This is a genomic window from Lentzea albidocapillata (genome assembly GCF_000719115.1).
Classification (GTDB): Bacteria; Actinomycetota; Actinomycetes; order Mycobacteriales; family Pseudonocardiaceae; genus Lentzea; species Lentzea albidocapillata.
This window is the reverse complement of sequence record NZ_JOEA01000012.1, coordinates 169,217-216,554: the sequence shown is the minus strand read 5'-3', so window position 1 is coordinate 216,554 and position 47,338 is coordinate 169,217. Positions and strand designations below refer to the sequence as shown.

49 protein-coding genes and 2 tRNA genes (1 of these 51 only partly in view) are annotated in these 47,338 nt (G+C 68.3%); 18 read left to right on the top strand and 33 right to left on the bottom strand.

Annotated elements, in window-relative coordinates:
- Positions 1 to 208: 208 nt before the first annotated feature.
- Entirely contained in the window at positions 209 to 667 is a 459-nt protein-coding gene (locus tag IG04_RS0119905) for a nitroreductase family deazaflavin-dependent oxidoreductase (protein WP_051770255.1), read from the bottom strand.
- A 10-nt stretch (positions 668 to 677) separates the two neighbouring features.
- Here IG04_RS0119905 and IG04_RS0119900 point away from each other — a divergent pair, with 10 nt between their 5' ends.
- From IG04_RS0119900 to IG04_RS0119885, 4 genes are all read left to right on the top strand, one after another.
- Positions 678 to 1,643 carry a lycopene cyclase family protein gene (locus IG04_RS0119900; protein WP_084402135.1) on the top strand — a complete coding sequence of 322 codons (966 nt, stop codon included), beginning with the start codon at positions 678 to 680 and terminating at the stop codon, positions 1,641 to 1,643.
- Between the two features lie 119 nt (positions 1,644 to 1,762).
- Positions 1,763 to 3,439, top strand: coding sequence for a GGDEF domain-containing protein (locus IG04_RS0119895; protein ID WP_030478172.1), 1,677 nt, complete (start codon positions 1,763 to 1,765; stop codon positions 3,437 to 3,439).
- Between the two features lie 154 nt (positions 3,440 to 3,593).
- A complete protein-coding gene (locus IG04_RS0119890; protein ID WP_245816692.1) occupies positions 3,594 to 4,658 on the top strand; it encodes a carboxylate-amine ligase in 1,065 nt (354 codons plus the stop codon).
- A gap of 73 nt (positions 4,659 to 4,731) precedes the next feature.
- The gene (locus IG04_RS0119885) at positions 4,732 to 5,532 is read left to right on the top strand and encodes an SAM-dependent methyltransferase (RefSeq protein WP_051770253.1); all 801 of its coding nucleotides are present in this window, start codon (positions 4,732 to 4,734) and stop codon (positions 5,530 to 5,532) included.
- Here the strand turns inward: IG04_RS0119885 and IG04_RS42715 are convergent.
- Genes IG04_RS42715 through IG04_RS0119870 form a run of 3 tightly spaced genes read right to left on the bottom strand, consistent with a single transcriptional unit; the run spans position 5,529 to position 8,712 of the window.
- Complete coding sequence (locus tag IG04_RS42715) at positions 5,529 to 6,359, bottom strand: UbiA prenyltransferase family protein (RefSeq protein ID WP_036015193.1); 831 nt, start codon at positions 6,357 to 6,359, stop codon at positions 5,529 to 5,531. The genes IG04_RS0119885 and IG04_RS42715 overlap by 4 nt on opposite strands.
- A complete protein-coding gene (locus tag IG04_RS0119875; RefSeq protein ID WP_030478168.1) occupies positions 6,347 to 7,438 on the bottom strand; it encodes a cytochrome P450 in 1,092 nt (363 codons plus the stop codon). The genes IG04_RS42715 and IG04_RS0119875 overlap by 13 nt, the downstream gene beginning before the upstream one ends.
- A complete protein-coding gene (locus tag IG04_RS0119870; RefSeq protein ID WP_063758292.1) occupies positions 7,435 to 8,712 on the bottom strand; it encodes a prenyltransferase/squalene oxidase repeat-containing protein in 1,278 nt (425 codons plus the stop codon). Before IG04_RS0119870 ends, IG04_RS0119875 begins: the two co-directional genes overlap by 4 nt.
- Positions 8,713 to 8,867: 155 nt before the next feature.
- Here IG04_RS0119870 and IG04_RS0119865 point away from each other — a divergent pair, with 155 nt between their 5' ends.
- Entirely contained in the window at positions 8,868 to 9,278 is a 411-nt protein-coding gene (locus IG04_RS0119865) for a CBS domain-containing protein (protein ID WP_030478166.1), read from the top strand.
- A 61-nt stretch (positions 9,279 to 9,339) separates the two neighbouring features.
- Here the strand turns inward: IG04_RS0119865 and IG04_RS0119860 are convergent.
- The 10 genes from IG04_RS0119860 to IG04_RS0119815 form a co-directional block, all read right to left on the bottom strand.
- Positions 9,340 to 9,417, bottom strand: a tRNA-Ile gene (locus tag IG04_RS0119860).
- Between the two features lie 88 nt (positions 9,418 to 9,505).
- Positions 9,506 to 9,578: transfer RNA gene (locus tag IG04_RS0119855), tRNA-Leu, on the bottom strand.
- A gap of 416 nt (positions 9,579 to 9,994) precedes the next feature.
- On the bottom strand, positions 9,995 to 10,372 hold the full coding sequence (locus IG04_RS0119850; RefSeq protein WP_030478165.1) for a metal-sulfur cluster assembly factor: 378 nt from the start codon (positions 10,370 to 10,372) through the stop codon (positions 9,995 to 9,997).
- Entirely contained in the window at positions 10,369 to 10,809 is a 441-nt protein-coding gene (gene sufU, locus IG04_RS0119845) for a Fe-S cluster assembly sulfur transfer protein SufU (RefSeq protein WP_030478164.1), read from the bottom strand. Before sufU ends, IG04_RS0119850 begins: the two co-directional genes overlap by 4 nt.
- Positions 10,809 to 12,086: a cysteine desulfurase gene (locus tag IG04_RS0119840; RefSeq protein WP_030478163.1), complete on the bottom strand. Its 1,278-nt coding sequence runs from the start codon at positions 12,084 to 12,086 to the stop codon at positions 10,809 to 10,811. The genes sufU and IG04_RS0119840 overlap by 1 nt, the downstream gene beginning before the upstream one ends.
- Before the next feature lie 42 nt (positions 12,087 to 12,128).
- Positions 12,129 to 12,902, bottom strand: coding sequence for a Fe-S cluster assembly ATPase SufC (gene sufC / locus IG04_RS0119835; RefSeq protein WP_030478162.1), 774 nt, complete (start codon positions 12,900 to 12,902; stop codon positions 12,129 to 12,131).
- Positions 12,903 to 12,935: 33 nt separating this feature from the next.
- A complete protein-coding gene (locus IG04_RS0119830; protein WP_030478161.1) occupies positions 12,936 to 13,250 on the bottom strand; it encodes a non-heme iron oxygenase ferredoxin subunit in 315 nt (104 codons plus the stop codon).
- A complete protein-coding gene (gene sufD, locus IG04_RS0119825; protein WP_030478160.1) occupies positions 13,247 to 14,404 on the bottom strand; it encodes a Fe-S cluster assembly protein SufD in 1,158 nt (385 codons plus the stop codon). Before sufD ends, IG04_RS0119830 begins: the two co-directional genes overlap by 4 nt.
- A 1-nt stretch (position 14,405) precedes the next feature.
- Positions 14,406 to 15,860 carry a Fe-S cluster assembly protein SufB gene (sufB, locus tag IG04_RS0119820; protein ID WP_030478159.1) on the bottom strand — a complete coding sequence of 485 codons (1,455 nt, stop codon included), beginning with the start codon at positions 15,858 to 15,860 and terminating at the stop codon, positions 14,406 to 14,408.
- The gene (locus IG04_RS0119815; protein WP_036015253.1) at positions 15,857 to 16,558 is read right to left on the bottom strand and encodes a helix-turn-helix transcriptional regulator; all 702 of its coding nucleotides are present in this window, start codon (positions 16,556 to 16,558) and stop codon (positions 15,857 to 15,859) included. Before IG04_RS0119815 ends, sufB begins: the two co-directional genes overlap by 4 nt.
- A gap of 94 nt (positions 16,559 to 16,652) precedes the next feature.
- Between IG04_RS0119815 and mptB the strand changes: the two genes are divergently transcribed.
- A complete protein-coding gene (mptB, locus tag IG04_RS0119810; protein WP_030478157.1) occupies positions 16,653 to 18,200 on the top strand; it encodes a polyprenol phosphomannose-dependent alpha 1,6 mannosyltransferase MptB in 1,548 nt (515 codons plus the stop codon).
- Positions 18,201 to 18,275: 75 nt separating this feature from the next.
- Complete coding sequence (locus tag IG04_RS42710) at positions 18,276 to 21,845, top strand: patatin-like protein (protein WP_051770249.1); 3,570 nt, start codon at positions 18,276 to 18,278, stop codon at positions 21,843 to 21,845.
- Positions 21,846 to 21,916: 71 nt separating this feature from the next.
- On the opposite strand, the gene IG04_RS0119800 is transcribed toward IG04_RS42710, so the two are convergent.
- Positions 21,917 to 23,902 (bottom strand): glycosyltransferase, encoded by a 1,986-nt coding sequence (locus tag IG04_RS0119800; RefSeq protein WP_030478156.1) that lies wholly within the window; start codon positions 23,900 to 23,902, stop codon positions 21,917 to 21,919.
- Positions 23,899 to 24,474: a DUF998 domain-containing protein gene (locus tag IG04_RS0119795; RefSeq protein WP_051770247.1), complete on the bottom strand. Its 576-nt coding sequence runs from the start codon at positions 24,472 to 24,474 to the stop codon at positions 23,899 to 23,901. The genes IG04_RS0119800 and IG04_RS0119795 overlap by 4 nt, the downstream gene beginning before the upstream one ends.
- A 202-nt stretch (positions 24,475 to 24,676) precedes the next feature.
- On the opposite strand from IG04_RS0119795, the gene IG04_RS0119790 reads away from it, so the two are divergent.
- From IG04_RS0119790 to IG04_RS0119780, 3 genes are all read left to right on the top strand, one after another.
- On the top strand, positions 24,677 to 25,582 hold the full coding sequence (locus tag IG04_RS0119790) for an ABC transporter ATP-binding protein (RefSeq protein WP_030478154.1): 906 nt from the start codon (positions 24,677 to 24,679) through the stop codon (positions 25,580 to 25,582).
- Complete coding sequence (locus IG04_RS0119785; RefSeq protein WP_030478153.1) at positions 25,579 to 26,337, top strand: ABC transporter permease; 759 nt, start codon at positions 25,579 to 25,581, stop codon at positions 26,335 to 26,337. Before IG04_RS0119790 ends, IG04_RS0119785 begins: the two co-directional genes overlap by 4 nt.
- 96 nt (positions 26,338 to 26,433) lie before the next feature.
- Positions 26,434 to 27,351, top strand: coding sequence for a COX15/CtaA family protein (locus IG04_RS0119780; RefSeq protein ID WP_030478152.1), 918 nt, complete (start codon positions 26,434 to 26,436; stop codon positions 27,349 to 27,351).
- On the opposite strand, the gene IG04_RS0119775 is transcribed toward IG04_RS0119780, so the two are convergent.
- Together IG04_RS0119775 and IG04_RS0119770 are read right to left on the bottom strand one after the other, a co-directional pair.
- A complete protein-coding gene (locus tag IG04_RS0119775; protein WP_030478151.1) occupies positions 27,330 to 28,433 on the bottom strand; it encodes an ankyrin repeat domain-containing protein in 1,104 nt (367 codons plus the stop codon). The genes IG04_RS0119780 and IG04_RS0119775 overlap by 22 nt on opposite strands.
- Before the next feature lie 9 nt (positions 28,434 to 28,442).
- A complete protein-coding gene (locus tag IG04_RS0119770) occupies positions 28,443 to 28,907 on the bottom strand; it encodes a GbsR/MarR family transcriptional regulator (RefSeq protein WP_030478150.1) in 465 nt (154 codons plus the stop codon).
- A 140-nt stretch (positions 28,908 to 29,047) separates the two neighbouring features.
- Here IG04_RS0119770 and IG04_RS0119765 point away from each other — a divergent pair, with 140 nt between their 5' ends.
- Complete coding sequence (locus IG04_RS0119765) at positions 29,048 to 29,512, top strand: hypothetical protein (RefSeq protein WP_051770269.1); 465 nt, start codon at positions 29,048 to 29,050, stop codon at positions 29,510 to 29,512.
- A 184-nt stretch (positions 29,513 to 29,696) separates the two neighbouring features.
- On the opposite strand, the gene IG04_RS47225 is transcribed toward IG04_RS0119765, so the two are convergent.
- From IG04_RS47225 to IG04_RS0119720, 10 genes are all read right to left on the bottom strand, one after another.
- Positions 29,697 to 30,134: an Imm1 family immunity protein gene (locus tag IG04_RS47225; protein ID WP_030478148.1), complete on the bottom strand. Its 438-nt coding sequence runs from the start codon at positions 30,132 to 30,134 to the stop codon at positions 29,697 to 29,699.
- The gene (locus IG04_RS48975) at positions 30,131 to 30,304 is read right to left on the bottom strand and encodes a DddA-like double-stranded DNA deaminase toxin (protein ID WP_420843992.1); all 174 of its coding nucleotides are present in this window, start codon (positions 30,302 to 30,304) and stop codon (positions 30,131 to 30,133) included. The genes IG04_RS47225 and IG04_RS48975 overlap by 4 nt, the downstream gene beginning before the upstream one ends.
- A 268-nt stretch (positions 30,305 to 30,572) precedes the next feature.
- Positions 30,573 to 30,824, bottom strand: coding sequence for a hypothetical protein (locus tag IG04_RS0119755; RefSeq protein WP_030478147.1), 252 nt, complete (start codon positions 30,822 to 30,824; stop codon positions 30,573 to 30,575).
- A 14-nt stretch (positions 30,825 to 30,838) separates the two neighbouring features.
- Positions 30,839 to 31,006, bottom strand: coding sequence for a DUF397 domain-containing protein (locus IG04_RS45425; protein WP_084402129.1), 168 nt, complete (start codon positions 31,004 to 31,006; stop codon positions 30,839 to 30,841).
- Positions 31,003 to 31,839, bottom strand: a complete 837-nt coding sequence (locus IG04_RS42705; protein ID WP_084402128.1) for a helix-turn-helix domain-containing protein — start codon at positions 31,837 to 31,839, stop codon at positions 31,003 to 31,005. The genes IG04_RS45425 and IG04_RS42705 overlap by 4 nt, the downstream gene beginning before the upstream one ends.
- Positions 31,840 to 31,945: 106 nt before the next feature.
- Positions 31,946 to 32,530 (bottom strand): Uma2 family endonuclease, encoded by a 585-nt coding sequence (locus IG04_RS0119740; protein ID WP_084402127.1) that lies wholly within the window; start codon positions 32,528 to 32,530, stop codon positions 31,946 to 31,948.
- 88 nt (positions 32,531 to 32,618) lie between these two features.
- Positions 32,619 to 33,137 carry an ATP-binding protein gene (locus IG04_RS0119735; protein WP_144065678.1) on the bottom strand — a complete coding sequence of 173 codons (519 nt, stop codon included), beginning with the start codon at positions 33,135 to 33,137 and terminating at the stop codon, positions 32,619 to 32,621.
- Positions 33,138 to 33,216: 79 nt separating this feature from the next.
- Positions 33,217 to 33,687, bottom strand: coding sequence for a DUF742 domain-containing protein (locus tag IG04_RS0119730; protein WP_084402142.1), 471 nt, complete (start codon positions 33,685 to 33,687; stop codon positions 33,217 to 33,219).
- Positions 33,688 to 33,765: 78 nt separating this feature from the next.
- A complete protein-coding gene (locus tag IG04_RS0119725; RefSeq protein WP_030478143.1) occupies positions 33,766 to 34,185 on the bottom strand; it encodes a roadblock/LC7 domain-containing protein in 420 nt (139 codons plus the stop codon).
- Positions 34,182 to 36,803, bottom strand: coding sequence for a nitrate- and nitrite sensing domain-containing protein (locus IG04_RS0119720; RefSeq protein WP_051770241.1), 2,622 nt, complete (start codon positions 36,801 to 36,803; stop codon positions 34,182 to 34,184). The genes IG04_RS0119725 and IG04_RS0119720 overlap by 4 nt, the downstream gene beginning before the upstream one ends.
- A gap of 333 nt (positions 36,804 to 37,136) precedes the next feature.
- On the opposite strand from IG04_RS0119720, the gene IG04_RS0119715 reads away from it, so the two are divergent.
- On the top strand, positions 37,137 to 37,547 hold the full coding sequence (locus tag IG04_RS0119715) for a DUF485 domain-containing protein (RefSeq protein WP_030478141.1): 411 nt from the start codon (positions 37,137 to 37,139) through the stop codon (positions 37,545 to 37,547).
- Positions 37,544 to 39,121 (top strand): solute symporter family protein, encoded by a 1,578-nt coding sequence (locus IG04_RS0119710; RefSeq protein ID WP_030478140.1) that lies wholly within the window; start codon positions 37,544 to 37,546, stop codon positions 39,119 to 39,121. The genes IG04_RS0119715 and IG04_RS0119710 overlap by 4 nt, the downstream gene beginning before the upstream one ends.
- On the opposite strand, the gene IG04_RS0119705 is transcribed toward IG04_RS0119710, so the two are convergent.
- Genes IG04_RS0119705 through IG04_RS0119695 form a run of 3 tightly spaced genes read right to left on the bottom strand, consistent with a single transcriptional unit; the run spans position 39,107 to position 41,037 of the window.
- Positions 39,107 to 39,892, bottom strand: coding sequence for an alpha/beta fold hydrolase (locus IG04_RS0119705; protein WP_030478139.1), 786 nt, complete (start codon positions 39,890 to 39,892; stop codon positions 39,107 to 39,109). The two genes, IG04_RS0119710 and IG04_RS0119705, sit on opposite strands and share 15 nt — an antisense overlap.
- A 9-nt stretch (positions 39,893 to 39,901) precedes the next feature.
- Positions 39,902 to 40,750 (bottom strand): ATP-grasp domain-containing protein, encoded by an 849-nt coding sequence (locus IG04_RS0119700; protein ID WP_030478138.1) that lies wholly within the window; start codon positions 40,748 to 40,750, stop codon positions 39,902 to 39,904.
- A complete protein-coding gene (locus IG04_RS0119695) occupies positions 40,747 to 41,037 on the bottom strand; it encodes a hypothetical protein (protein ID WP_030478137.1) in 291 nt (96 codons plus the stop codon). Before IG04_RS0119695 ends, IG04_RS0119700 begins: the two co-directional genes overlap by 4 nt.
- Before the next feature lie 36 nt (positions 41,038 to 41,073).
- Between IG04_RS0119695 and IG04_RS0119690 the strand changes: the two genes are divergently transcribed.
- Positions 41,074 to 42,660: a DUF885 domain-containing protein gene (locus IG04_RS0119690; protein WP_030478136.1), complete on the top strand. Its 1,587-nt coding sequence runs from the start codon at positions 41,074 to 41,076 to the stop codon at positions 42,658 to 42,660.
- Here the strand turns inward: IG04_RS0119690 and IG04_RS0119685 are convergent.
- Entirely contained in the window at positions 42,657 to 43,445 is a 789-nt protein-coding gene (locus tag IG04_RS0119685) for a glycoside hydrolase family protein (protein ID WP_030478135.1), read from the bottom strand. The genes IG04_RS0119690 and IG04_RS0119685 overlap by 4 nt on opposite strands.
- Before the next feature lie 173 nt (positions 43,446 to 43,618).
- Here IG04_RS0119685 and IG04_RS0119680 point away from each other — a divergent pair, with 173 nt between their 5' ends.
- Positions 43,619 to 44,560 (top strand): quinone oxidoreductase family protein, encoded by a 942-nt coding sequence (locus IG04_RS0119680; protein ID WP_030478134.1) that lies wholly within the window; start codon positions 43,619 to 43,621, stop codon positions 44,558 to 44,560.
- A 53-nt stretch (positions 44,561 to 44,613) separates the two neighbouring features.
- Here IG04_RS0119680 and IG04_RS0119675 read toward each other — a convergent pair whose 3' ends face one another.
- Positions 44,614 to 45,144 carry an FKBP-type peptidyl-prolyl cis-trans isomerase gene (locus tag IG04_RS0119675; RefSeq protein ID WP_030478133.1) on the bottom strand — a complete coding sequence of 177 codons (531 nt, stop codon included), beginning with the start codon at positions 45,142 to 45,144 and terminating at the stop codon, positions 44,614 to 44,616.
- 321 nt (positions 45,145 to 45,465) lie between these two features.
- Between IG04_RS0119675 and IG04_RS0119670 the strand changes: the two genes are divergently transcribed.
- The 3 genes in view from IG04_RS0119670 to IG04_RS0119660 are tightly spaced (at most 58 nt apart) and all read left to right on the top strand, a layout consistent with a single transcriptional unit that may run on beyond the window.
- Positions 45,466 to 46,479 carry a hypothetical protein gene (locus IG04_RS0119670; protein ID WP_036015185.1) on the top strand — a complete coding sequence of 338 codons (1,014 nt, stop codon included), beginning with the start codon at positions 45,466 to 45,468 and terminating at the stop codon, positions 46,477 to 46,479.
- A gap of 6 nt (positions 46,480 to 46,485) precedes the next feature.
- A complete protein-coding gene (locus IG04_RS0119665; protein WP_036015183.1) occupies positions 46,486 to 47,133 on the top strand; it encodes a hypothetical protein in 648 nt (215 codons plus the stop codon).
- Positions 47,134 to 47,191: 58 nt separating this feature from the next.
- Positions 47,192 to 47,338, top strand: partial view of an HD domain-containing protein gene (locus IG04_RS0119660; RefSeq protein ID WP_173850028.1) — the 5' end (the start) only. The gene runs 507 nt beyond the window's last position; 147 of the gene's 654 nt are visible here — the first part of the coding sequence; its start codon is at positions 47,192 to 47,194; its stop codon lies off the right edge, out of view.

Genomic DNA, 47,338 nt, shown 5'->3' with positions numbered 1-47,338 from the left:
ATTACTGGCTGTGTTTCGGCACGCTGTTGAGTTCTCAAAGAACACGCGCACACCGCAGTCACATCAGCTTTACGCTGACTTACTTCCGGGGCTTGTGTTACTGAAGCTTATTTTCGCCAGGCCCGTTCCGGTTTGTTTCCCGGCCCGTGTCGCTCTGACTTGGAGAACATTACACGGGGCACTTTCGATCTCCAAATCGGGGGGTCACCTAAGCCTCAGAACCGCCGCTGACCTGCGCGTTCGTCACTGAGAAGACCGGATGGCGGTCAGCCTCGGCCTCGAACGCCGAGACGGGGTCGCCGACCCGAGCGTCGAAGAAAGGCCTAGTCACCGGCTCCTTCCGCACGTAAGCGGCCAGTACGGGCGCCGCAACGGCCGCGGAAACCTCGGTCAAAACGACTTGACGTGACCTGCGTCCCCTTCGCAGGACCGCCGAACCGGCTGCCCGTGCGTTGTGCACCCAGTCCCGAACGCCGTACGGCGCGACGAGCCACTCCTGGTCGTCATGCGACATCAGTCGAATGGGAATCGTCCGCTCTGCACCACTGCGTCGGCCGCGGATGGTCAGCAGCACGTAGTAGGAGGGCGCGATGCCGAGCGAAACAGCGCGACTGATGACGATGTTGCCGACACGGCGGACGAAGTGCTGACGGAAGGTCTTGGCCACAGGGTCAATCATGGACCGTATGACGTTCGACGTGGTGGTGATTGGCGGAGGTCCGGCTGGCCGTGCGCTCGCACGGGCGTGTGCGCACGAAGGTCTCCACACAGCGATAGTCGACCGTCGTCCGGACCGTCCGTGGACGGCGACGTACGGCGCGTGGGCTGACGAGCTCCCGCCCAACACGTCGACCAGGTCTGTGAGCACCACGGTTCGCGCGTACGCGCGCGAGGAGCATCAGATCCAGCGCACCTACGTTGTCCTGGACAACGCCAAGCTCCACGAACTGCCCGACACGGTCGAGGTACTCCAACGGCCAGAGGCAGCGCGCTACACGTTCAACGCCACAGGTGCGCGCAAGGGCCGTGCCGAGCAAACAGCTGTAGGCACGGTCATCGAGTCGGACAGCACCGAAACCACGTTGATGGACTGGCGCGGCAACGGCGACACGTTCCTCTACACGGTCCCGCTGGGTGGCAACCGGCTGCTGGTGGAAGAGACCTGCCTGGCGCGCAGGCCCGGCATGCCGTTGCAGGAACTCCGCGAACGCCTGCACGCTCGCCTCGCCCCAGGTGAAGAAGAGGAACGCGTGCGCTTCCCTCTCGACGCGCCGAGGGCAACGGACGACGCGTTCGGCGCCGCGGCCGGCTTCATCCACCCCGCCACCGGCTACAGCGTCGCCACCTCACTGCAGCTCGCGCCGCGGGTCGCCGGCGCGATCCAGGCGAACGAGGACCCAAGGCACGTCATCTGGCCGAAGAAGGCACGCATCGTGCACGCCATGCGTATGAGGGGCCTCGAAGCGCTTCTCCGCTTCAGCCCGGACGAGACGCTGGACTTCTTCGAGGTGTTCTTCCGGCTCGAGCCGGAAGAACAGCGCGCCTATCTGTCCGGCCGTGAGGACGTCAAAGGAACAGCAGCCGCCATGCTCGCGTTGTTCCGGACGACGCCAGGCCATCTCAGGTGGAAACTCCTCCGCTGAACCCCCAGCGTGAGGGCCACGTAACCGAGCGCACCGCTGGTGTAGCAATTGGCCGCCAAGCTCATGAACAGCTGGTGAACCCACTTGGAGCCGCTCGTTCGCACCGGCACGATCGGGATGTGCCCGCATTGCTGGATGACGTCAGGTTCGCCTTCCAGCCCCTGTTCAACCTCAACACCGGGGGCGTCGTCGCGATCGAGGCTCTGGCCCGGCCGCACGACGGCAGCGTGCAGGATCTGCTCCAGGCCGCCTTCCGGGCGGGCCTGCTGGCCAACGCCGACGTCGGACTGGCCTGCCGCGCCATCCGGTCCGCGGCCGACTTCGACCTGATGCTGCCCCTGCACGTGAACCTGCTCGCGATCACGATCGCGGACAAGCCCGAGGTCATGAGCCCTCTCTACGGCGCTCTCCGGGACACGGGCCGGTCGCCGGACGGCGTCGTCATCGAGATCGGAGAACCGTACTCACGCGCCAACCGCGGCCGTCTGGCCCATGGCATGCAGACGCTGCGGAACAACGGTTTCCGCATCGCGCTCGACTGCGTGGGCGAGGGCGACGTACCGCTCGGTCTGCTGACCAGCGCCTCGCCGGACTACCTCAAGCTCGACCGCGAGATCGTCCGCTCGCTGCCCGACGACGCCGCGCGGGGCGCGCTGGTGAAGTCGCTGGTGCACCTCGGCGAGTACACGGGCGGCCAGGTCGTGGCCGAGGGCGTGGAGACCGAGGCGGAACTGACCTACCTGCGCAAACTGGGGGTGGGGTACGCGCAGGGCAGGCTCCTGGCGCCACCGCAGCGAAGGCCGGCGGTGAACGCCCGCATCGCGCCCGAGGCGGTCACGGAGACCGGGGAGATCCGGCGCGGCAACACGGGTCCCCGGATCACGGCCTTCCTGCACCCCGCCACGGTGCTGCCCGAGAACGCCACGAGCGAGGAGGTGCGTGAGGTTTTGGCCTCGCAGCCTTCGGTCACGGGTGTCGTTCTCGTGGACGAAGAGGGCCGCCCGAAGTGGTCGGTGGACCGCAACCGGTTCCTTCTCGCGGTGACCGGTCCGTACGGGCATGCCCTGCACGCCAAGCGAGAAGCCGCACGGCTCGCGGACAAACCACACGTCATCGGCACCGATGCGTCAGCGCTCGACCTTCTGGACGTGGTGACGGGTGCGAACCGTGAACGCACGAACGACGACCTCATCATCGTGGACCACAACGAGCGGTGCATGGGTGTTGTGCGCGTGGCCGACGTTGTGCGTGGTGTCGCCGAGCTCAAGGTGGAGCAGGCGGCCGCACTGAGCCCGTTGACGCGCCTGCCCGGTAGTGACGCGGTCGCGAAGGAAGTGGACAGGCGCATCGAGCTCGGTGAGATCTTCGCGATCTCCTGGCTCGACGTCGACAGCTTCAAGCTGGTCAACGACACGGTCGGGTTCGCGGCGGGCGACGACCTGATCCGCGAGATCGGGTACGACCTGGCGGACCTCGCGCACGCGTTCCCCGGCACGCAGGTCGGGCACGTCGGCGGTGACGACTTCCTCCTCCTAGCCGGGCTCGACGAGACAGTGCCGCTGAGTGCTCGTTTGCTGGACAAGCCGTACACGGCAGAGGGACGACACGTCACCCTCTCTCTTGCGACTCTTATCTGTGCCCCGGGATCAGTCGGGTCGTATCGCGAGGTGTCGCGGTTGCTGGCACCAGTGAAGGAGCACGCGAAGTCGCTCGCCGGGTCCAGCTGGGTCATGGGTAGGCCGGGCACCGAACGACGCGACGTGCTGCGTGGTGTCGCGCAACGCGCGGTGAGTTAACAAGTACAACCAAACGCCTCCTGCGCGGCGCGCTGATCACTCATAGCATCGAGCGTGCTACTCAGTGCACAGGAGGTTCGGCGTGCAGGTCGGCAGCAGAACTCAAGCGGTACCCGCGCAACGCAGAAGCTTTGACGGCCTGCTCACCGTTGGCGTGGAAGAAGAATTCGTTCTGGTTGAAGCTTCCACCGGCCATTTGGCCAACCGCGCCAAGGAAGTGCTCGCCGGAGCCGACCGGTTCGAGGTGGACCTGCAGCCGGAAATCGCGCAATACCAGGTGGAATCGGCCAGCGGCATCTGCACGGACATGGCCGTGCTGCACGAGCAACTGACCGTGGCGCGCCGGGCGTTGATCGAACGGGCCGCGCGTCACGACGCGAGGCTCGCCGCGACCGGGACGCCGGTACTGGGTCTCACGATGCCGACGCCGCTGACGAACTCTCCGCGCTACCACCGGATGGCACAGGAGATGGGCGCGCTCACCAACGACCTGGCGATCTGCGGCTGTCACGTGCATGTCGGCCTGCCCGACGACGAGTCGAAGATCTTCGTGAGCAACCACCTGCGGCCGTGGCTGCCCACCCTGCTGGCGCTGGGCGCGAACTCGCCGTACTGGCTCGACGGCGACACGGGGTACGCGAGCTGGCGGTACGTGGTCTGGAACCGTTGGCCCACTTCGGGTGCGCCGCCGCACTTCGACTCCGCGGCCGAGTACTACGCGGCACGGGAGGAGATCGTCGCGAGCGGCGCGGCGATGGACGCCGGGATGCTCTACTGGGACGTCCGGCTCTCCGCCCGCCACCCCACGCTGGAGTTGCGGGTCTCCGACGTCGCGCCGACGGTCGAGGAGGCGGTGCTGATGGCCGCTCTGGTGCGCGGAATCGCCGCCACCGCACTGAGTTCCGGTGCCGCGCCGGTGAAGCTGCCGCCGCACCTGCTGAAGGTCGCGATGTGGCGAGCCGCGCGCGACGGTCTGGAGGGCTTCGGCATCGACCCGGTGACGGGCGCGCCCACGCCCGCATCGTCGATCGTCGCGTCACTGCTGCGGTGGATCAGGCCGGCGCTGGAGTTCGCCGGTGACCACGAGATGGTGACCACCGCGATCGACCGGTTGCTGCTCGACGGCACGGGAGCGGTGCGGCAGCGCCGGGCGTTCGCGCGGCGCGGCAGGCTGGACGACGTGGTGGGATTCCTGGTGGCGCAGACCTCACCGGTCTGAGCCGTTCACTCGATCGGGTACATGTCGAGTCGGCTTGGTGTGCCTCCAAGCCGCGATCCGGTAATCAGTCCCCGTGGCCACCCCCATCTGGGCACCGGGACTGAACGGTGCGGAGCTTCCCAACACCGCACGGGTCAGGGATTACTGGCTCGGCGGCACGCACAACACCGAGGCCGACCAGGAACTGGCGGCCCACCTCGTGTCCGCGGCACCGCACCTGCCGTACCTGTGCCGCACGCACCGCGCGTACCTGGGCAGGGTGGTCAGGAGGCTGACCGCCCTCGGCGTGCGGCAGTTCATCGACCTCGGCTCCGGCCTGCCGACCGCGGCCAACGTGCACCTCGTCGCGCCGGACGCGAGCGTGGTCTACGTGGAGATCGACCCGGCGGTGGCGGCCGAGGGCCGGGCGATCGTCGCGGACGAGCCGCGGGTGGAGTACCTGTGCGCGGATCTGTGCGATCCGGAGAAGGTGCTGGAGTCGCAGGAGATCCGCTCGACGCTGGACCTCTCGCAGCCGGTCGCGGTGCTCGTGCTGGACGTGCTGCACTTCGTCCCGGACGAGGCCGAGCCGCACAAGGTTCTCGCCCGGTACCTGGACGCGCTGGCACCGGGCAGCTACCTCGGGCTCTCGCACACGTGCCGCGACCCGTTCATGCTGGCCGCCGTCGGGCTTTTCGGTGCCATGTACGGGGATCAGCCGTTGCCGGCGTTCACGTTCCGGTACCCGGAGCAGGTCGTGCGGTTCTTCGACGGCATGGAGGTCCTCGCGCCGGGCGTGGTGCCGATTCCGTTGTGGGAACCGGATCCCGGCGAGGTCCAGGACCGCAATCCGGAGAACTTCCAGGGATGCGGCGGTCTCGCGCGCAAGCTCTAGGCCAGCAAAGGAATCGCGGCCAGCACGATCGTCGACACGACGGCCATGGACATGCCGTAGCGCAGCTGCTGCCTGGCCGTCGGCAGGTCCCGCGCGAGCAGGAACGCCGAGCACGCCACGACCCCGACGGCCGCCCAGAACAGCCCGAACCGGAACCACAGTCCGCCGCCGACCAGCAACAGCCCTCCGACGGTCAGCTGGATGGTCGCGTTGACGGCGTGACGCGTGCCGTACAGGACGGCCGGGGTGCGTGACCCGACGCGGGCGTCGCCGGCCCGGTCGGGGACGGCCCACCAGAGCGCCCGGCCCGTGGCGAGGGCGGCGACCCCGGAGAACACCAGCCACACCGCCGGTTCGGCCTCTCCCCCGGCCGCCGCGTAGGCCGTCACGCTCGGCAGCAGCCCGGCGGCGATCGCCAGCACCACCGGACCGGCGTACCCGCGCCGCTTCAGCCTGATCGGTTCGAGGTTGTAGGCCAGGTACAGCACCAGGACCAGCCCGACACCGATCGCGACCTTCCAGGACACGGCGACGGCCAGCGCGAGCGCGAAGATCATCTCGAAGATCGCCAGCGCGAGGACCTTCCGCGCGCCGATCTCCTGGACCGCCCGCGCCAGATGGCGTTTGTCCGTGGTGTGGATGTCGTTGCGGACGTCGGTGTAGGCGTTGAGGGGGTTGCCGGAGATGATCGCGACGAAGTTCGCGAGCACCGCGATCACCACGGCGAGGTCGAATCTCGTCGCGTAGCAGGCACCCCAGGAGGCGGCGCACGCGTAGTGCACGCCGAAGGGGTGTTCCAGGCGATGGAGGTAGGTCAACGCCGGCAAGTGGCCACCATCGCGAGGCTCGGCGGCGGCGCCATCGCGGCGCCGCGCAACTGGGGTGTGCAGGTCGGGGAACTGAGCTTGATGTGCTTGTGCCGCAGCAACGCCGTGACGATCAGGCGGATCTCCAGCAGCGCCAGATCCCTGCCGGGGCAGTGCCGCACTCCCCCGCCGAACGGGAAGAACGCGCCGGGCGGCGGTGGCCGGCGAGCGGGGTCGAAGACGTGCGGGTTCTCGTAGGTCGCGGCACGGCGGTGCGCCAGGTAGATGCTCGGGGTGATCACCATGCCGTCGGCGCTCATCCGGTTCCCTGCCAGCGTCGCGGGCGGCGACAGCCTGAGCGACTCCCTGATCGTGGCTTCGAGCAGGTCGTCGTCGAGCCTCTCGGCCAGACCCGGCGTCCTGCTGATCCAGTACAACGTCCACGCGGTGGCGCTCGCCGTGGTCTCGTGGCCCGCGAACAGCAGTGACACGACCTGGTCGCGCAGGTCCCCGGGTGGCAGGAAGGCCGCGAGGGCGGGAGGTTCGGCGGTGCGTGCGCGGTGCAGCAGCATCGCGTCGAGGTGGGGGTCGGACCTGGTGCTGCCCGGGGTCAGGCAGCGGTGCGCGAGAGTGCGGACGCGACTGCCGAGGCGGCGGTCCAGCCAGCGGGTGAACGCGGCCAGCAGCTCGTCGTCGTCCACGCCGAAGACGATGCGGCCGATGATCCGCAGGGCGAGCTTCCTGGTCCACTCCGGGAGGCTGGTCGGGCCGCTCGGCAGTGCGGCGATCGAGCGTTCGACCATCTCCTCGATCAACGCCTGGTAGCGGTTCCCGCGCAACGCGGGTGTGAGCGTGCGCCGGTACGCGGTGTGCTCGGCGCCGTCGAGCCACAGCACGGATCGGTTGCCCAGCAACGGGCTCAGCGTGCGGCTCGGCGGGTGCCGCAGGTCACGGTCGTTGCGGAACAGGGCGGACATGACGTCCGGGTGCCAGACGAGCCAGCGCCGGTCCCGGAGCCTGACCATGCCGTCCTCGAGGCTCTCCACCGAGTCGAGGAACGGGATCAGGCGCAGCCGGAAGCCGAGCTCGGTCCGGTTCACCGGCTCACCGCGCAGGCGAGGTTCAGCGCGGCCATGCCTTCCGCCCGCACGATTCTCGTTGGCGTGTAAAGGTCCTTGTCGTGCCACAGCGGCGGATGCTCGCGGTCTCCCCACTCGTGCATGAACTTCGCGCCACGGCTCATGGCTCTCGTGACGTCACGTGCCGAGTGCGCCAGGATGCGGATGGCGTAGGCGGTCTCCTCGTAGGTGCCTTCCCACCGGCCCCACGAACCGTCGGCGTGCTGCGAGCCGAGCACCCAGTCGACGGCCTTTTCGTTGCCTTGCAGGGCGTTGGTGACGCACGCGGTGGCGTAGTAGGGCGAGGCGTGCCACTTGTCGAGCCAGTTGCCCGCCGGTTCCTGCATGTCCCGCAACCACTCCTCCAGTTCGCGGTCGTGGCCGATGGCCTGCAGCGCGTGGGCGTTCGTGCTGGTCGACGGCGTGCGCTCGTCCGGGAAGCAGGCGAAGTGGCGGGCTTCCCGGTAGCGGTCGAGGGTGTCCACGGGCCCAGGGCTGTCACATAACGCGAGGGCGTGCAGTGCGGTGGCCGTGTCGTCGGCGTCGGCCGGGAGCCCTGGTCCGCCTGCCGCCCCTTGCGCACCGAGCGCGGCTTTGATCTGGCCGGCCACGGCTTCGGGAACGTCCAGGCCTGCGGATCTGAGTGCGACGACGATCCAGGAGCGTTCGAACAGCGGGACCGGGACCCCGGCGGGGACAGGACCACCGTGCCGGTCTTGGACGGCTTCCAAGTAGTCGAGGCTCGCGCCCGGTAAAGGGCCTTGGAGCTGCGCTGCGGTGGCGGCCGGGCTGGCGGCGACGATGCCGTCGACCGCGGTGACCTCGGGACGGGGACCGAAGATCTCCAGGGTGTGCCAGAGCTTCTCCGGCAGCGGGCGTCGCCGCAGCGCGTGCAACGGACGGGGGTCGAGCGGTGTGCGCAGGCCGAGCCTCTCCGCGAGCGCGGGCACGATGAGCTCGACGGCGACCGTGTCCGGCAGCTTCACCGGCAGACTGAGCAGCTTGCGCAGCGCTTCGAGACCTCTGCGCGCCGCCGGGTGCAGGCCGAGTGCGTCGACCGCGCTCAGCGTCGGGACCAGCGCGTACTCACCCGGACCGCCCCACGTGCCGTCGGCGTGCTGGGTGTCGAGGAGGTACCGGACCCTGGCGGCGTGACCAGCGAGCCATGGAGCGAGCGCGACGAGCCGGCCCGTCTCGTACACGGACGGTGAAATGCCGCCCCAGGGATCGTCGGTCAGTCGCGCCAACAGCCTCATCGCGGCCCCCGGAGATGGCAACTGCGTAACCCTAGGAACACAGAGAGTAGCACTCTGCGCCATTCGCACCGCAAGGGTCTAGTCCGTTCAGCGGACCACGCTGCGGGGCGGACAGGGCGGGCGGATCCTGGGTGAAAGGCCGGAAGGAGGAGGTTGTGACGACAGCGCGCGACATCATGCACCCCGGAGTGCGGTGCGTGGACGAGGACGCGAGCCTCGTCGAGGCCGCCCGCATGATGCGGGACCTCGACGTCGGTTCCCTGCCGATCTGCGGCAAGGACGACCGGCTGCACGGAATCATCACCGACCGCGACATCGTGATCAGGGCGGTGGCGGAGGGGATGGACCTCGCGACGACCCGCGCCGGCGAGTTCGGCGGCCACGTCCACTGGGTCGACGCGGAGGACCCGCTGGAACACGTGCTCGAGACCATGGGTGAGCACCAGATCCGACGGCTGCCGGTCATCGAGGACCACCGGCTGGTCGGCATGGTGTCCGAGGCGGACCTCGCGAGGCACCTGCCGGAGGACCAGCTGGCGGCGTTCGTCGAACGCGTCTACGCGTGAAGTGCACGCGGGGAGCTTTCGTGCGCTTGGAGCGCACGTAGCGTCCCCGCGTGCGCCGGGGTGGTCGTCCCGCCAGGATTTGAACCTGGGACCTACCGCGTATCAGACGGACGCTCTCACCGGACTGAGCTACGGGACGGAGTGGAAGACGAGGGTGTCGAACCCTCCAGGGCGATCTTGCAAGGATCACCTGCGCGCCGGCGCGTCCCCCTGGTTCAGTTGTGTCGTGCCCCAAGCAGGATTCGAACCTGCACTGAACGCGTTCTGAACGCGTTGCCTCTTCCGTTGGGCTACCGGGGCGTGCGGATCCGGCGAGCCTCGCCACGACCGCATTGTTTTCGAGCAGCACCGATGGAAGGAGTCGAACCCTCGGGAAACGGGTTTGGAATCCGTTCCGCTTCCAAAGCTCATCGGCATTGGCGGGACAAAAAGAAAACCGCCCATGGTTTCCCGTGGGCGGCTCCGAGGTCATGACCTGGGGATCAGGTCATGGCGTGGAGCCCCACGCCATCGCCAGCAGACCGCCGGCGATGAGGGCGAGAATTCGCCATCCCGCGAGCTGAGTCTTGGCAAGCATGTCTTCCTCCGGTTGATCTCTGTTGTTCGTGATGGGATCAAGCTATGCGACCTTCTCGCACGCTCGCAACGCATTTAATTCTACGCAAGCAAACGGCGCGCACCCAGTGGATGCGCGCCGTTCCAATACTTGGGAAACGTCAGACGGTGAAGCCCAGCGCGCGCAGCTGGTCGCGGCCGTCGTCGGTGATCTTCTCCGGGCCCCATGGCGGCATCCACACCCAGTTGATGCGGAAGTCCGCCACGAGACCGCCGCCGGTGAGGGCCGCGCGGGTCTGGTCCTCGATGACGTCGGTCAGCGGGCAGGCCGCGGACGTGAGCGTCATGTCGATGGTGGCGACGTTCTTCTCGTCGACGTGGATGTCGTAGACGAGCCCGAGGTCGACGACGTTGATGCCGAGCTCCGGGTCCACGACGTCGCGCATCGCCTCTTCGAGGTCGTCCAGCGCGGCGACGTCAGCTTTGGGCTCGAAGACCGGCATGCCTTCGGCTCCCCGGACGACTTCTTCGGTGCTCATGCTGCTCCCTGGCTTCGTGCTACTGCGTCTTTGAATGCCATCCAGCCCAGCAGCGCGCACTTCACGCGTGCCGGGTACTTCGCGACACCGGCGAAGGCGATGCCGTCCTCGAGGATGTCCTCGTCCGGCTCCACCTTGCCGCGACCCTGCATCAGCTCGACGAACGCGTCCAGCTTCTTGAACGCCTCACCCAGGGGCTTACCCACGACGAGGTCGGTCAACACCGACGTCGAGGCCTGGCTGATCGAGCAGCCCTGGCCGGCGTAGGAGACGTCCTTCACCATGTCGTCGACCAGGTGGACGCGGAGCGTCACCTCGTCACCGCAGGTCGGGTTGACCTGGAACGACTCCGCGTCGAACGGGTCGCGCAGGCCTCGGCCGTGCGGGTTCTTGTAGTGGTCCAGGATGATCTCCTGGTACATCTGCTGGAGCTGCATCAGGCCACCCCGAAGAACTTCTGCGCCTCGCGGACGCCGTCGACCAGTGCGTCGACCTCGTCCAGCGTGTTGTACAGGTAGAACGACGCGCGCACCGACGACTGGGCGTTCAGGCAGCGGTGCAGCGGCCACGCGCAGTGGTGGCCGACGCGCACGGCGATGCCCAGGCTGTCGAGCACCTGGCCGGCGTCGTGCGGGTGGACGCCCTCGATCTCGAACGGCACGGCGCCGCCCCTGGCGACCGCGTCCTGCGGGCCGATCAGGCGAACACCCTTGATGCCGGAAAGACCTTCGAGCGCGGCAACGGTCAGCGCGTGCTCGTGGGCGTTGATCCGCTCCATGCCGACGACGCTGAGGTAGTCCACCGCCGCGCCCAGGCCGACGGCCTGGGACGTCATCGGCGAACCGGCCTCGAAGCGCTGCGGCGGCGGGGCGAACGTCGAGCCCTCCATCAAGACCTGCTCGATCATCGAGCCACCGGTGATGAAGGGAGGCAACGCCTCCAGCAGCTCACGACGTCCATAAAGGACACCGATGCCGGACGGGCCGAGCATCTTGTGGCCGGAGAACGACGCGAAGTCGACGCCGAGCCTGCGGAAGTCGACCGGGCGGTGCGGAACGGACTGGCACGCGTCCAGCACCGTCAGCGCGCCGACCTTCCGCGCGGCCGCGACCAGCACGTCGACCGGGTTGATCACGCCGGTCACGTTCGACTGATGCGTGAACGCGACGACCTTGGTGCGCGGCGTGATCACGCTGTCCACATCGGACAGGTCGAGACGACCGTCCTGGGTCATCGTGAACCACTTCAGCGTCGCTCCGGTGCGGGAAGCGAGCTGCTGCCACGGAACGAGGTTCGCGTGGTGCTCCATCTCGGTCACGACGATCTCGTCGCCGGGACCCACGACGAAGCGCGCGGCCTCGGGACCCGAGGTCGCGGCGTTGCCCATCGCGTACGCCACGAGGTTGAACCCCTCGGTGGCGTTCTTGGTGAACACCAGCTCGCCGAAGTCGGCGCCGACGAAGTCCGCGATGCGCTGACGCGCACCTTCGTACGCGTCGGTCGCTTCCTCCGCGAGCTGGTGGGCACCCCTGTGCACAGCGGCGTTGTGCTGCTGCAGGAAAGCTTTTTCCGCATCCAGAACCTGCGTCGGGCGTTGCGAGGTGGCGCCGGAGTCCAGGTAGACCAGGCGCTTCCCGTCACGAACGGTGCGAGACAGGATCGGGAAGTCCGCCCTGAGGGCGGCTACGTCCAATGGTGCTGCGGTGGTGGTCACAGCGCCTCCTCTCAACTACCGCAAAAATTGAACACAGGTCCGTCAGGACAGTGCTGCGGCTTCCTTGGATCCGGTGTACTTCACGTAACCCTCGGACTCGAGCACGTCGGCCAGCTCACGGCCACCGGACTCGACGATCCGGCCGTTCGCGAAGACGTGCACGAAGTCCGGCTCGATGTACTTGAGGATCCGGGTGTAGTGCGTGATCAGCATGACGCCGACCTCACCGGAGGCCTTGTAGCGGTTGACGCCCTCGGACACGACGCGCAGGGCGTCGACGTCGAGGCCGGAGTCGGTCTCGTCGAGGATCGCGATCTTCGGCTGGAGCAGGCCCAGCTGCAGGATCTCGTGGCGCTTCTTCTCGCCGCCGGAGAAGCCCTCGTTCACCGAACGCTCGGCGAACGCCGGGTCGATGTCGAGGTCGGTCATCGCACCCTTGACCTCCTTCACCCAGTGGCGAAGGGCCGGGGCCTCGCCGCGGACGGCGGTGACGGCGGTGCGCAGGAAGTTCGACATCGAGACGCCGGGGACCTCGACCGGGTACTGCATGGCGAGGAAGAGGCCGGCGCGGGCGCGCTCGTCGACGGACATCTCCAGGACGTCCTCACCGTCGAGCGTGACGGTGCCCGAGGTGATCGTGTACTTCGGGTGACCGGCGATCGCGTAGGACAGCGTGGACTTGCCGGAGCCGTTGGGGCCCATGATGGCGTGCGTCTCGCCGGCCTTGATCGTCAGGTCGACGCCCTTGAGGATCTCCTTGGGAGTGTCCTCGCTGACGACCGAGACGTGCAGGTCCTTGATCTCAAGGGTGGCCATGACTTGCCGTTCTCCTGGTGGTGTAGCTAGAAGTCAGTTCTTGGTGACGGTGACGTCGACGAAGACGTCGCCGTCACGGATGTCGACGGCGTAGACGTCGACCGGTTCGCTGGCGGGCGGCGACGAGGGCGCGCCGGTCTCCAGGTCGAAGCACGACCCGTGCAACCAGCACTCGATCCCCTTGCGGGAGATCTCGCCCTCGCTCAGCGACACCGCGGCGTGCGAGCACAGATCCGCGAGTGCGTGCACCCGCTCGCCGTCGCGCACCAACACGACATCAGTTCCGTCGACGTCGGCGGCGAACGGCTTGCGGTCGTCCAACGAGGACAGTGCACACACCTTGATCACGTGCCGACCGCCTCGAGCTCTGCCTCGATGGCGGCCTCGAGGCGCTCGCGCACCTCGGGGACGGCGATCTTCGCGATCAGCTCCTGGAAGAAGCCGCGCACGACGAGACGCCGTGCCTGGTCCTCCGGGATTCCGCGCGCCTGCAGGTAGAACAGCTGCTCGTCGTCGAACCGGCCGGTGGCGCTGGCGTGGCCGGCACCCTCGATCTCGCCGGTCTCGATCTCCAGGTTCGGCACCGAGTCGGCACGCGCGCCGTCGGTCAGGATCAGGTTCCGGTTCAGCTCGAACGTCTCGGTGCCCTCGGCAGCGACACGGATGAGCACGTCACCGATCCACACCGCGTGCGCGCCCACGCCCTGCAGCGCGCCCTTGTAGACGACGTTGCTGCGGCACTTCGCCTGTGCGTGGTCGATGAACGGCCGGTGCTCCTGGTGCTGGCCCGCGTCCGCGAAGTACAGACCGAACAGCTCGGCGTCTCCGCCGCGGCCCGCGTACTGCACGACCGGCGTCACACGCACGACGTTGCCGCCGAGCGTGACCACGGTGTGCTTGATGGTCGCGTCGCGACCGAGCTTCACGTGGTGCTGCGAGACGTGCACGGCGTCATCGGCCCAGTCGTGGATGGTGATCACCGTGAGGTGAGCGCCGTCCGCGACGAGGAACTCGATGTTGTCCGCGTACGCGCCGGAACCGCGGAAGTCCAGGATCATGGTGCCCTCGGCGAACTGCGAGGCCTTGACCTGGATGTGGCCGTAGGCCACGGCATCCACGCCGGCGCCGGTCACCGTGACGGTGGTCGGCTCGGACTTCACGTCACCGGGCAGCGTCACGATCGTGGCGTTCTCGAAGGACGAGTACGCCTGCGCCGCGACGCGGTCACCGGGGACGCCGGCGGTGCCGAGCCGCGAGTCGTCACGACCCACGGTCTCGACGGTGACGCCGGAAGCGGCGTTCACCTCGACGGCAGCGGAACCCGTTGCCGCAGCGCCGGAGTGCAGACCGGCAAGACGCTTGAGAGGCGTGAAGCGCCAGATCTCCTCACGGCCGCCCGGCACCTCGAACGCGTTCACGTCGTAGGACGTGAAGTGCGCCGCGCGCGAGGAGACGGGTACGACAGCTCCGTGGGAGTGAGGTTTCGTAGACAGGGCGGCCATGTCAGCCGACGGCCCCTTCCATCTGCAGTTCGATCAGGCGGTTCAGTTCGAGGGCGTACTCCATGGGGAGCTCACGCGCGATGGGCTCGACGAACCCGCGCACGATCATCGCCATGGCCTCGTCCTCGTTCAGGCCGCGCGACATCAGGTAGAACAGCTGGTCCTCGGAGACCTTCGAGACCGTGGCCTCGTGACCCATCTGCACGTCGTCCTCGCGGACGTCGACGTACGGGTAGGTGTCCGAGCGGCTGATCGTGTCGACCAGCAGCGCGTCGCACTTCACCGTGGACTTCGAGTGGTGCGCCCGCTTGTTGACCTGGACCAGGCCGCGGTACGACGTGCGGCCACCGCCCCGCGCCACCGACTTCGAGATGATCGTCGAAGAGGTGTGCGGTGCCATGTGGACCATCTTGGCTCCGGCGTCCTGGTGCTGGCCCTCGCCCGCGAACGCGATCGAGAGGACCTCGCCCTTGGCGTGCTCGCCCATCAGCCAGACGGCCGGGTACTTCATGGTCACCTTGGAGCCGATGTTGCCGTCGACCCACTCCATGGTCGCGCCCTCTTCGGCCTTGGCGCGCTTGGTGACCAGGTTGTAGACGTTGTTCGACCAGTTCTGGATCGTCGTGTAGCGGCAGCGGCCGCCCTTCTTCACGATGATCTCGACCACGGCCGAGTGCAGCGAGTCCGAGGAGTAGATCGGCGCCGTGCAGCCCTCGACGTAGTGCACGTAGGCACCCTCGTCGACGATGATCAGCGTGCGCTCGAACTGACCCATGTTCTCGGTGTTGATCCGGAAGTAGGCCTGCAGCGGGATGTCCACGTGGACACCCTTCGGCACGTAGATGAACGAGCCACCGGACCAAGTCGCGGCGTTCAGCGCCGAGAACTTGTTGTCACCCGCGGGGATGACGGAGCCGAAGTACTCCCGGAAGAGCTCCGGCTGTTCCTTCAGGGCCGTGTCGGTGTCGAGGAAGAGGACACCCTGCTCCTCCAGGTCCTCGCGGATCTGGTGGTAGACGACCTCGGACTCGTACTGGGCGGCGACACCGGCGACGAGGCGCTGCTTCTCGGCCTCCGGGATGCCCAGGCGGTCGTAGGTGTTCTTGATGTCCTCGGGCAGGTCCTCCCAGGAGGTGGCCTGCTTCTCGGTCGAACGCACGAAGTACTTGATCGAGTCGAAGTCGATCCCAGAGAGGTCAGCGCCCCAGCTCGGCATCGGCTTGAGGTCGAAGAGCTTCAGCGCCTTCAACCGGTACTCGAGCATCCACTCGGGCTCGCTCTTCTTCGCCGAGATGTCGCGGACGACATCCTCGCTGAGGCCTCGGCGTGCGCTCGCGCCGGCAGTGTCCGAGTCGGCCCAGCCGAACTCGTAGTTGCCGAGAGACGCAATCGTCTCTTCCTGCGTGAGCGGAGACTGCACCGTGGTGGGCGTGCGCTGCTCGGCAGCGGTAGTCATGCGGGCTCCCCTCCATCATCTGGGATCCGTGGAACGTTCGGGATGTGCGTCGTGCACACGGCGTGACCGCGTGCGATCGTCGCGAGGCGCTGTACGTGGGTACCCAGAAGAGCCGCGAACGTCTCCGTCTCGGTCTCGCACAGCTGGGGGAACTCGGCGGCGACGTGGGCGACCGGGCAGTGGTGCTGGCACAACTGCTCGCCCGTACCCACATTTCGCGCCGCCGCAGCGTAGCCCTCCCTGGTCAACGCGGTCGCAAGGGCCTTGGCCCGTTCGGCGGGCGTGACCTGAGCCACGATCGTCGAACGATGGCCGTCCACGAGAGCGTCGACACGACTTTGCGCGAAAGCGCGCACTGCCTCTTCCCCACCCGTCTGGGCGAGGAACCTGAGGGCGGCGACCGCGAGGTCGTCGTAGGCGTGGCCGAACCGGGCTCGTCCGGCGTCAGTCAGCAGGAAGAACTTCGCGGGACGGCCACGGCCACGTTGGGTCTGCCGGGGTGCGTCCCTCGTCGTCGCCTCACCGTCCGCGAGCAGCCCGTCGATATGACGACGCACGGCCGTGGGACTGATGCCCAGCTCCTCGGCGATACCCGCCGCGGTGACCGGGCCCTGCTCCAGGAGGAGCCTGGCGACAGCACGCCGAGTCCTGCCGTCGTGCTGCGGCACGGCGTCAAGGTGGGTCTCGGCGTTTTTCACAACACCAGTGTTGCGTATTTCGCCGGAGGTCGCAAAGATCGCGGTCACAGGGTGACCTGACTCACGGCTGAACGTGGCTCGATACGCTCCTGACATGTCCACGAACGGCGGAGCTGTAACTCCGGAGAGCGACCTCTTGAACGGTCGGGAGCGTCGCCAGCTGGACATCGTCCGTCGCTGGGGCACCATCGGCGCGCTGCTGCTGACCGTCGGGTCCCTGGGTGGCGGCGCCGCACCGATCTACTCGCCCCTCTACGGCGTGCCCGTGCTCGGGCTCTTCTCGAGGATGCCCAGTGTCGCGATGGGGGTCGTCTGGACCGGCATCTTCATGATCGTGTCGGCCTGGCTGGCGCTGGGCCGGTTCGTGAAGCCCGGCCGGCCGAGGCTGATCTCGCGCGGCCAGATGGACCGCACGCTGCTGATGTGGACCGTTCCGCTGGTCTTCTGCGTGCCGATGTTCTCCCGCGACGTGTACTCGTACCTGGCGCAGAGCGAGATCGCGGCGCGCGGGCTCGACCCGTACGAGCTGGGGCCCGCGAACGCGCTGGGCGTCGACCACGTGCTGACGCGCGGTGTGCCGAACATCTGGCGGGAGACGCCGGCGCCGTACGGGCCGTTGTTCCTCGCGTTCGGCCGGTTGACCGCGATGCTGACCGGCGACCACGTGGTGTCCGGTGTGTTCGTGCACCGGCTGCTCGTGCTGGTCGGCCTGGGGATGATCGTGTGGGCGCTGCCCCGGCTCGCGGCCCGGTTCGGGGTGCCGCCGGTCGGCGCGCTGTGGCTGGGCGCGCTGAACCCGCTGGTGCTGTTCCACATCGTCATCGGCGTGCACAACGACGGCCTCGCGCTCGGCCTCATGCTGGTCGGCCTGGAGCTCGCGATGCGCGGGCTGGAACCGTTGAAGTGGACCTGGATCACGCTGGGCGCCGGGGTCATCGTGTGCGGCGCGATGGTGAAGATCCCCGCGATGGCCGCGCTCGGGTTCCTCGGCGTGATGGTGGCGCGCAAGCTCGGCGGGCAGCTCAAGCACCTGGCGATCGTGGCCGGGATCATGGCCGCCATAGCGGCGGTCGGGGTGGTGGTGATCTGCCTCGGCACCGGGTTCGGCTTCGGCTGGGTCGAGACGCTGAACGTCGCGTCGACCGTGAAGTCGTGGATGTCGCCGCCGACCGCGCTCGGGTTCCTCGGCGCCGGCACCGGCATCCTGCTGGGCCTCGGCAACCACACCGAGGCGATGATCTCGCTGACCCGCCTGCTCGGGCAGGCCGTGTCCGTGGTGATCACGGTCGGACTGCTGTGGCGCAGCTTCAAGGGCCGGATCAAGGCGATGAACGGCCTGGGCGCGGCTCTCGGCGCGATCCTGGTGCTCGGGCCGGTGCTGCAGCCCTGGTACGTGCTGTGGGCGGCGATCCCGCTGGCCACCGCCGTGGTCGGGCCGAAGTTCCGGCTGTTCGCCATGGTGACGTCGGCGATCATCGCGATCATCCTGCCGCCGACCGGGTCCGCGTTCGACGGGCGTGCCTACACCGTGCCGCAGGCGGTCGCCGGTGCGGTGATCACGTTCGCGGTCTGCGTGCTGGTCGCGCGCAAGCGGGTCGGGCCGTTCCTGAAGTCCGACCCCGCCGGCGGAGGACACGTCTGAGGGGCCGGTAACCCCGAACCTCCGGCGAACGAGAAACCAGCAGGGGAGGATCGTCGCCGGAGGGGGTGACGTGGCATGTCCGAACAACCCATGTCGCGGGAAGAGGTCCGGTTCGCCGTCGTGCTCAACGGTGGTGTGAGCCTCGCCGTCTGGATGGGCGGCGTCGTGCTGGAGCTCGACCGTCTGACCAGGCCGGGATCGGTGTACCAGCCACTGCTGGACCTGGTCGGCTGCACAGCGAGAGCCGACGTCATCGCGGGCACGTCCGCGGGCGGCATCAACGGCGCCGCGCTGGCGTTGTCGCAGGTCAACAAGCAGGCCGACCTGACGAGGCTGCGTGACCTCTGGGCCGAGCAGGGCCGGATGGAACAGCTGCTGCGGACGCCGTTCCGCGGCCAGCCGGGCTCGCTGCTCAAGGGCGACGAGTTCTTCCTGCCCCGGTTGCAGGAGGCGCTGGCCCGGCTCACCGCGGACTTCCGGCCGACCGAGCCGGACGAACGCCCGATCGACCTGCGCATCACCACCACACTGCTCGGCGGCGTTCCGGCGGTGACCTACGACGACCTGGGCCAGCCGCTGACGCAGTCGGTGCACCAGGGCTCGTTCTCGTTCCGCCGCGACCCCTACAACTGGGTCAGCGAGGAGACCAGGGACGACTTCGCGGCCGCGACGCTCGACGACCGCGTGCTGCAGCTCGCGCTGGCCGCGCGGTCGAGCGCCAGCTTCCCGTTCGCGTTCGAGCCGAGCTTCATCCCGGTCGGCGGTCAGTCCACGCCCGATCGCCCGGACATGGCGGACGTCGCCAGCTGGGCCAACGGCGGCGACCGCAGCAGGTTCGCGGTCGACGGTGGCGTTCTCGTGAACACGCCGACGAAGGAGGCCCTCGAAGCCATCGACCGGATGCCGGCGGACGGGCCGGTGCGGCGGGTGATGCTGCTGGTCTTCCCGCACGCCGAGCCGCTGGGCTCCGAGCCGGTGGCCGACACCTTCGACAGGGGACCGACGACGGTCGGGTCCGGCGGCAGGCTGCTGGGCGCGATGTCCAGCCAGGCCGGCCGGACCTACGTCGAGAAGATCGAGGAGCACAACCGGCGCGCCGCCGGCAGCAGGGGCGGCCGGATGGCGTTGCTGGAACGGCTGCACACGGGCGGCGAGGACGTCGTCGGCGAGGTGTACTCCCTGGCGGACAAGCTCTTCGGCCACTACGAGGACGTCGAGATCCGGCTCGCGGCACGGCAGGTGACGGCGCAGCAGTTCGCACTGTCCGGCGGAAATCCGGCGAACTGGTCGTTCGAACGGGCGCGCCGGGCCGCGGAGACCGCGCAGCGCAAGTGGAAGAAGTTGCACGGCGTCCTGCCGTACGTGCCGGGCGTGCGGCTGCCGGGCGTCGTGTGCCGCGAGGACGTGGGCTGGGAGTGGGGCATCACGATGGCCGAACGCCTCGGGGCGTCGGCGCTCGACCTGCTCAAACGGCTCGTGTGGGTGGTGCCCGAGGCGCAGGCCGACGAGGTCACCACGGCCCGCCGCGAACTCCACCGGGTCCGCGCCGAACTGCGCGGGCTGCGGGAGGAACTGTTCGACTGGAAGCCGTCGGACTCGCTCGGCGAGACCTACTGGACCGGCAGGCTCGCGAGCTACCACGAGCACATGATCGACGGGCAGATCGGCCTGCGGGTCAGGGAACAGGTGGCCGAGATCGGCCGGGTCGTCGGCGCGGCGCAGCAGGTGATCACCGCGCTCGACGAGCACCGGCTGAAGCTAGGCGGGCTGGTCTGCTGGCACGCGCTGCTCGACGCCCCGGCGGTGGCGTCCGAGGCAGGGCTCGGCGACGGCGAACGGTGGCTGAGTCGCCTGCTGGCACTGGAGATCGCCGGCACGTGCCTGTCCGACGACGCCTCGACGGGGATGGACTCCCCGGTCGAGCTGGTGCAGGTGTCGCTGCAGACGCGCAACGCGTTCGCGAAGCAGTCGCTCACGGCCGACGACAAGGCCGGCGGCGCTTCGCTGTCGCGGTTCTCCGGGTTCCTGAAGCGGTCGTGGCGGGTCAACGACTGGATCTGGGGGCGGCTGGACGGCGCCACGATGCTGTGCCGGGTGCTGTTCGACCCGCGGCGGTTGCGGCGCATGGACCTGCTGGGCCGGCCGGCCGATGACCGGCGCACCGCGGAGGAACGCGCGCAGGCCGTCGTCGACCAGGTCGTCACGGCGATGTTCGGCCTGGAAATGCCGCTTCAGGTCGCCGCGTGCGCCGAGGAGGCCAAGAAGGAACTCACGGGCATCTACGAGACCGAGAACGAGCTGTCGCCGTCGTCGATGAAGCTCGCCGAACTCGCCGCGTGGGGCCTGCACTGGCGGATCATCTGCGAGGAGCTCCCCCGGCTGCGGGCCGCGATCATCGCCGACCGCGGTGACGGCGCGGACAGGCGTTCGCGGGGTGAGCTGTTCCTGGAGGAGCACGCGGACCTGTTGCGGCGCCTGGAGTATCCGCAGGAGCACACGGTCACGCTGGGCATGTCGGCGCTGAACGCGTTCGACCGCGCGGGCATCGGCCGTGAGCCGCTGACCCAGGAGGCGGCGTCGGACCAGATGATCCGCACGGCCGCGACCGCCGCTGCCGTGGCGGTCACGGTCGCCGACTCCGAACGGTCCGGGCTCGCCGCGGTCAGGCCCGTGACGCGGGTACTGAGGGGGTGCCGCCCTGCTCCCCTACTGGACGATCACCGGCCTGACCCGTGGCGGCAAGCTCGCGCAGTTCCTGGGCCTGCTGGGCCTCGCGGTCGGTGGAGCGCTGGTCGTGATGGCGTTGTTCGGCATGCTGCCGGCGTGGGCCGCCGGTCCGGGCGCCGCGCTCGGCACAGCCGGCCTGCTCGGCGCCTTCGGTTACGCGGCACTGCGCAGCGGCACGATGCTGCATGGCCTGGTGCTGCTGTCACCGGTGATTCCGTTGGTGGCCATAGCCGTCGACAGACTGCCCGACGACAGGGCGCAGATCACGACCGGCACGATCACCGTGGCCGGAGTCGCGTTCGTCGTCACGGCGCTGCTCGTCCTCGGCTCGCTGCCCTCCCCGATCCGCACACCGCTCGCCGTGCTGGCCGACTTCCGGCCGTTGCGGATCATCAAGCGCCGCTGGAAGAAGGCGGCGGTGGTGCTGGTGGCTGCGGGGCTGGCGTGGTCGGTCTGGTGGTTCGAGCTGCACACCAGGCCGTGGCTGGTGATCCCCGCCTCGGTCCTCTGTGGAGCGTTCGGGATCTACATGGCGCTGTCCGGCGGCAGGTCGCTGCAGCGCTGGCGCCGGGTCGAGGGCGTGTGGGGCACGGAACGCGCCGAGCCTCCCGCCGCCGCGACCGCGGGCTGGGCAGTGGTCTACGGCGTCGCCTACCTCGCGATCGCCGACGTGCTGCTGGTCATCGGACCGCGCGGGTGGGGCTGGCACGCGGTGATCGGCACGGCGCTGGCGTTCGGCGTGACGTTGCTGCTGATCACGTCCTGGTACGTGCCGCGCAACGAACGCCGCCGGATCCGCGAGCAACTCGTCGACGAGGCGATTCCGGCCATCTACCCGGACGGCTCCGACGTCGCGGCGACCCTGCGCGAACGGCTGGAGGGGCACGCCTCGCTGTACCGGTTCCTGATCAGGGGTGAGGGTGAGCACCCCCCGGAGCTCACCCTCACCCAGACCGGACTGCTTGTCGCGCAACGGATCGAGGCCAAACTCAGGCAGCCAGCGCGATGACCGGCACCGTCTGACCCATGGCTCGCGCGTACAGCGCCTCGAAGCGCTCCAGCGTCGTGCCCAGCGCGTGGTGCGAGATGATCTCGCTGCTGGCCGCGCCCATCCGCGCCCGCATCGGCGCGTCGTGCACCAGCGTGTGCAGGCGCTGGGCCAGCTGGTTGACGTCGCCCGGCTCGAACAGCCAGCCGTTGCGGCCGGAGTGCACCAGGTGCGGCAGTGCCATGGCGTTCGCGGCGATCACCGGCTTGCCCGCCGCCATCGCCTCCATCGTCGCGAGGCTCTGCAGCTCCGCGACGCCGGGCATGACGAACAGGTCGCAACGGGCGTAGGCGTCGAGCAGGTCGTCCTCGGAGACGAAGCCGTGGAACCGCACGCGGTCCGTGATCTCCAGGTCACGGGCCAGGAGTTCCCACTCCGCCTTGCACGTGCCGTCGCCGACGATCTCGCCGAACGCGCCGGGCACGCGGGCCAGGGCGCGCAGGAACTCGTCGACGCGCTTCTCCTCGTCCAGCCGGCCGACGAACAACGCGGTCGGACGGTCGTTGTGCGTCACGGAACGCTGGTAGCGGGCGATGTCGATGCCGCACGACACGGGCACCGCGGCCGTGGGGAAACCGCTGTCGTGCAACAGCTGCACGGCGCGCGGGGTCGGCGCGGTCACGACGTCGGCGCGGCCGAAGACGCGGGCCAGGTCGCGGTAGGCGAACTTGCGGGCCATACCCTGCAGGAACGCCGGCACGTGGGCGTGGCTGAACAGGTTCTCCGGCATGAAGTGGTTCGTGGCGAGCGTCGGGATGCCCTGGGCGACAGCGGAGTTCAGGACGAACCGGCCCACCACGAAGTGCGCCTGCACGTGCACGACGTCGGGCTTGAGCGACTTGATCAGCGCGTCGGCTTCCTTGGAGGCCTGCCATGGCAGGCAGAAGCGGAAGTCCGGGTAGAACGGCAGCCGGTGCGACCGGAGCCGGTGGACTGTCACACCGGGGATCTCCGTGGCCTTGGGCGAGTCCGGGGCGATGACATGGACGTCGTGACCCTTCTCGGCGAGGCCGACCGCCAGGCGCTGCGCGAAGCGCGCGGCACCGTTGACGTCCGGCGGGAACGTGTCGGCGGCGATGACGACGCGAAGCGCGCTGGAGGTGTTCACGAGAAGCTCCGTTCGGATGTTTTCACGAGGTTGACGAGCAAGTGCGAACACGCCGCAAACGGCGGCGAGAGCGCAGGCGAACAGCGCGACACCGGTCAAAGGAGACAGATGCGCGGCTTCGCCGAGCAGGAAGGCACCGAGGCCCACGGCGACCAGTGGGTCCACCACGGTCAGGCAGGCGACGGCGAGATGAGGGGGTCCGCCGGCGTAGGCGTGCTGGACCAGCCAGCCGCCGACGGCGAGTGAGAGGGCGATGCCGAGCACGGACGCGAGGTGCGAGAGCCCGAAACCGCCTTGCTGCACGGACTGGGAGACGGCGCGCATCAAGACCGACACGTAGCCGTATGCGACGCCACCGGCTGAGGCGAACGCAACGGCGCGAACGCGTGCGTTCGACGTAAGGGCTGCGATCACGCCCGGCACCGCGATCAGGCCGAGAGTCACGAGTCCGGCGGTGAGTTCGATGTCCGGCGCGACCTTCGTCGCGGTCGCACTGCCCGAGGCAAGCAACACGAACGCGCCCACACCCACGGTCGTGAGCAGGATCGCCGGCAACTCACGGAAACGGCGGTCCATCAACGCGGTCATGCCGATCGCGAGCACACCGATCGGCTGCACGACCGTCAACGGCGCCATGCCCAGCGCGGCAGCGTGCACCCCGGCACCGGCGACGAGCAACGCGAGCCCACCGAGCCACCGGGGCTGCCTCAGGACACTGGCACGGGCTCCGGTCGAGGCGATCGCGTCGTGCTGCAGGCGGGCCGCGAGGGCGAAGCACACGGCACCGAACACGGCGAGCGTGATGGCGATCATGGTCATGAGGTGCGCCTCACCTGTAGTGCCGCGATGGCGAAAAGGAGCCCGTAAAGTGAAGCGAACAAAACGCGTTCCGTAAGTCCGCGTGCCTCGAAACCGGCGAAGGAAACGTGGCTGACCAGAAAAGCCGCGCTGGAGACACTCGCCGTTATTGCGACACCGAACAGAGCCGGAAACTTGCGGGCGATGAGCACACCGGCCGCGGGCAACGCCATGAACATGACCGCGCCGGCGTACCGGTGGATGTAGCCCGACATGGACGTCGGCGCCCCCGTCGGATCGGTCGGGAAGATCGTCGACACGGTCAGCCCTGCCGACCAGATGCCGATCAGCCACTGCGCTGACCTGCCTACACCGTGCAGGTTGACGGCCAGCAAAGCCGAGACGGCCGCGAGACTAAGAGACGTCGCCGCGAGCCAGCCCGTGCCGTTGTCCACGAACACGTAGTCGCTGATCACGTCCGTGACCGGGTTGAGCTGACCTGCCGACATGACATGCAGGTAGAAAATCGGGACCAGTGAGAACACCAGGCCCCCGACCACCAGTCCCCGTCTTTTCTCCCCCGCTTCGATCACGGGAAAAGTCTCTTCCGAATGCCGTGATCAACCAATGGGGAACTCCCCCGAGCGAACCCTGAGGTGTCCCTGAGTCGCCGGGGTAGGGCTAGCCCCACCTTTTTCAGCTCTGCTTCTCCGAATGGGCCGAATGACCCAGCTGCGTGCGGGTCGCCCGGACCGCCTAGGCTGCGTGCTCGTGAGCCCGAATCCCCAGCCTGCGGTGGAAGTGTCGGGGCTGGTCAAGAGATACGGCTCGAAGACCGCCGTCGACGGCCTCGATCTCGTTCAGCAGCCCGGCACCGTTCTCGCCCTGCTCGGTCCCAACGGCGCGGGCAAGACGACGACCGTCGAGATCTGCGAGGGCTTCCGCACGGCCGACGACGGTTCCGTGCGCGTGCTCGGGCTCCCGGCCGGCACCGAGGCGCTGCGGCCCCGCATCGGCGTGATGCCGCAGGGCGGTGGCGGGTATCCCGGCATCCGCGCCGAGGAGATGCTGAACCTCGTGGCCGCGTGCGCGAAGAACCCGCTCGACCCGAAGTGGCTGATCGACGTCCTCGGGCTCGGTGGCGCGGTGCGCACCCCGTACAAGAGGCTCTCCGGCGGCCAGCAGCAGCGCCTGTCGCTCGCGTGCGCGCTGATCGGCCGCCCCGAGCTCGTGTTCCTGGACGAGCCGACCGCGGGCATGGACCCGCAGGCACGCCGTCTGGTGTGGGACCTCGTGGGCGCTCTCAAGGACGACGGCGTGTCCGTGCTCCTGACGACGCACCTCATGGACGAGGCCGAGTCGCTTGCCGACGACGTCGTGATCATCGACGAGGGCCGCGTGGTCGCGCAGGGCTCGCCCGCCGAACTGACCGCGAACCGGCCGGACGACCAGCAGCTGCGGTTCCGTGCCCGGCCCGGTCTCGACACCACGTTGCTGTCCGCCGCACTGCCTGAGGGGTTGAAGGTGCGCGAGGCGACGCGGGGCGCGTACGTCGTGGAGGGTCTGATCGACCCGCAGGTCGTCTCGACCGTCACGTCGTGGTGCGCGCAGCAGGGCGTGCTGGCCGAGGAACTGACGGTGGCCAAGCGCAGCCTCGAAGACGTTTTCCTGGAGCTGACCGGCAGGGAGCTGCGCTCGTGACCACCTTCGCTCCCGGCACGTTCAAGCCCTCCCCCGGCCGCGGATCACTGCCGCGCATGCTGTTCGTGCACGCGCGCACCGAGGCGACGCTGACGTTGCGCAACGGCGAGCAGATCCTTCTGACGGTGATCATCCCGCTGGCGTTGCTGGTGGCGTTGTCGCTGATGTCGGTGATCCCGATGCCGGAGCCGCGCGTCGGGTCCGCCACCGCGCGGATCTTCGCCCTGGCGATCATCTCGTCGGCGTTCACCGGGCAGGCCATCGCGCTGGGCTTCGACCGGCGTTACGGCGTGCTGAAGCGACTGTCGGCCTCGGCGCTGCCCCGCTGGCTGCTCGTCGCCGGACGGGTCTGCGGCGCGCTGGTCGTGGTCGCGCTCCAGATCGCGTTGCTGGCCGTCACGGCGCTGTTCCTGGGCTGGCGCTTCCCGTTGAGTGGCCTGCCGTGGGTGGTGCTGCTGATCGTCCTGGGCACGCTGACGTTCGGCGCGCTGGGCGTGCTGCTGGGCGGTTCGCTGCGGGCGGACATCGTGCTGGCCCTGGCGAACATCATCTGGTTCGTGCTGCTGATGGTCGGCGGTGTGGCGTTGTCGGTGCCGGTCGGGTTCGTGCACCTGCTGCCGTCCGCCGCATTGGCCCAGGCGCTGGAAACCTCTGTGGTGCACGGCACGGCACCGGGTGTGGGCCCGGTCGCAGTGCTCGTGGCCTGGGGTGTTGTCGCGGGTGCTCTGGCTACCCGGACGACAAAGCTCACCTGATGTCGTGAGTGTTTTCCGTCGCCCCAGCGACGGAAAACACTCACGACATCAGTCCCCGCTTCTAGGGGTCGGCACAGCGAGACCTACCATCAAGGCGTGTCGAAGCTGACCGCCTTCCTCGTGTCCTGGCAGCGCGCTTTCGCGATTGCCGTCGTCATCGCGCAGGCCGGAATCGCGGTCACCGGGTCGATCGTCCGCGTGACCGGCTCCGGGCTCGGCTGCCCGACGTGGCCCGAGTGCGTCGACGGCAGCGTCGTCCCGGTGGAGCACCCCGAGGTCGCGGCCCTGCACCAGTGGGTCGAGTTCGGCAACCGGACGCTGACGGGTGTCGTCGGCATCATCGCGGGCCTGTGCGTGCTGGCGGCGTGGTTCCACCTGCCGCGACGCAGGCGGGTGCTCGTGCTCTCGCTCGTCCAGCTCGTCGGCGTGGCCGTGCAGGCGGTCGTCGGCGGCATCACGGTGCTGACGGGCCTGGCCTGGTACACCGTCTCGATCCACTTCATGATCTCGATGGGCCTGGTGTGGATGGCCGTGCTGCTCGTGAGCTCGCTGTCCGAGGGCGACGGCCCGGTCAGGCTGAAGGTGCCGGCACCGTTGGTGAAGCTCCAGGTCGTCATGGCCGTCGTGCTGGGCGCGTTGCTGCTCGCGGGCACCTGGGTGACGGCCGCAGGGCCGCACGCCGGCGACGCGTCGACGCCCCGCCTGGGCGTCGACGTCGAGACGCTCGCGCAGATCCACGCGGACCTGCTGTTCCTGTTCCTGGGCCTGCTGATCGCGGTCGGGTTCTTCACCCGCACCCGCACCTACTGGACTTTGGTCGGCGTCGTGCTCGCTCAGGGCACTCTGGGCATGGTCCAGTACTGGACGGGTGTGCCGGAGGTGCTCGTGTCGATCCACGTGCTCGGTGCCGGTGCGGTTGTCGTTGCCACGGCGGCACTCTGGACGTCGTCGCGGGAACGCACGCACGAGGTCGAACTGCCTGCTTCTGACGATCAGGCGCTCAGCAAGGCCTGAGCCTCACCCTGGTCGTTGTGCCCGGCCCAGTTCGCGGGCGTGGCCTCGAAGTTCACGTCGGTGATGGTCCGGTCGGCGCCCGCGTCGAGCAGAATCCGGATGATCGGCAGGTGGCCGCGTTCGGCCGCGAGGTGCAGCGCCGTCACGCCCTCGCCGTGCATCGGACCGCCGAACGTCGTGCGCTGGTTGGGATTGGCGCCCAGGTCGAGCAACGTGCGGGTGGCGTTCTCCAGCCCGCACCAGGCCGCCCACGCGAGCGCCGTGCCGCGGTAGACGTCCGCGTCGATCCTGGCACCGCGTTTGAGCAGGTCGCCCAGGATCTCGGTGCGGTCGTTGCGGGCGGCCCACGACAGCGCCTCGTCGAGCACTTCCTGCGGGTCGTTCGTCGGCCACCAGCGCGGAAACCCGCTGTGCGGGCGGTAGTAGCCGCGCCGGGCCTCCGGTTCGGCCGCCAGGTCCAGGTCACCCAGACCGGCGGCCGTGCGCAGGTTCGGCGGGTGAACTCCGTGCTGCGCCAGCAGTTCGGCTGTTTTGACGTTGCCCCAGAACAACGCGACCGTGAGCGGTGTGCCGCCTTCGCCCCGTGCGTCCAGATCGGTGCGGGCACCCTTGGCGAGCAGCAGCCCGGCCAGGCCCGGCAGGTTCGCGTAAGCCGCCTGGTGCAGCGCCGTCCAGCCGTGGACGTTCTGGTGGTCGATGTCCGCGCCGTCGTTGAGCAACACCTCGACGAGGCGTTCGTCGCACTTGGCCGTCGCGAGGCCGAGCAGGTCGTTCCCGTTGGTGCCACTGGCCTTCACGAGCCACGGGTCGCGCGTGATGATCGCCTTCAGCTCACCGGGGTTCTGCATCTCGATGGCCTGGTAGGCGCGGGCGAACGGGCGCGGCTTGCGAATGTTCGCCCTGAGCGCCTTCCAGTCCTCGCAGCCGTGGGCCCTGGCGAGCACCATGTGCGCGCCCTCGTCCGTCAACGGCACGTCGTCGAAGACCTCAAGCGCACCCGGCACGCCGTCCCACGCGGAAGCGAGCAGACCACGGGCCCGCTCCTCGTAGTACTCGATGTCATCGCGAAACGGGTGCCACATGGCACCACGCTACTTCGGTGCGGCAGGCCTGCGCTCCCACAAAGCGGGGAGTTCCTCCGAGAGCCAACCGTAGAGTTTGTCGACGGTCCTCAGCCGCATCGACCGCTCCGGATCGCCACTGAGCAACCGCATGCCGTCGTCGGTGAGCGTCTGGACGCTGGCGATCGCGTCGAACTTGCGCTGGATGAAGTCCGTCCAGGCCTTCTCGTTGATCCGGTACTCGGCCGCCTGCCGCCCACGCCGGGTCCGCTTGGTCACCAGCCCGACGTTGACCAGGTACTTCAGGTTCGTGCTGATCGACCCGCTACTGGCCTCCAGCTCCTGCGAGAGCTCGGCGGCGGTGCGCTCGACCGGCTGGCACACCAGCAGGTAACCGAGGATGCGGCCTCCGATCAGCGGGATGCCCTCCTCGGCGAAGTGGGCCGCGAACCGCTCGATCCAGGCCGACAGGCGGGTCTCGCGTCCGACGCTCATCTCAGTGATCCCTTTCGGTCGACACTGAAACTATCGTAGCGATCTTGTCAACAGCTAAGTGCAACCAGGCGGTTGCAATAGGAGGCAGGACGTGCAACCATCGGTTGCACTTCACCTCCGACATCGACAGGGACGTACCGATGGACACGACCGCACTTCGCAGCGCCTACAAGAAGTTCCTCGACGTGGCGACGGAGCCCGGCCTCGGCGATGCCGGGGACGGAGGCTGGAACGCCGACCAGGTGCTGGCCCACGTTCTCAGCGTCGACGCGGCGGCCGCCGCTGTCGCACTCGGCGTCGTGTCCGGTGCACGCCCCACCTTCGACAACCGGATCTGCCTCGACCACTGGAACCTCGACCGGATCATCGCCGAGCATTCCGGCAGAGCCGGCCTGATCACCCACGTCCGCCACCAGGCGGCAGTCCTCTGCGACATCGCCGATCAGCTCAGCGAGCAGGCCGCCGCGGTTCTGGTGCCGTCATTCCTCATGTCCGGCGACATGCTCGTGCTGGACCAGCCGCTCGCACTCGCCGATCTCGTCAACGGTCTTGCCGAGAAACACGTACCCGGGCACACCCGGCAGTTGGCCGACCTGCGGCCTTAGACCGCAGCCGGCCGCAGCAAGACCCGGCATCGGTCACATCAGCGTCCACCATCACGAAACGGAGGCTAGAAGACCAAAGCCTCCCGGCCTCCGCTACGTCAGCAGATCAACCAGAACATGTAAGCGCTTGGACAAAGCCCAAGTCAGCAGACAGGCGCGAGCGGAGTCGTCTCGTCGCTGGCCACTAGAAGACGTCGAACTCCTGCCACTGGACGCAGGTGGGGCGCTCGGCGGTGCGCATGAACTCGTGCAGCGCCTCCCGCAGTTGAGCCAGCGAAACCACGGAGTCGGACGGGAACGCGACGTCGGCGTCGCGGTCCAGCCACAGCGTGGCCGTCGCCGGCTCGGACTTCGTGGTCCAAGCGCGGCGAGCCTGGGCGTCCATCAGGTAGAGGGCGGCGGTGCCCGATTCTCTGTCCGTGGCGAACTTCAGCTGGTGGTCCGGGAGGCCCAGCGCACCCACGGTGGGTCGCCCGTCGGCGACGACCACCGTCGGATGCGGCTGGTGGTTGGCAAGCACGTCGTCGAGGAGCGCGTCGAGCGCGGCGGCCGTGTACACGGCAACCGGCTCGTCGTCATCGTCGACGTCGCGGAAGTACCAGACGCTGAGCGAATTAGTCACCTGGCTTCCTTTCCTCGGTGAACCCGTGTTGCCCGTGGGTCGTGAATCACGAGTGTTTGGCCTGGTAGCAGTATCTCTTGCAGCAGCTTGGCGCAGGAATACGGCCCCCTGCACATCGGGTTGTTGATGACCAGTTCCACCGATCGACACCGCCGGCGCGCATTCGCCACGCCACCTTGGCCTCGACGTGGACCCCCAACGTCACCCGTGCTCCAGCCGGTCCAGGCGGATAGCCACGTGCGAACAGGAATTCGGCGATCTCGTCGTGTTCGCCGTCAGGCTCATATCCGCTACGAACCGACTCGGTGTAGCCATCCGGATCGACGTACTTTCCGGTGGTCTTGCCGTCATAGGCGGGGAGCGTCGCCCGCTGTTGCGCCGACCAGGAAAGATCGGGTGGAACAGGCTCTGCGCCTGCGCCTGCGCCGAGAAGCGACCTCAGATGTCGGCAATCCGTTCCGACACCTGTTGCGCTTGGGTGACCAGATCACCTACACCGACGTGCGCGTCGTTCCAGTGCCGCAGGACAGCGGAGTAGTCGTCCTCGTGCCTGCTTCCGCGGCCGGCAGGACCGAGCAGCTCACAGGCGTCCTTGGCCAGACTCTCGGCCTGCCGCAGCGCGTTGATGAGCTGCTCTGCCTTGAGCAACACCTCACGCAGGCGCTGCCCGACCTCCCCCAGGGACACCACGGGCCAACGGACTCCTAACGGGCAGAATCGCCCTTCACGTCGGTGAGGAACGCGGTCCACGACTCCGCCGACACCGGCAGATGCGTGGCCGGAGCCTTGCTGTCCCGAACGCCGACACCACGCCCCACCTCGACACAGTTGTCAGCGGTGCTGCTGTAGCTGCTCTTGCGCCAGTCGGTCATTGGAGGCCCTCCAAAATGTCGTCGATCACCGCCCTGGATTGTTCACGATCGAGGGCGACGGCGGCGAGGCGCTTCACCCTGTCCTCGTAGAGCGCGACGGTTTCCTTGTCGTCGAAGAACAACCCGCAGTTCAGAGTGTCCAGAAAGACGAGTGGCGGGTACTTCGGGAACTTCATCACCCGGAAGTCACCCGACACCCCGGGGTGCGCGCCGATCGACCTGGGGATGACGTGGAAGTTGATGTACTGCCGCACCGACATCCGCAGGAGGTGCGCCAACTGCTCGCGCCACACCTCTTCGCCGCCTACAGGCAGCAAGAGCGCCTGCTGATGCACGTAGAAGGTGAACGTCCGGCCTGGCCGCAGAATCTCCGCTCGCGCCATCCTCGCCGCCACGACCTTCGGGACGTCCTCCTTCTCGTGAGGTCCGGCCTGGGCGACGGCGTACGCATAGTCATGGGTTTGCAGCAGGCCGGAGACGAGGTTCATCGACCACGCGACGATCGCGCTGGACTCCTTCTCGTGGTTGATGAGCGTGCGCAGCTGGTCCGGGACGCCGTCCTCGGGAAAGAGGATGAACCCCTTCTCCCCCGCCTCCAGGAACAACGCCATCAGATGCCGTCGTTCGGCCAGCGACAGGCGGCAGTAGGCGAGCAGCACCTCGACCTCGTGCGCGGTGACGCCACCCTTGCCGTTGACGAGGTCGGACAGCTTCGACTCGTCCCAGTCGAGCTCTTCGGCCAGCTGGCGTTGTGTCAGGCCGGTTTTGGCGATGGCGGCGCGGAGGCCGTTGCCGAACTCGCGGCCCACGACGTTCGACTCTCTTTTGGGCATGCGAAAACGCTAGGAGGCGAATGCCTCACAGCTCCATCGTTTCAGCTCAAAAAGCCCTGAAAGAGATCTGCTTGGAAAATCTCCAAGCCAGGAACGAAAGCCCTGATCAGCGGCATCTTCGCGAGAGATCCGCTGGATCGAACGTGACCCAGGCCGTGCTGGTGATCGCCACTGTCCCAACGGTACCGGACGTCAGCGTCGCGACATGGGAATAGACACCGTTGGACAGCCGGTAGCAATAGATGGCCAGACCGTCTTGGCCGATCATCTCGACGCGCCAGTAACCTTCCACGCCGGCAGCCGCGAACGCCGCCGGCTTCTCCAGCCCGTCGGTCTTCTTCGTCGGCGGGCTCACGACCTCGACGATCAGCGTCACGTCGCGGACGTCGACCGAGTCTGCATCGATGAACTCGGACGTCACGACGACATCGGAGATGAAGCCGAGCATGCTGTCGACGCGGACGCCGATCGCAGTCAGCGCTTCCATGCCCTCGCGCGCGACAGCCGCGTCGAGGAGGGTTCGGAGACGGTCTCCCACTCGCTGATGCTGCAGGGCAGGAGCGGCATGGACGACGAACCGCCCGCCCACCAGATCGATGCGGCGGCCTTCCTGGGGATCGAGGCTCTCCCAGTCGTCCAGGGTGTAGCCCTCCAGCCGCCCGGCATCGGTCACATCAGCGTCCACCATCATGAAGCGGAGGCTAGAAGGCCAAGGCCTCCCGGCCTCCGCTTCGTCAGCAGATCAACCAGAACGTGTGAGCGCTTGGAGAAACTCCAAGTCAGCAGACAGGCGCGAGCGGAGTCGTCTCGTCCGGCCCAGCCCGCCGGCGCCACCGGTCCAGCTTCGCGTGCTCGGTCAGCGAGATCAGCGTCTCCCGCACGGAAAGCCGCACGCGCGGATCGCAGTTCACGACCGGCACATCGGGCGAGATGCCCATGCCGCGGATGATGGCCTTCACGTCCGACCGGACCGAGGAGTGCACGTTGTTCAAAGCGAGCACATAAGGAATTCGGTGGTCCTCGAAGTACCGCATCGCGTCCACGGAGTCCGCGGGGCGCATCACGTCGAACAGCACCACGGCACCCACGGCGCCGCGCACCACGTCGCCCCAGCCCGCGCGCGCGTCCTGCCACTGCGGCGCCACGAAGAGGTGCAGGGCGAGGCCCGGGTCGAGCCACACGCGGCCGAACTGGATGCGCACCAGTTCCGTCACGGCACCAGCGCGTTCCGGCGGGAGTGCGTTCATCGTCAGGAGATCGTTCTCCACGATGGACCTGATGAAAGTGCTCTTGCCCACGCCGAAGCCACCGGCGACGACGATCTTGGCCGAGGTCAGCTCCCGACCGGGTGGCCCAGGAGGGCCGAATTCGGGAAATCTAGAGCCGACGTAGTCCACTAAGCACTCTCTCCATCAACCCGAGGTCCGGCGTACCACCGCCTGCGGAAGCGGTCTGGTGCACGTCCACCAGGCCTCGTTCCGCCATGTCACCGAGCAACACCTTCACGACTCCCAGCGGGAGACGCATCAGTGCGGCCACTTCCGCGACGGATCGCGGGGAGTGGCACAGCTCGACGACGCGTTGGTGCTCAGCCTGCAAGATACCTGCAGACTGCCGACTCTGATCATTGGCGGAGACAAGTGTCTCGATCTCCAGGTCGATGTTGGACCGAGTGCGCCCACCCGTCCAGGCATATGCACGAACGATCGAGGCGTCGTAAGTCTCCTGAACGGAGGACTCGACGGTCCGGACATCTTCTTGCGGTACAACGGGAGTCGCTTCCCGCGCGGGCACCTGCTCCGGCGTGGGCGGCCGCTTTCGGCCCGAGTCCAGGGAAAACCCGTTCATCAGGTCGGCGAACGTCTGCTCCGCGGGCGTTTCGTCCCGCTTGCGCCGTCGGTGTGCGTCAGGGAAGGAACTCATGGATCACCTCACGCTGTGCAGCTGCGCTCGCAGTTCGGGAGTGAGGATCTGGCCTACCTGCTCGACGACCACGGTCATCTCGTAGGCGACTTGGCCGACGTCGCTGTCGGGAGCGGCGAGTACCGCCAGACAGGACCCGTCTCGAATGGACATGAGGAGCATGATCCCGTAATCCATCTCGATCACGGTGCGCAACACTCCGCCACCTTCGAAACATCGTGAGGCGGCCATGGTGAGGGCCGCGACTCCCGACGCGATGGCGGACAGCTGGTCCGCGCGGTCCGGCGGCAGACCTGTCGACTTGGTGAGCAGCAAGCCGTCCACCGAGATCACGATCGCGTGGGCGACACCGGCCACGCGATCGGTGAAGTTCGTGATCAACCAGCCGAACTGGTCGACCTGGCGCGACTGAGGCGTGCTCATGCCTTCTCCCCGTTGTACTGGCCGTTCCCCTGGCCGCTTCCATTCCCGTTGCCGCCGAGCGGCGCCTGGCGCAGGCCCGTCTGGTAGCTGGCGAGAAAGCCTCGCGCCCGTTCCGGATCGCGCTTCTGGCTCACAGCGGGACGTGCGCTGTTCTCGGAGTGTTCCGCGAGGTCGGGTAGCAGGTTCTTACGTGGCGCCCGTTTCGGCAACCCGGCATCGGTCTCCCCTGCGTCGGTGACGGGGTCTCCGGCCTGCTCCCAGACCGTCCCTCCGGGCTTCTTGCCGAACCAGGATGCCACTACCGACGGTGACGACGCAGGTGAGGGTCCGGGGTGGGGTCGTGCCGACGAATGATCACCGTTGACCGATTCGCCCGAGACTCCGCCCCTGAACCAGGCGGACGTCGTCTCACTTGGTGACTCGGGCGGCACACCGTTGTGCTGTGCCGACGCGGGCCGGGGTGTGCGCTGGGGCAGCGACTCGTCGATCGCGGCGCCGCGGAACGACATCCACTCGGCGGACTCGCGCGGGCTGTCGATCGCCGGCGCGGGTGCGGGTGGCGGCGCCAGGTTCGGCGTCTTCACGACGACGTGCGGCTGCCTGGGAAGGGCTGACTTCGGCTGGGGCAGCGCGGCGTGCCGCGGCTGGGACGGCGCCGGGGCCTCCTCGTGCGAGCGCACGAGCTCCGCGGGCACGAGCACGAACGCGCGCAGGCCCTCACGGCCCTCTCCCGCGCCGCGCAGCCGGACGGTGATGCCGTGGCGGCCCGCGAGCCTGCCGACGACGAACAGGCCCATCTGACGCGAGACGGGCACGTCCTCCTCGGTGCCGGTCGAGAGCCGCTCGTTGGCCTCGGTGAGTTCGGCCGGGCCCATGCCGATGCCCTGGTCGGCGACCTCGACGAGGACGGCGCCCTGCTGGTCGACCCGCGAGCCGATCATGACCTGGGTGGTGGGCGCGGAGAACGCGGTGGCGTTGTCCAGCAGCTCCGCGACGAGGCGCACGAGGTCGCTGGCCGCGTAGCCGACGATCTCGACCGACGGCGTCGACTTCACGACGACCCGCTGGTAGTGCTCGATCTCCGACGCGGCGGCGCGCAGGACGTCCGCGAGCGGGACGGGCTGGTGGAACCGGCGGGCCACGTCGGTGCCGGACAGCACCATCAGGTTCTCGTTGTTGCGGCGCATGCGCGTCGCGAGGTGGTCGAGCTTGAACAGGTTCGCGAGCTGCTCGGGGTTCTCCTCGTGGCGCTCGAGCTCCTCCATGAGCTTGAGCTGGCGCTCGACGAGGCCCTGCGAGCGGCGCGACAGGTTGACGAAGATGTTCTTCATGCCCGACCGCAGCGACGACTGCTCGACCGCGCCGCGGATGGCCTGCTCGTGCACGGCGTCGAAGGCGCGGGCCAGCTGGCCGAACTCCTCGCTGGTGTGCACGGGCACCGGTTCGATCTCGGTGTCGGGTCTGCGGTCGGCGCGGATCGCGGCGACGACCTCGGGGAGGTGATGGTGCGCCACGTCGAGGGCGGAGCGGCGCAGCTGGGACAGCGAGCGCAGCAGGTAGCGGCCGATGACGAAGCCGAGTGTGCCGGCGATGAGCAGCATCGCGAGCAGGATGACCGCGGCGGCACCCGCCTTGTTGGACGTGTCGTCCTGCAGGGCGCCGGCGGTGCCGGCGAGCTCGTCCTGCAGTTCGCGGACGACCTGTTCCATCAGGCGCGCGGTCGTGCCGGACGACCTGTTCCAGTCGTCGACGGCGATGCCGAACTCCTGCGGCGGCTTGGGCTGGCCGGGACGCGGCGCGGGCGGCGGGGTGCCGTCGGGCTGGGTGAGCGCGCGTTCCACGAGCGCGGTGCGGTTCGCGACGGAGGCACCGGTCACGGTCTGGTCGTAGGTACGGCGCTGTTCGGTGGTGCCGGTGGCCTGGAAGTCGTTCAGGCGGTCCTGCAGGCGGATGTCGGACTGCTCCAGCGCGCGGACCTCGGGGCCGAGGAGCTTGCCGCGGCCGATCCCGGCTAACACGAACGCGTGCTGCAGCGAGACCTGCTCCTGCGCGATGACCATGTTGTGCAGCGCCGCCGCGGTGCCCGAGATGGCGCTGTCGTTGAACTGGCCGACGAGCGCCTGTTCGAAGTCCAGCAGCGACTTGATGATGGCGGTGTAGCCGTAGGTGCCGCCGGACGGGTCGCCGCCGTCGCCGCCCTGGGCGACCTTCTCCCGCAGGTTCTTGAGCGTCTCCAGCTGACCGCCGGCCTCGGCGAAGCGCTGGCGGGACACGTCGCTGACGCCGTCGGTGCGGTCGATCCGGCGGCGCACGGTCGAGGCGGCGTTGTCGGTGGCGCTGATCTGGTTCTGGTAGGCGCCGACGCCGGACCCGCTGGTGGCGCTCTGCGCGGCGAGCGTGCGTTCCTGCTGGACGCTGGAGATCAAAGGCGCGAGATCCGCCCTCAGCCGAACCAGGCCCTGCATCTGCACGTAGTTGTTCGACCGGTCGACGTAACCGGAGATCTGCAGTGCGCCCGCGCCGACGGCCACCGTCACCGGGACGAGCAGCACGACGCCGAGCTTGACGGGCAGGCGCCAGTTGCGCCAGTCGCTGATCTTTCTCCACTCGACATTCACGAAATGATCCCCAAGGCGCGTTCGAAGTGCCCCACTATCGGCTACCTCCTGGCCTGGTGAATCCCCGCGAGTCGATGTCCCCGCAGCTCGATATCTCCATCAGCCGTATCGGGTGTGAGCGGATAGTAGGCCAGAGATCGTGACGCGACAACGACCTGGGGCGTGCTCGATCGATCACCCAGGGTGACAGCGGACCTTTTGGGGTGGTCCTGCGGGTTCCAGGGATTGACTCACCGCCACGCGTGGTTACGCTTGCGCCTCCCAACCCCGGATCGGACGCGCTGTGTGCGCGGAGCCTCGCCGGGCACTCCCCGTAACGAATGCGAGCGGTTGATGACGAAGGCGCTGCCCTCCGTGTCACGCCCGGCCACCCCTGGTTTCGCCACCTTTGACGAGCCACATCACTCATTGCTTGTCGATGGTGACGGTGAGCCTGATTTCGATGCCATCCAAACGAGTGAGGCTTTCCTCGACCTGAAGCGCCGGGTGAAGCGTTTTATTCTCCCGGCGACGCTGCTGTTCCTCGCTTGGTACGTCACGTTCGTATTGCTTTCGGCTTACGCCGCCGACTTCATGAGCACTCCGCTGTTCGGAACCGTGAACGTCGGCTTGACGATGGGATTCCTCCAGATCGTCACCACCATCATCATCACAATGGCGTACGCGCGTTACTCCAAACGGAAGCTCGACCCGCAGGTCGACAAGGTGCGCGCGCTCGTGGAAACCGACGAGGAGCTCGCGTGACCGGGGCGAACACCGCGATCAACCTGTCCGTCTTCGGCATCTTCGTGCTACTGACGCTTTACATCGTGTACCGGGCCTCGACCCGGAACGTGAGCGCGTCGGACTACTACGCGGCGGGCAGCAGTTTCACGGGCACGCAGAACGGCATCGCGCTCTCGGGCGACTTCTTGTCCGCGGCGTCGTTCCTGGGCATCTCCGGCGCGATCGCCGTGAACGGCTACGACGGCTTCATGTACTCGATCGGATGGGTCGTCGCCTGGCTGATCGGTCTGATGCTGATCTCGGAACGGCTGCGCAACACCGGCCGTTTCACCATGGGCGACGTCATGGCGTTCCGCATGCGACAGCGCCCCGTGCGCGCGGCCGCGGCGAACTCGACCCTGGTCATCTCGATCTTCTACATGATCGCGCAGATGGCCGGCGCCGGCGGTCTGATGGCGCTGCTGCTGGACGTGCACAGCAAGATCGGCCAGGCCATCATCATCGCGGTCGTCGGCATCGTCATGGTGCTGTACGTGCTGGTCGGCGGCATGAAGGGCACCACGTGGGTGCAGATCATCAAGGCCGTGCTGCTGATCCTGACCGTGTCGCTGCTGACGATCTTCCTGATCGGCAAGTTCGGCTTCGACTTCTCCTCGATGCTCGACCGCGCGGCGCAACGGTCGCCACTGGGCGAGGCCGTCCTCTCGCCGGGCGTGAAGTACGGCGCGTCGGACCTGTCGAAAATCGACTTCATCTCGCTGGCCCTGGCGCTTGTTCTCGGCACGGCATCTCTCCCCCACGTGCTGATGCGCTTCTACACGGTGCCGAACGCCCGTGAAGCGCGTAAGTCCGTCGTGTGGGCCACGTGGATGATGGCGATCTTCTACTCGTGCACGCTGGTCATCGGCTTCGGCGCCATGGCGCTGGTAGGCAGCGACAAGATCAACAACGCTCCCGGCGGCGAGAACTCGGCCGCGCCGCTGCTGGCGTTCCAGGTAGGCGGCACGGTCCTGCTGGGCATCGTCTGCGCGGTGGCGTTCGCGACGATCCTCGCCGTGGTCGCGGGTCTGACGCTGACGGCGTCGGCCTCGTTCGCGCACGACGTCTACGCCAACGTGATCAAGCACGGCGAGGCCGACCCGCGCGACGAGGTCCGCGTCGCCCGCATCACCGCCGTGTGCGTGGGCGTGCTGGCGATCGTCGGCGGCATCGCGGCGAACGGCCAGAACGTCGCCTTCCTGGTCGCTCTGGCGTTCGCCCTGGCCGCGTCCGCGAACCTGCCGACGCTGCTGTACTCGTTGTTCTGGAAGCGTTTCAACACGCGCGGCACGCTGTGGAGCATCTACGGCGGCCTCACGTCGTGCGTGCTGCTCATCATCTTCTCGCCCGCGATCTCCGGCTCGAAGTCGTCGGTGTTCCCGGACGCCGACTTCGCGTTCTTCCCGCTGTCGAACCCCGGCATCGTGTCGATCCCGCTGTCGTTCCTGGCCGGGTTCCTGGGCACGATCATCGGCGGCGAGAAGGCGGACGCGGCCAAGCAGGCCGAGATGGAGGTGCGCGGCCTGACCGGCATCGGCTCAGGTCTGCGCTAGCAACCCTTCGACCGCCTTGTTGAAGAGTGCGGGGCGTTCCAGGTTCGGCATGTGGGCGGCGCCGTCGACCACGACCAGCGTCGAACCCGGAACGCGCTCGCTCATGTACTCGGCCGCGCTGACCGGCGTGTACTCGTCGTCGCTGCCGACGATCACCAGCGTCGGCACGGTGATCCCGGTGAGGGTCTCGGTGTAGTCGGGCCGTTCCGCGCGGCCCCGCAACGCCGCCGCCGCACCCTCCGGTGGTGCGTTGTGCATCAGCCCCGCGACGAACTCGCCGGCCTCCGGGTTGTCCGGCGCCACCATCTTCCACTTCACCTCGGTGGCGTAGCCGGACATGCCCTCGCGCAGCAGCCGGTCGGCCATGTCGTTGCGGTTGCGGCGGCCGTCCTCGGTCTCGGCCTGCGCGAACGTGTCGGCGAGGATCAGGCCGCGCAGGCGTTCGGGGAACGTTCGCGCGAACTCCATGACGATCTGCCCGCCCATCGAGAGGCCGCCGAGCACCACCTTCTCGATGCCGAGGTGGTCGAGCAGCCCCGCGATGTCGGCGGCGAAGACGTCCAGCGGCGTGATGCCGGGGACGACGGTGGTCTCGCCATAGCCGCGCAGGTCCGCGGCGATCACGCGCCAGCCGTTCGTGCTGAAGTGCTCTGCCTGCGGGCGCCACATCGTGCGGTCGAAGGGATGGCCGTGCACGAGCACCAGCACGTCGTCACTGGTGCCTTCGTCGTCGTAGCCGATGGTGATGCCGTTGACGCTCGCGGTGGTCATACCCCGACCCTAGCCTCGGGAAGCGGCCTCCTGGATGACCTTGCTGAACCGGGAGACAGCCTCGCCGGTCGTAAGCTTGAAGCCCAGCGACGGCTCGGTCAGCTCCAGTTCGAGCAGCAGCGGTTCACCGTCGGGCCCCTCGACGACGTCCACGCGGGCGTAGAGGAAGTCGCTGCGCCGCAACGAGAGCAGCTCCGCGGCGACGTCGAGCACCTGCTCGGCGAGCGCGACCTGACGCGTAGTGGGCTCGATGCCGGCCAGCCGCTCCTCGACATAGAGCCCCGACTCGGCCTCGGCGAGGCCCTGGGCCAGCATCGGTCCTTTGTGGAACGAGTGGGAGTAGTCGCCGGCGAAGAACACCAGCGCCGTCTCACCGTGGGCGTCCACACTGGACTGGTACGGCTGCACCAGCGCGGTCACGCCGAGGGCTTCCAGGTGCGCGCGGGCCTCGGCGTGACCGGTGAACCGGCCGGCACCGCGCGAACCCGCGCCGACCGCCGGCTTCACCACGAACTCGCCGTCCGGGAAGACCGGCTCCTCCCCCGGCCGCACGACCGCGGTGGGCACGACCGGGACTCCGCGCGCGGCGAGCTCGGCCATGTACGACTTGTCGATGTTCCAGCGGACCACCGGCAGCGGGTTCGCGAGCATGGGCACGCCGGCGCACCACGCCAGGAACTCGTCCAGGTGGTCGGGGTAGTCCCAGGTCGTGCGCAGGACCACGAGGTCCGCCTCGACCTCGCCGCCCCACGGCTGCCACTCGACGTCGACGCCGTCGCGCTGGAGGGCGGCGACGAGCGACTCCTCGTCACCGTCTCCCAGGGGCAACCGGCCGCAGGAGGCGAACACGACCTTCATGACTGCATCTTGGCCATCTTGCGGCGGTGCGCGGGGCCGATGGTGGTGGCGGCGGTGGTCTCGCGGTCCCATTCGGCCTGCTCGACGCCGTCCGCGGCTTCGACGGCCTTGGTGGCGGACTCGACGTCCTTCACCATCACGTCGCCCATGGCGCCGTCCGCGCCGACCAGCACGATCCGCGCGCCTGCCCGGCCGATCGGTTCGACGACGGCCCTGACCGGCGTGCCCTCCTTGCCGTGGGCCTTCACGAACTCGGCGATGCGCTTCTGGGTGGTGTGATCAGACATCCCCACACTGTAAAACCAGCGGGTAGCTTCGGTCGGGTGACCACCGACACGCTCACGTCGTTCCTCTCGTGGTACTTCGACCACCATCCCGCCCACGCCGCCCGAGTCGGCTCGCTTCCGCACTACTCGACCTTCGGGGACTTCTCCGCGGCGGCGTTCGAGCAGCGGGCCAGGGAGAGGGAGACCTGGCTGGCACGGCTGGAGGCGTCGCCCGAGTCGGTGGACCGCGATCTCGCCGTGTCGGTGCTGCGTGGGGCGACGGCGATGGAGGCGTGGCCGGGCTGGCGGCGGGACCCGCACGAGTACACCGGGATGATCTTCTTCGGGCTGCTGGGGCCGTTCCTGCACGGGTTGCTGCCCGAGGCCGAGCTCGTCACGTCGACCGTCGCCAAGCTGCGCGAGGTGCCGTCGGTGCTCGCCGCCGCCGAAGCGAACCTCGACGCGTCGCTGGCGTCGTCACTGGTCGTGCTGCGCACGCTCGGTCAGGTGCGGACGGGGCGCGCGTTCCTGCTGGACCAGCTGCCGCAGCAGGTGTCGTCACCCGAACTGCGCGCGACGCTGGTCGCGGCCGCCGTCCCCGCGGCCGACGCGTTCGACCGGCACGCGGTGTTCCTGGAGGACCTCGCCGTGCGGGCCGGGGGCGACTGGCGGATGGGCGAGAAGCTCTACTCGGCCTTGTTGCAGGACAAGGAGTTGCTGGGCTACGGAGCGCCGGAGCTGCACCAGCGCGGGCAGGACGCCTACGCGGCGCTGGAGGCCGAACTGGTCGAGCTGGCGGGGTCGCCGGACTGGCGTGCGGTGATGAGTTCGTTGCAGGACGACCACCCGCCGACCCTGGAGGCGATGCGCTCCGAGTACGAGGCGGAGACCTCGCGGGCGCGCGCCGCGTTGATCGAGCACTCGCTGGTGACGATGCCCGAGGGCGAGGACTGCCAGGTGGTCGGGTCGCCACCGTTCCAGCGGGCGCTCATGTCGGTCGCGAGCTACCTCGGGCCGCCGGCACTGACCTCGAAGCGGACCGGTTTCTTCTTCGTGCCGTTCACGCCGGACGGAGCGTCGGACGAGCAGATCACGCAACGCCTGCGCACCAACTCGCGGTCGCAGCTGCCGACGATCTCGGTGCACGAGGCCTATCCCGGCCACCACTGGCACTCGGCGTGGCTGGCGGCGCAGGGCCCGGCGCACCCGCTGCGGAAGGTGTTCCGGACGTCGTACTTCTCCGAGGGCTGGGCGCTGTACTCGGAGAAGCTGCTGCGCTCGGTCGGGTACTACACGTCCCAGGGCGCTCTGATGAGCCACGTCGAGGCGCGGCTGTTCCGGGCGGCGCGGATGATCGTCGACACGGCGTTGCACTGCGGCGACATGACTCCCGCCGAGGCCGAGTCGTTCATGGTGGCGCGCACGGCCTTGACGCCGGGCACCGCCACTGGCGAGGTTAAGCGGTACTGCGCGTGGCCGACGCAGGCGCCGTCGTACCTGACCGGGGCGTTGGAGATCGACCTGATCCGCGACGAGTACCTGGCCGCGGGGCTGGGGTCGTTGCGCGAGTTCCACGATCGGATCGCGGGATCCGGCGCGCTGCCGCTGGGGCTCGCGCGCCGGGTCGCCCTGGGCGAGGACTAGGCAGGCGCGTAGGCGCGGCCTGCCGCCGTCAGCGAGGTGCCGGTGGACAGGCCGGTCGGGCTGGTCCTGCTGGACAGCGTGAACCACGCGTAGCGCTCCACGAAGGACAGCCCGTTGAGCATCCTGGTCGACGCGGTGATGAACGCGGTCTGCTGCTGCTGGCTCGGGTAGACCGCGCGGCCGGAGCGCCAGTCGATCAGCGCGTACTCGGTGAGCCAGATCGGCTTCTTGTAACGGTTGTAGACGTTGCGCAGGTACGACTCCAGGTGCCCGGTGGCCTTGTCGGAGAAGTCCTGGCCGTACCAGTGGATCGGGATGAAGTCGACGCGGAGGTTGCGCGCCTTCGCCCCCGCCATGAACCGGTCGAGCCAGCCGCCCGCGACGTCACCGCCGAACGCGACCCCCGGCGCGCCGAGCCTCAGGCCGGTGCTCTGCAGGCGTGGCCACAGGTCGAGCGCGCGTTCGACGGTCATGTTCGCCTGGCCGGCCATGTCGGGTTCGTTGAACCCCAGCAACTGCCGGCCGTTGGCCTTCGCCCTGTTCAGCTCGGCGTCGGTGACACTGGCCGCGCCCCAGATCATGGGGACGAACTCGGCGTTGCTCTGGATCCCGCGCCGGTCCGAGGCCCAGGTGTAGTACCAGCGGGCGTCGAGCGCGGTCATGGCGGCGCCGGCCGGGCCTGGGTCGTCGGCGGCGTTCACGCCCTTCTTGGCGGAGGCGGCGTGGGATGGAAGCGCTCCCACCAGTAGCAGCAATGCGATCAGCAGCAGGGATGTTTTTCGCATGGACCGGTCATACCAGCGCTGAGTGCTGTCCGTCGCTGTGGGAACACCGCACGCGGGCGGAACGGGCCGGCTGCCCTCATGCTGGAGGGCGGCGGTGGGTTCCCAATCGGCGGGAGCGGGAACATCGGGGCCGAGGCCTGGGTTGACCGGGTTGAGTCGATCAAGGAGGACAGATGCCCAAGGCAGTGGTGGTGCGTTCGGCCGGTGGCCCCGAGGTGCTGGAGCACACGGACGTCCCGTCGCCCGTGCCCGGTGACGGCGACCTGCTGGTGAAGGTGAGCGCCGCGGGCGTCAACTACATCGACACCTACCAGCGCAGCGGCCAGTACCCGCTGACGTTGCCCACCGCCCTGGGACTCGAAGGCGCCGGCGAGGTCGTGGCGAGCAACTCCCCGGACTTCGCCGCCGGCGACAAGGTCGCGTGGATGGGCGTGCTGGGCAGCTACGCGTCCGAGGTCGTGGTGCCGGCCGCCTCGGCGGTGCGGGTGCCGGACGGGCTGGACGTGGAACTGGCCGCGGCCTCGCTGCTGCAGGGCATCACGGCGCACTACCTGATCCACTCGACGTACGTGGTCAAGGAAGGCGACCGGGTGCTGGTGCACGCGGCGGCCGGTGGCGTCGGCCTACTGCTGACGCAGTGGGCGAAGTCGAAGGGCGCCACCGTCGTCGCGACGGTGTCGACCGACGAGAAGGAGGCGCTGGCCCGCGAGGCCGGGGCCGACCAGGTGCTGCGGTACGGGGACTTCGCCTCGCAGATCGAGAAGGTCGACGTCGTCTACGACGGCGTCGGCGCCGACACGTTCGACCAGTCGCTGGCGTCACTGAAGCCGCGCGGCATGCTGGCGCTGTTCGGGGCCTCGTCCGGGCCGGTGCCGCCGGTGGACCCGCAGCGGCTCAACGCGGCCGGGTCCGTGTACCTGACGCGGCCGTCGACCGGGGCGTACCTGCTCGACCGCGCGGAACTGGACTGGCGGGCGTCCGACCTCTTCGGAGCGATCGCGTCGGGAACGCTGAACATCCGGATCGGCGGCCGGTACAAGCTGGAGGAGGCGGCGCAGGCGCACACCGACCTGCAGTCGCGCAGGACGACCGGCAAGCTGCTGCTCCTGCCCTGAGCCCAGAACGAAACGGGCCCCCGGTGCTCCGGGGGCCCGTTTCGCTTTTCGGATCAGGCGGCGGGGGTGACCTTCACGCCGTCGATGACGAAGACGAGCGTCTCGTTCGCCTTGATGCCCTGGCCGCCGGGGCCGTAGCCCTTCTCCGGCGGCACGATCAGCAGGCGGCGGCCCTTCTCCTTGAGCCCGACGATGCCCTCGTTCCAGCCGTCGATGACCTGCGCCTGGCCGACGTTCTCGACGTCGAACGGCTTCTTGCCGAACGAGGTGTCGAGGATCTTCTTGTCGGAGAAGGTCGTGAGCTGGTAGTCGACCGTGGCCGTCGTGCCCGCCTTCACCTCGGCGCCGGTGCCCACCACCAGGTCCTTGATGATGAGCTCGCTGGTGGGCTTGCAGTTCGGGATCTCGACCTTGGGCGCCGAACCGAAGTCGCCGGTGACCTTGAAGTCGTCGGCCTTGCAGGGGTTCGTGGGGGCGGCGGCGGTCGACGACGATCCGCCGGCCGAGGGCTGGGCCGACCCGGCGCACCCGGCGAGGCCGGTGGCCGCAAGCGCCACAGAAGCGATGAGCAGGACGTTACGCATGGTGGGTGAGGGTATTCGGCCGGGTGTGAGCGGCGTGTAGCAACCCTCGCGGCCGTCCGGACCATGACACCCGGCATGGGTGCATGTGGGTGGGGTGGTCCCGCTCATCGGACCCGTTCGGGGGCGGCGGCGACGGCGCGTCACCGAAGTGCACGAGTACGGGCCGACGACCGGGCTCAAGGGCACTTATTCCGGTCCTGAATGTCGCACGAATAGCAGCTTCCTTATCTTTTGACCGACGCGTACAGTAACTCCTCGCACTTGATCGCACACTCAGCGCATTCGTCCGTTCGGGTAGCGGCCAATCTGGTGACTCAGGAGGTGGCACACGTGTCCGCGGAGGCCGGAGGCATCCGCAGCAACCTGATCCAGGAGTTGTTCTGGACTCGGACCGGGTTGCTCCTCCTCATACTCGTCGTGACGTCGGGTGCGTCGCTGGCCATTTCCAGTCAAATGGATTCCGGTGCAGCGAGAAACCTGCTGACGGCAGTGGGTACGGGCACGCTGATTTCCGCGGTGGTGAGCTTCACGCAGACGTTGATCACGTCGAAAGCGGCGCAGAAGGCACTGCTGGCTCCGGTCATCGAGGAGAGCCGCAAGGCACTCAAAGAGCTCACCCAGGAGTATCGGGCACTCGATCGGGAGTTCTTCCCCAGTCACGTGTTCGAGCCGACCGCCAAGCCGGACCCGGTGTTCAACCAGCTCATGATGCAGGACCTGGAACGCACCCGGCTGTACTGCTTCCGTGGGTTCGCCGGCCGGTACGCGGCGGGCAGGGTGCTGCTCAGCCAGACGGAATGCGAGCTCAGGGCCGTGCTGGCCGACCCGCGCGACGACAACGCGATCAGCGGGCGCGCGCGGTACCTGCTGCGCAACGAGGGCGCGGACGGCGACTACGACGAGATCCAGGAACGGCTCAAGGAACAGATCGGGATAGGACTCGTCGGTCTCTACGCGGCCCGCAGCCGCTGCACGAGAATCGACGTCACGATCGTTTCGGATCCGCCGCTCGACCGGCTCGAGCTGTTCGACGACTCCGCGTGGCTCACGCTCTACAGCAACACCGCGGGAGTGCTCAGGCCCTATCCGCGCACGCTCAGGTTCACCGAGAGTTCGTTCCTTTACGCGATGGAACGCGCGGAGTTCCTGCGCATCAGCAATTCCAAGGCCGGCTACCACTTCACCATCACGCCGGCGACGACGCGGAACGACTTCATCGCGCTGTTCGACAAGATCACCGGCGAGGCACTCACCCAGGACGGCTTCAAGGAACTCGAAGGCAAGTTCCACGCATTCCGTCGCGAATTCTCCGCATCTGCTCAGTTGAGGAGCTGATCGATCTTGCTAGCCGAGTTCACCGGGTTGTCCGCGCTCGAGGAGCTCGCCGCCCGGGTGAAGCGCGCCGAATTCCCCGTCGTGGACCATTGGGCCGATGTCGGCACGTGGTTCACCGAATGGGCGGCCCGGCCCGAGCTGCGCAGAGAGCTTCGCGCGTACATCGACGCGCTCACCCCGCAGCAGGCGACCTGGGTGATCGCGCACTCACGCGAGACGACGACGCACTACGCGTGGTGCCTGAGGGACGAGGCGGACGAACCGTTCACGTTCTGGCTGCACGAGTACAAACCGCTGGCGGACTGGCGGGCCGGCTACGCCGACTCCGTGCACAACCACCGCTACCACTTCTGCACCACGATCCTGAGCGGCGCCTACCTGCACGAACGTTTCAACGCCCGGCTCGGCATCGGCGACCGAACCATCGTCGGCACGGAGCTCACGAACCGCACCCAGTGCACCGAGGGCGCCACCGGAACGATGCTCGCGCACGAGTTCCACCGCATCCCGCGAGCAGCAGACGGAACCATGACGTTCCTGGTCAAGTCACGTGCCGTGAACCCGTGGAGCCTCAGCTACGACCCGGACACCGGAATCAGCCACCGCCACGTGCCGGTGGAGGACCGACTGGAGGATCTGACGAACCACCTGTAAAGCCCCGTCGAGGCCGCCGCGACACGCCTACCATCAGCCCACCTTGTCAGGAGGGCTGATGATGCGTACGCGCACGATGATGCCGAGGTCCGTCATAGCGGACGTGGAGCAGCGCGTGAGGCGGCTGTGCGAGGACCTGGCCGCGAAGCTGCAGTTCCACGGCTGGCACCACGTGAGCTTCGTCCGCGACAAGTCCGTGCACTTC

What these genes read in the sequence shown, in the direction of transcription:
- IG04_RS0119900 (WP_084402135.1), top strand. Translation starts at nt 678, where the DNA reads ATGGACCGTATGACGTTCGACGTGGTGGTGATTGGCGGAGGTCCGGCT.
- IG04_RS0119870 (WP_063758292.1), bottom strand. Translation starts at nt 8,712, where the DNA reads ATGAGGCTGTTGGCGCGACTGACCGACGATCCCTGGGGCGGCATTTCA.
- IG04_RS0119850 (WP_030478165.1), bottom strand. Translation starts at nt 10,372, where the DNA reads ATGAGCACCGAAGAAGTCGTCCGGGGAGCCGAAGGCATGCCGGTCTTC.
- sufU (WP_030478164.1), bottom strand. Translation starts at nt 10,809, where the DNA reads ATGCAGCTCCAGCAGATGTACCAGGAGATCATCCTGGACCACTACAAG.
- sufC (WP_030478162.1), bottom strand. Translation starts at nt 12,902, where the DNA reads ATGGCCACCCTTGAGATCAAGGACCTGCACGTCTCGGTCGTCAGCGAG.
- sufD (WP_030478160.1), bottom strand. Translation starts at nt 14,404, where the DNA reads ATGGCCGCCCTGTCTACGAAACCTCACTCCCACGGAGCTGTCGTACCC.
- sufB (WP_030478159.1), bottom strand. Translation starts at nt 15,860, where the DNA reads ATGACTACCGCTGCCGAGCAGCGCACGCCCACCACGGTGCAGTCTCCG.
- mptB (WP_030478157.1), top strand. Translation starts at nt 16,653, where the DNA reads ATGTCCACGAACGGCGGAGCTGTAACTCCGGAGAGCGACCTCTTGAAC.
- IG04_RS42710 (WP_051770249.1), top strand. Translation starts at nt 18,276, where the DNA reads ATGTCCGAACAACCCATGTCGCGGGAAGAGGTCCGGTTCGCCGTCGTG.
- IG04_RS0119800 (WP_030478156.1), bottom strand. Translation starts at nt 23,902, where the DNA reads ATGACCATGATCGCCATCACGCTCGCCGTGTTCGGTGCCGTGTGCTTC.
- IG04_RS0119775 (WP_030478151.1), bottom strand. Translation starts at nt 28,433, where the DNA reads ATGTGGCACCCGTTTCGCGATGACATCGAGTACTACGAGGAGCGGGCC.
- IG04_RS0119770 (WP_030478150.1), bottom strand. Translation starts at nt 28,907, where the DNA reads ATGAGCGTCGGACGCGAGACCCGCCTGTCGGCCTGGATCGAGCGGTTC.
- IG04_RS0119765 (WP_051770269.1), top strand. Translation starts at nt 29,048, where the DNA reads ATGGACACGACCGCACTTCGCAGCGCCTACAAGAAGTTCCTCGACGTG.
- IG04_RS45425 (WP_084402129.1), bottom strand. Translation starts at nt 31,006, where the DNA reads ATGACCGACTGGCGCAAGAGCAGCTACAGCAGCACCGCTGACAACTGT.
- IG04_RS42705 (WP_084402128.1), bottom strand. Translation starts at nt 31,839, where the DNA reads ATGCCCAAAAGAGAGTCGAACGTCGTGGGCCGCGAGTTCGGCAACGGC.
- IG04_RS0119740 (WP_084402127.1), bottom strand. Translation starts at nt 32,530, where the DNA reads ATGATGGTGGACGCTGATGTGACCGATGCCGGGCGGCTGGAGGGCTAC.
- IG04_RS0119730 (WP_084402142.1), bottom strand. Translation starts at nt 33,687, where the DNA reads ATGAACGGGTTTTCCCTGGACTCGGGCCGAAAGCGGCCGCCCACGCCG.
- IG04_RS0119725 (WP_030478143.1), bottom strand. Translation starts at nt 34,185, where the DNA reads ATGAGCACGCCTCAGTCGCGCCAGGTCGACCAGTTCGGCTGGTTGATC.
- IG04_RS0119715 (WP_030478141.1), top strand. Translation starts at nt 37,137, where the DNA reads ATGACGAAGGCGCTGCCCTCCGTGTCACGCCCGGCCACCCCTGGTTTC.
- IG04_RS0119705 (WP_030478139.1), bottom strand. Translation starts at nt 39,892, where the DNA reads ATGACCACCGCGAGCGTCAACGGCATCACCATCGGCTACGACGACGAA.
- IG04_RS0119700 (WP_030478138.1), bottom strand. Translation starts at nt 40,750, where the DNA reads ATGAAGGTCGTGTTCGCCTCCTGCGGCCGGTTGCCCCTGGGAGACGGT.
- IG04_RS0119695 (WP_030478137.1), bottom strand. Translation starts at nt 41,037, where the DNA reads ATGTCTGATCACACCACCCAGAAGCGCATCGCCGAGTTCGTGAAGGCC.
- IG04_RS0119685 (WP_030478135.1), bottom strand. Translation starts at nt 43,445, where the DNA reads ATGCGAAAAACATCCCTGCTGCTGATCGCATTGCTGCTACTGGTGGGA.
- IG04_RS0119680 (WP_030478134.1), top strand. Translation starts at nt 43,619, where the DNA reads ATGCCCAAGGCAGTGGTGGTGCGTTCGGCCGGTGGCCCCGAGGTGCTG.
- IG04_RS0119675 (WP_030478133.1), bottom strand. Translation starts at nt 45,144, where the DNA reads ATGCGTAACGTCCTGCTCATCGCTTCTGTGGCGCTTGCGGCCACCGGC.